The organism is Actinokineospora alba, assembly GCF_004362515.1.
Lineage (GTDB): Bacteria > Actinomycetota > Actinomycetes > Mycobacteriales > Pseudonocardiaceae > Actinokineospora > Actinokineospora alba.
On the sequence record NZ_SNXU01000001.1, the window covers coordinates 805,797 to 862,948 of the forward strand.

Here is a 57,152-nt window from a genome sequence, read left to right on the forward strand (position 1 = left end):
GTCCACTTGGAACTCCAGACCGCAGAGCGCCTCACAGAGCGTGCAACTGCCAAACCTGGTCTCCGCCACGCCCCCAGTCTCGCCCCCGAACCGACCCCCGTCCACCCACCTCTGGCACACCGCCAACAACCCCACACAGAAGCGCAAACCCACACGCCACCCACCTGCACAAACCCCACCCGCCCTGGGGGCCTGCCCTGAGCCAGTCTATCGGCGATGCCTGACATTCGGGTCGAAGTGGATCATGCCTGTGGACAACCCCTCCCGCATCCGGCTTCGCGGTGCGGCTCCCGCAGACCTCAGCCCATGCTCTTCTGACCGTCGAGGGCCTCCCGAATGATGTCCGCGTGCCCGGCGTGCTGCGACGTCTCCGCGATGATGTGCAACAACACCCGCCGCGCCGACCACTTGGCACCCGGCTCGAACCACGGGGCCTCCGGCAGCGGGTGGGCGGCATCAAGGTCGGGCAGTGAGGCGACGAGTTCGTCGGTCTTGCGGGCGACCTCCTGGTACCGGGCCACCTGACCATCGAGGGTCTCCCCCTCCACCAACCGGTGTCCGTTCGCCCAGTCCTCGCCCCCACCGGCCATCGCGATCGGCCCGTCGACGATGAACCGCGCCCAGCTCTCCTCGACGTCGGCGACGTGCTTGATCAGCCCACCGAGCGTCAGCTCACTGACCGTGGTGCGCTGCTTGGCCTGCTCCTCGGTGAGGTTCTGCACGGTGAAGAGCAGGAAACCCCGGTGCTTGGCCAGGGTCTGCAGCAGGTCCGCGCGCTCGCCGGTGAGGATGGGGGTGATCTGAGCGGTGGTCATCTCGTTGCCTCTCTTCGTTTGCCTGTTACTGGAAACGATAGGAGGTCTTCCGGACAGCTTCGGTCCTAAAGAGCAGGAGAATCCGGAAATAGTCACTACCTGGAAGGCGACCCCCTAGCCCCTGAGAGCCGCGCCGTCCTGGCTTGGATATGCGTCAGCCCCGGCCCGAAGATCCTGGGCCGGGGCTGACGAAGTTTGCTTCTCTTAGCCCTTGAGCAGCTGTCGAGCCATCACCATGCGCTGGATCTGGTTGGTGCCCTCATAGATCTGCGTGATCTTCGCGTCGCGCATCATGCGTTCGACCGGGAAGTCGCGGGTGTAGCCCGCGCCGCCGAACAGCTGGACCGCGTCCGTCGTGACCGACATGGCGGTGTCCGAGGCGAAAGTCTTCGCGGCGCTCGAGGCGAAAGACGCGTCCGGCTCGCCGCGTTCGACCTTGGCCGCGGCGGCGTAGACCAGGTGACGGGAGGCCTCGATCTTCATGGCCATGTCGGCGATCATGAACTGGACGCCCTGGAATTCGGCGATGGCCTTGCCGAACTGCTTGCGGTCACGCACGTAGGCGATCGACGCGTCCAGTGCGCCCTGGGCGATGCCGAGAGCCTGGGCGCCGATGGAGTGCCGCGTGTGGTCCAGGGTCTTGAACGCCAGCTTGAGGCCCTGACCCGGGTCGCCGATGATGCGGTTCTCCGGGATCGTGCAGTCCTCGAAGTAGATCTCGCGGGTGGGCGAGCCCTTGATGCCGAGCTTGCGCTCCTTCGGCCCCACGACGAAGCCCGGGTCGTCCTTGTGGACCATGAACGCGGAGATGCCGTTGGCCGGACGGTCGGCGTTCGGGTCGGTCACGGCCATGACCGTGTACCAGCTGGACTCGCCCGCGTTGGTGATCCAGCACTTCGTGCCGTTGAGGACCCAGTGGTCGCCGTCGAGCCTGCCGCGGGTGCGCATCGACGCGGTGTCCGAGCCCGCCTCGCGCTCCGAGAGGGCGTAGGAGGCCATCTCACCGGCGGCGATCGACGGGAGAACGATCTTCTTGAGCTCCTCGGACCCACCGAGGATCAGGTTCATCGTGCCCAGCTTGTTGACCGCGGGAATCAGCGACGAGGACGCGCACACGCGGGCGACTTCCTCGATGACGATGTTCGTCGCGACCGAGTCCGCGCCCTGGCCGTCGTAGGCCTCGGGGATGTGCGGGGCGGCGAAGCCCGCCTTGGTCAGCGCCTTCTGCGCCTCGATCGGGTACCGCTCGTTCTCGTCGACCTCGGCCGCGTGCGGCGCGATCTCCTTCTCCGCCAGGTCGCGCACAGCTTCGCGCAGCGCGTTGTGCTCGTCGCCGAGCTGGTAGAGACCGAAGCCCGCGTCCACGTCTTACCTCCAGGAAATGGTTGAGTCCACGAACGATGTTAGTACGCGTTTACTTGGATGTCCTTGTGTCTTGCCGCACCGCTTCCCAACAAAGTTACCACCGGGTAACTTGACCCCTATGACAAGTCTGCTGTTCAACCCCTCGGACTATGACCCGCGACACTTCGACGCGGAGACCCGCAGGCTGCTGCGCGCGACTATCGACTGGTTCGAGCAGCGCGGCAAGCGGACGCTCGTCGAGAAGTTCCACGCGAAGGAGTTCCACGCGGACTTCCTGGAGTTCGCCGCCAAGGAGAACCTCTTCGCGACCCTGCTGACCCCGGCGGCCGACGCCAAAGGCGACCCGGACAAGCGCTGGGACACCGCCCGGGTGGCGGCGCTGTCGGAGATCCTCGGCTTCTACGGGCTGTCCTACTGGTACCCGTGGCAGGTGACCATCCTCGGCCTCGGCCCGGTCTGGCAGAGCGCGAACCCGGCCGCCCGCGAGCGCGCCGCGAAGCTGCTCGCCGACGGCGGGGTGTGCGCGTTCGGTCTGTCCGAGAAGGACCACGGCGCCGACATCTACGCCACCGACATGGTCCTCACCCCGGACGGCCAGGGCGGCTACCGCGCCACCGGCGGCAAGTACTACATCGGCAACGGGAACGTCGCGGGCGTCGTCTCGGTGTTCGGCCGGATCGACGGTGTCGACGGGCCTGACGGGTACGTCTTCTTCGTCGCCGACAGCAGGCACGAGAACTACCACCTGGTGAAGAACGTCGTGCCGTCGCAGATCTTCGTCTCCGAGTTCCGTCTAGAGGACTACCCGGTGACCGCCGACGACATCCTGCACACCGGCCCGGCCGCGTTCGACGCCGCGCTGAACACGGTCAACGTCGGCAAGTTCAACCTGTGCTTCGGCGGCATCGGCATCGCCGAGCACGCCTTCTACGAGGCCATCACACACGCGCACAACCGGATCCTCTACGGCAACCCGGTGACCGACTTCCCGCACGTCAGGGCCCAGTTCGTCGACGCGTACGCGCGCCTGGTCGCCTCGAAGCTCTTCTGCGACCGCGCGGTCGACTACTTCCGCTCGGCGAACCCGGACGACCGCCGCTACCTGCTGTTCAACCCGGTCACGAAGATGAAGGCGACGACCGAGGCGGAGAAGATCATCGCGCTGCTGACCGAGGTGGTCGCGGCGAAGAGCTTCGAGGCCGACACGTATCTGACGGTCGCCGCGACCGACATCCGCGGTCTGCCGAAGCTCGAGGGCACCGTCGCGGTGAACCTGGCGCTGATCTTGAAGTTCATGCCGAACTACCTGTTCGCGCCCACCGAGTACCCGCCGGTCCCGACCCGCCACGACGCCGCGGACGACGAGTTCCTGTTCCGCCAGGGGCCGGCCCGCGGCCTGGGCAAGGTCCAGTTCCACGACTGGCGCGAGGCGTACCGCACGTTCGTGCACGTGCCCAACGTCGAGCGGTTCGCCCTGCAGGCCGAGGGCCTCGCCGAGCTGCTGATGACCGCGCCGCCGTCGGCCGAGCAGCAGCAGGACCTGGACTTCCTGCTGACCCTGGGCGAGCTGTTCACGCTGGTCGTCTACGGGCAGCTGATCCTGGAGCAGGCCGAGCTGACCGGGGTTGACCCGCTGGTGCTCGACCAGATCTTCGACACCTTCGTGCGCGACTTCTCCGGCTACGCGGTCGCCCTGCACGGCAAGCCGTCGACGACGCTGCCGCAGCAGCAGTGGGCGGTCGGCCAGATCCGCAAGCCGGTCGTCGACGCGGAGCGCTTCGCGCACGTGTGGTCGCAGGTGGAGAACCTGTCCGGCGCCTACGAGATGCGGCCGTAGCGGACGTGCCGACGCGGCCTTGCACACCCCCAGGCGCGCAAGGCCGCGGTGGCCCCGTCGATCAGCCTCGCTGACGTCGACGGTGGATTGAGGCGGTGACATGGCGTGCCCTCCGGGCACGCGACTCGGGCGCTTTTGTGGTCACCGCGCCCGAGTGTGGGCGAAGGTGCCTTCACCGATACGGCCAAGTACTGCGGGCTTGGCGCCGCGGACGGTGAACTTGATCGAAGTGCGGCCGGTCTCCCGCTTCGTCGCGCTGTCCACGCAGCGAAGGTCCACTGTGTACTGGCCGGGCGGCACGTCGCGAACCGTGCCCGCGTACTTGATGAAGATGTGTTCGTCGCTGTGGCCGACGATCTGGTCCTTGACGATGTCCATTGCGGACGAGGTCAGGTAGGTGCCGCCGTCACACCCCGTGCGGAGGGTGATCTTGGATCCGGGCTTGCCCGTGGCGGTGTCCACCGACAGCGTCGGCTCGGACTGCGCGACGGCGGTCAGCGGGGTGAGCGTGATGGCGGCGCAGGCGAGCAGGACCGAGATGGCGGTGCGGAACATGGCTGTCTTCCAATCGAGGTGTGTGTGCGGACCGCCGATTCGGCGTCTTGGTGATTCGCCAAGGTCACGCTCACACCGGTTTCCCGGTTGCCCTCGATTTCACAAGTTGCTCCGTGCGGGGGCTTTCGCCGCCGCACGGACAACCTCCGCGCCACCCGCGCGTCTTAGGACCTCTTAGAGCGACGCGCGCAGGGCGGCGTCCTTCTCGAGCACCAGCTTCTCCAGGTCCGACTGGAACGTCGCGATCCGCTGCTGCAGCGCCGGGTCGGCCGCCGCGAGGATGCGCACGGCCAGCAGGCCCGCGTTGCGCGCGCCCGCGACCGACATCGTCGCCACCGGGATGCCCGCGGGCATCTGCACGATGGAGAGCAGCGAGTCCATCCCGTCGAGGTACTTCAGCGGCACCGGCACGCCGATGACCGGCAGGACCGTCGCGGAGGCGACCATGCCCGGCAGGTGGGCCGCGCCGCCCGCGCCGGCGATGATGGTGCGCAGGCCGCGCTCGGCGGCGGAGTTGGCGTAGTCGAGCATGCGCTGCGGGGTGCGGTGCGCGGAGATCACGCTGACCTCATAGGGCACGTCGAACTCGGCGAGCGCCTCGGCGGCGAGCTTCATCACCGGCCAGTCCGAGTCGCTGCCCATGATGACGCCGACCAAGGGGGTGGAAGACACATTCACTCCTAGTGGATCTCGTACCCGTCAAGCCATTCGCCGTGCGAGAGCCAGTGGGCAGCCAGGTTCGCGCGCGTGCGCACGTCCGCCATGGACTCGCCGAGCATGGTCACGTGGCCGATCTTGCGACCCGGACGCTCCTGCTTGCCGTAGTAGTGCACGTGGGCGTCGCGGTATCGCGCGAAGAGGTGGTGCAGGCGTTCATCGGCGCCCATGGCCGGGGCCTCCGGCGCACCGAGGACGTTGACCATGACGACGGCGGGCGCGAGGGGGTCGGTGTCGCCAAGGGGGTAGTCGAGGACGGCGCGCAGGTGCTGCTCGAACTGCGAGGTCCGGGCGCCCTCGATGGTCCAGTGGCCCGAGTTGTGCGGGCGCATCGCGAGCTCGTTGACGACGATGCCCGCTTCGGTCTCGAACAGCTCGACCGCCAGCACGCCGACCACGTCGAGCTCGGTGGCGACCCGCAGCGCGAGGTCCTGCGCGGCGATCGCGTCGGCCTCGGCCAGTTCGGGGGCGGGGGCGAGCACCTCGACGCAGATGCCGTCGACCTGGACGGTCTCGACCAGCGGCCAGCAGGCGCCTTGGCCGAACGGCGAGCGGGCGACCAGCGCGGCCAACTCGCGGCGCAGCACGACCCGCTCCTCGACCAGCAGCGGCGTGCCCGCGGCGAGCAGGTCGGGGACCAGCGCGGCGGCGTCGGCGTCGGAGTCGAGCATCCACACGCCGCGGCCGTCGTAGCCGCCGCGGGCGGCCTTGAGGACGCAGGGGGTGCCGAACTTGACCACGTCCTCGACCGAGGTGACCTCGGCGAACGCGGGGATCGGCAGGCCCAGCTCGGCGAGCTTGTGCCGCATGACGAGCTTGTCCTGCGCGTGCACGAGCGCGTCCGGGCCGGGTCGCACGGTGACGCCGTCGGCGATCAGCGCGCGCAGGTGCTCGGTGGGCACGTGCTCGTGGTCGAAGGTGAGCACGTCACAGCCCTGGGCGAAGGACCGCAGGGCGTCGAGGTCGGTGTGGTGGCCCAGCGTGACGTTGGGGGACACCAGGGGCGCGGGCTCGTCCGCGGAGACCGCGAGGACGTGCAGCGACTGGCCGAGCGCTACGGCCGCCTGATGGGTCATGCGGGCCAGCTGTCCGCCGCCCACCATCCCGACAACGGGGAAACCGGTACGTGAGTCCACGACCGAGAACCCTAATGCCGAACTTGTCTGATCAGCACAATCGCCCCCGCCACGAGCGGGACCAGCAGGTAGGCGCTGCCGACGACGTACTCCAGCGGGGTCCAGTCGAACTCGACCGCCTTGCCGTTGCGCATGGCGAGCAGCACGCAGCTGGCGAAGACCAGCACGACCGAGCCGACCCCCGCCGCCTCCCGCCAGGTGGGGGCGCGGTCGGGCAGTCGCGACAGCAGGAACACGACGAGCGGCACGACCCACACCCAGTGGTGCGACCACGAGACCGGGCTCACGAGCAGCCCGAGGAACGCGGTCACCAGCAGCGCGGGCAGCGCCCGGTTCTGCGAGTGCAGCCTGCGGACCCACACCAGGCAGGGGATGGCCAGCAGCGCGCCGATCGGCAGCGCCACCCGCAGCGTCCAGTCGGCGTTGTCGGTCAGCCGCAGCAGCAGACCGTTGACCGACTGGTTGCCCGCCCAGTAGATCGGCCCGATCCGCTGCGGGTCGCGCACGGCGTGGCCCCAGAACTGGAAGACGTCGTGCGGGACGAGGACGAACATCAAGCCCTGCAACACGAAGAAGGTCACGACCGCGCGGACGGCGTCGGCTTTGCGGCCGATCGCGATCAGGTGCGGCACGAAGATCAGCGGGGTCAGCTTGATCGCCGCCGCGACCCCGATCAGGATTCCGCCGAACCGGGTGCTCTTGGCGCCCACGAGCAGGACGTCGACCACGACGAGCGCCATCAGGACGAGGTTGATCTGGCCGAGGAACACCGTGCGCCACACGGGTTCGATGCCCAGCAGCACGATCCCGAGCACGGCGGTGGTCCGGGCCGGGTCCATCCACTGTGGACGGTTGGGCAGCGCTTCGACGGAGAGTTTGATCACCCACGCCATCCCCATGATCGACACCGCGCCCAGCAGCCCCCAGGCGACCTGGGTGGGCACCAGCGCGAGCGGCACGAACATCAGCGTCGCGGTCGGCGGGTAGGTGAACGGCAACCGCGCCCAGGAGGGCTCGTCGCTGAGGAAGGGCAGGTCATAGAGCGCTTCGCCGTGCAACAGGGCGACGGCCCCGGACCGGTAGACCGCGTTGTCGACGCCGAGATGCCAGCCGAGCAGCCACCCGACGACGCCGGCGACCACACACACGATGGGGAAGATCGACACCGCTGCGGCTGATCGCGGCCGGACATCCAAGGCAGAGGCGGTCACGGGCGAGAGCAAATCATGGAGCCGATCAAGCCCCGCACACCGCATGGACCAGTGGTCGTCCCGGTCACACCACCCAACCCCATCCACCATCCCCCGCGAGCCGCCCCTCCCAGCAAGCGAACGGCCCCTCCCCGCAAGTGAGTGCCCCTCCGGCCAAGCGAGCCACCCTCCCCGGCAAGCGAGTGCCCCCTCCCGGCAAGTGAGTGCCCCCTCCGGGCAAGCGAGTCGCCCTCCCGGGCAAGTGAGTGCCCCCTCCGGGCAAGTGAGTGCCCCCTCCGGGCAAGTGAGTGCCCCCTCCGGGCAAGTGAGTGCCCCCTCCGGGCAAGTGAGTGCCCCCTCCGGGCAAGTGAGTGCCCCCTCCGGGCAAGTGAGTTCGACAGTCGCGGCGGGAGCCTCCATCCACGCGACACCAGGCCGCGTCCGCGCACCGCCGCGCCCCCGCACCGGAGTGCGGTGCGCGCGTCCAATGCCGGTGACGAAGGCCGCGCGATAGGGCAGCACCGCCCGCCCGAGCCCCGATGCATCGAGTCAGAACCGTGCGGCCCGCCGCGAATGTCGAACTCACTTGCCCGGAGGGGCCACTCGCTTGCCCGGAGGGGCCACTCGCTTGCCCGGAGGGGCGACTCGTTTGCTGGGAGGGGCGACTCGCGGGGTCAGGCGCGGCGGACGGTGTGGACGAGGGTTTGGGCGGCTTCCTCGGCGCACGGGAGGCGTTCGGCGCGGATTTCGGCGCGGCGGGCGCTGCGGAGGTCCGGGTCGACGGCCAGGCGGTCGGCGATCTGCGTGCGGGCCTCGAAGGTCCGCTTGGGCAGCGCGGCATCGCGTTCGGCGAGGACCACGGCGACCGACGGGCCGATCACGGCCAGGGTCTCGCCGCCGTCGAAGACCGAGCGGAGGACGTCGCCGACCAGGATCATCGCCATCAGCCGGGGCCAGCCCACGACCTCCGTCAGGTCCAGGGTGACCACGAGCAGCACGTACCGGTCGGCCGGGTGGAAGCCCTTGCGCCTGCCCAGCCGGTACAGCTCACCCAGCCGCACCCGCAGGTACTCCTCGGTGGCCAGCCCGGTCAGCGACTCGCCCGCCTCGACGCCGCGCAGGTCGCCGAGGGTGGCGTCGGCCCACGCGACCGCCACGGCCCGCAGCAGCCTGCTGGGGGTCGCGTCCGGGTCGGGGGCGATCAGGCCCCCGACGTCAGCCGGGTTGGCCACCACGGCGTGCAGGGCGGCCAGGTCGGTGAGGGTCTCCTCGAGACCCGCCCCGGAACGCGCCCGGGCCCGGCCCAGCTCGGCGAGGGCGCTCACGACCTCCGCTTCGGTCACGACACTCGCGCAGACCTCGTCCACCTCGGGCACTCCCCAGTCGTTCGGGAACCGCCAGCCCGCGGCGAGGCTGGCCGTGCGCCAGCGCGCCCGCAGGACCCTGAGCTGGCGGTCCGTACCGTCCGCGTCGCCACGGTGCCACCGTGAACCCGCTTCTCGTACAGCCACGCTGAGAGTCCCTTCTTCGGTGGTCCACGAAAGAAACGCCACCGACAGCGTTCCGTGACGCCATTCCGGCGAATCCAGTGGCCCTCCCCCGTGTGAGTGAGGAGGTGACGGTTCCCTACTCATCCGTCACACTTGGTCGCGATGCTGTTTGCGCGCAGTGCGATTTAGGGAGGACCGTGTCGACCGTCCCGGCTGAACTCGACGGCCCGAGCGATGCCGAACTGATCGATTCGGTCCGTACCGGGACCGTGTCGGCCTACGGATCGCTCTATGAGCGGCACGTCGGCGCCGCGCGCAACCTCGCCCGTCAGCTGACCCGGTCGCCCGCCGAGGCCGACGACCTCGTCTCCGAGGCGTTCGCCAAGGTCCTCGACACGCTGCGCCAGGGCCGCGGGCCGGACTCGGCCTTCCGCGCCTACCTGCTGACCGCGCTGCGCCACACCGCCTACGACAAGACCCGCCGCGACAAGAAGGTCGAGCTGTCCGACGACGTCAGCCAGGTCAGCGGGGTCAACCCGGACGCGGTGAGCGTCCCGTTCACCGACACCGCGGTCGCGGGCCTCGAACGCAGCCTCGCCGCGCGGGCGTTCGCGATGCTGCCCGAGCGCTGGCAGGCCGTGCTGTGGCACACCGAGATCGAAGGCCAGTCGCCCGCCCAGGTCGCCCCGCTGCTCGGGCTCAGCGCCAACGGCGTGTCCGCGCTCGCCTACCGCGCCCGCGAGGGCCTGCGCCAGGCCTACCTGCAGGTCCACCTGGCCGAGACCACCGCCGACCGCTGCCGCTCGACCGCCGACCGGCTCGGCTCCTGGGTGCGCGGCGGGCTGTCCAAGCGGGAGACCGCGCAGGTCGAGACCCACCTCGACGAGTGCGAGCGCTGCCGCACCCTGGCCGCCGAACTGTCCGACATCAACACCGGCCTGCGCGTCAGCGTCGCCCCGCTCGTGCTGGGTCTGGGCGCCACGGCCGGCTACCTGGCCGCCGCGAAAGCCGCCGCCGGGACCGCTGTCCTCGCCACCGCCGGTGTCGCCACCGCGAGCGCGGGCGCCGGGGCCGCGGGGGCCGCCGCGAGCGCGCCCCGGCAGTTCCTCGGCGTCGCCGCCTCCGGGGTGGCGCTGGCCGCCGCCGTCGCTGTCGGCCTTGCGTCCTCGCCTTCAGGGCAGCAGATCCCCGCGGCCGCGCCCGCGCCCACCACCCAGGCGCCGAAGCCCGCTCCCCCCGCGCCGCCCGCGACCCAGGCGCCCGCCCCGCCCGCTCAGGTCCCGCCTGCCGCACCGATCCCGGAGCGGGTGCCCGAGCAGGCGGTGCCGCCGCCCGAGCCGACACCGACGGCGACCCCGGCCCCGGCCGACCTGTCCGCCGAGGGGCCCGCGCAGGCGCTCTCCCTCGTCCCCGGCGGCGACCCGGCCGACCTGCCGATCACCGTGCGCAACACCGGCGGCAGCGTCTCGAAGCCGATCAGCGCGACGCTGAACCTGCCGCCTGGGGTCCGCGCGATCTCGGGCCCGAGCAAGCTGACCCACAACGCCCTGCTGCGCTTCGACGCGCCGCGGCAGTCCACCCAGCGCAGCGACTCCGTGCGCTGCCCGGGCGGCACCGGGTCGGTCACCTGTGGGACCGCCGAGGGCCTCAACCCGGGCGACTCGGTCACGCTGCTGTTCCGCCTGGTCGCCGATTCCGGCGCCAGCGGCGGGCAGATCACCGGCACGGTGAGCGCCGGGCAGCAGCTCACCGTCTCCGTCTCCGTGCCGGTAGTGGTGCAGGAACCCGCGACCACCGACGGCGTCGACGTGCGCGCCAACGCGACGGCCGACGGCTGGTTCTCCCTGCTGTGGCCGTGGGAGCGTGAAGTGCTGCTCAAGGTCCGGGTGGTCAACACCGGCACGAGCACGAAGGCGGTCTCGCTCGGCGTGGACGAGGGCGGACACCTGATCACCTCGACCCGGCCGGTCCAGTGCGCGGAGACGCCGTCGCAGCTGGACTGCGCGACCGAGCCGCTGGCGCCGAACCAGGGCGTCAACGTGGTGTTCCGGCTCGGCCGCGGCCACGACCACCCGCACGACGGCAAGGCGCGCCGGATCACCGTCACCGCCGTCCTGGGCACGGCGACCGACCAGGACACCGTCCGGGTCCCCTGGAGCCACGGCCCGGGTTGGCCCGGCCACAACTCGGCCACGGTGACCAACACCAAGCCGACGACCGACGCCGTCGAGCCGACGAAGCACCACGTGCCGACCAAGACCACGAGTCCCAAGCCCGCGCCGACGCCGCCCGTGGTGGTGGTCCCGACACCCACGCCGGAGCCCCCGCCGTCGACCGAGCCCGGCGGCATGCCGACCCCCATCTGCACCGGCGGCGACCACAAGCCGAAGCGCTGGGACGTGCCCTGCCCGAGCTGACCTGGCCTGGACCGCCGGGACCGCGCCGCGCGAGGCTCCGTAGACTGCTGGGGTGACCGTCGTCGAGTCCGTGCTGGCCCGCGTCCCGGGGCCACTGCGCAAGGTGCTGATCAAGCACCGCGAGATGCTCAAGTTCGCGATTGTCGGCGGCACGACGTTCGTCATCGACAACGCGATCTGGTACGTCCTGAAGTTCACGGTGCTCGAGGACAAGCCGATCACCGCCAAGGCGATCGCGGTGATCGTGGCGACGATCGTGTCCTACATCCTCAACCGCGAGTGGTCGTTCCGCACCCGAGGCGGCCGGGAGACCCACCACGAGGCCGCGCTGTTCTTCCTGATCAGCGGCGGTGGCGTGGCGATCAATCTGATCCCGCCGTACATCTCGCGCTATGTGCTCGACCTGGAGACCCCGCACGTCAGCCTGCTCGTGCAGGAGATCGCCGACTTCGCCAGCGGATCGATCCTCGGCATGCTGCTCGCGATGTTCTTCCGGTTCTGGGGCTTCCGGAAGTGGGTCTTCCCCGACGAGTTGGGCGCACGCGCGGGCACCCGCGTCTACGACGAGGACGAGCCCGACACCGAGCCCGAAGAAGCCCTAGGGCACTCGTGAGTTAGCGCGGGGCCCCGTCCGTCGACCAGCGGACACCCCGCACGTCGCCCGCCTTCGGGACGGGCAGGAACACCGTGAACGTCGCCGGGCGCGCGGTGGACAGCTCCAGCCTGCCGCCGTCGGAGTCGACCAGCGCCCGGGCGAGCGCCAGCCCCAACCCGGTGGAGCCCGCCCCGGACACGCCGCGGTCGAAGATGTGCGGTGCCAGTTCCTGCGGCACCCCCGCGCCCGCGTCCGTCACCTCCACCACGACCGTGTCCGCGCGGGTGTGGTCGCCGTTGCGGGCCGACAGGGTCACCGTGCCGCCGCCGTGGCGCAGCGCGTTGTCGAGCAGCACGCCGATCGCCTCGCGCAGCCGGGCGGGGGTGGCCTTGGCGAGCAGGCCCGCGGGCAGCCGCAGCCGCAGCGACCGACCCTCGGAGCGCAGCGGGCCGCGCCACTCGTCGGCGATGGCGGCGAGCTCGGTGGACAGGTCGATCGGCTCGGCGTCGACCGCGCGGGCCTCACGGGCGGCGGCGAGCAGTTCGTCGAGGACGTCGGCGAGGCGTTCGGCCTGCTCCAGGGCCGCCCCGGCCTCGGCGGAGGTCTCCGCGTCCGGGGCCGCGGCCAGGGCCTCGAGCCGCAGCTGCAGCGCGGTGAGCCTGCTGCGGAGCTGGTGGGAAACGTCGCTGACCAGGTCGCGTTCCCGCTGCACGAGCAGGGCGAGCGCGGTGGCCGAGGCGTCGAGGGCCTCCGCGACCAGGTCGAGTTCCTGCAGGTCGTAGCGGGTCGGGTCGAGCCGGAAGTCGCCCGCGCCGAGCCGGGTGGCGCGCTGCGCGACGTGCCGCAGCGGCCGGGCCAGCCTGCGGGCCGTCGCGGTCGCGACCACCGTGCCGATGGCCACGGTGAGCGCCACGACCAACGCCACGAGGACGGCCACCTGGGTCTGCCTGGTCCGCATCGGCCCGGCGTCGACCGAGAGCCGGACCTGGCCCTGCCCGACGATCGGGACGACCTCGGAGACGATGTCCGCGGGCAGCGTCGGCCCCAGCGTCCACTCCCCCTCACCGGGCAGCACCACCGTCAGCCTGCCGTTGGCGGGCACGGCGAGCTGGACCGCGGTCAGGTCGATCCCGCGGCCGTGGGCGATCTCGTCGTCCAGGGTGGCCGCGATCTGCTGGGCGCGACCGGCGAGGTCCTCCCTGGTCAGCGACTCGACGATCTGCAGTGCCGTGTAGCCGAGCGGGATGCCGAGGACGAACGCGGTGACCAGGACGGCGATGAGGATGGCGCGAAGGATCCGGCGGCGCATGGCTATTCGGCGTTGAACCGGAAGCCGACGCCGCGCACGGTCGCGATCCGCCGCTCCGTCGGGCCGGGGCCGCCCTCGCCGAGCTTTCGGCGCAGCCAGGACATGTGCATGTCGAGCGTCTTGCTGCTCTTGAGCTCGGGGTCGCTCCACACCTCGGTGAGGATCTCGTCGCGGGTGACGACCTTGCCCGCGCGCTGGATCAGCACCCGCAGCAGCTCGAACTCCTTGTTGGCCAGCGTGATCTCCACCCCGTCCACGGTGACCACGCGGGCGGCGAGGTCCATCCGCACCCCGTTGACGTCGATCGCGCCCGGCGCCTGGCGGCGCAGCAGCGCGCGGATCCGGGCGAGCAGCTCGGCCAGCCGGAACGGCTTGGCGACGTAGTCGTCGGCGCCCGCGTCGAGCCCGACGACGAAGTCGACCTCGTCGGCGCGGGCCGTCAGCATCAGCACGGGGATGCTCCGGCCTGCGGCGCGCAGCCTGCGGCACACCTCCAGGCCGTCGATTCCGGGCAGCCCCAAGTCGAGAACGAGCAGGTCGGGGTGCCTGGTGGAGGCCACCTCGAGCGCTCGGTGTCCGTCGCCCACCACCTCGACCTCGTAGCCCTCCCGGTGCAGTGCCCGGGAAAGCGGGTCGGCGATGGAGGCATCGTCCTCGGCCAGCAGCACCACGCTCACGGGGCTCAGCGTAGGCGTGACACGATCGCGCCTGTGTCAAGCGACCTCACCTTCGCCCTGCGGCTGGCCGACGCGGCCGACGCGATCACCCGTTCGCGCTTCCGGGCCACCGATCTGGTGGTCGAGCGCAAGCCCGACCGGACGCCCGTCACCGACGCCGACACCGCCGTCGAGGACGCGGTGCGCGGGTTGCTCGCGGAGGAGTTCCCGACCGACACCGTCGCGGGCGAGGAACGCGGCGGCACTGTCGGCGCGGGCCGGGCGTGGGTGCTCGACCCGATCGACGGCACCAAGAACTTCCTTCGCGGCGTGCCCGTGTGGGCGACCCTGATCGCGCTGGTGGAGGACGGTTCACCGACCGTCGGTGTGGTCAGCGCGCCCGCGCTGGGCAGGCGCTGGTGGGCGGCGCGCGGCGAGGGCGCCTGGATGTCGACCGACGGGGTCCAGCGGCGGATCGGTGTGTCCGGTGTGCGCGACCTGGAGGACGCCTACCTGTCGACCACGGACCTGGGTTCCTGGGTGCGCTACCACTCGCGGGAGCGCTACCTCGCGCTCGTCGACGCCTGCTGGGAGAGCCGCGCGTTCGGCGACTTCTACCAGCACTGCCTGGTCGCGGAGGGCGCGCTCGACGTCGCCGCCGAGGCCATCGTCAACCCGTGGGACGTCGCGCCGCTGCAGGTGCTGGTCGAGGAGGCGGGCGGCCGGTTCACCGACCTGGACGGCGTCCCGACGTTCGACGGCGGGTCAGCCCTGTCGACGAACGGCTTCGTCCACGACGCCGCGCTCGCCCTGCTCAAGCACGCCGACCACCCCGCGCACGACCTGTGACCAGGTGAGCCTGCCGAACAGGTAGTGGCAGGCGACGGTCTCGCTGGTGAAGCGGGCCCAGTCGTAGCGGTTGCCCTGCTCGCGCCAGAACACCTCCCACCCGTCGCCGTCGCTGTCGCGCAGCAGGCACCAGGTGTTGTCGGCTTCGACGCCGATCGAGACGATCCCGTTCGGGATGCCGACAGCGCGCAGCAGTTCGGTGATCGACTCGGCGTTCACTGTTTGTCTCCGTGGGTCGTGTCGGCCAGGTAGCCGAGGGCGAGCAGGTCCGCGGCCGACTGGGTCGCGCGATACCGCTCCCCGCCGCCCAACTGCCCGAACCAGGGCGCCGAGACCGAGCGCCAGACCGGGATCGGGCGCAGGACGCGGTAGCGGCGGTAGCCGGCTTCGAGGTGCGCGGGCGGGAGCGACCGGGCGCCGAACCTGGTGGCGGCGGCGGAGAAGACCCGGCCTTCGGGGGTGCCGAAGCGGTCGAGCTCGGTGCCCTCGGCGAGGACTTCGGGTTCGCCCTCGGCGCTGCCGCCTTCGGGGTAGAGCTCACCGGGCGGCCACGCGTACTCGACGGGGTGGGTGTCGCGGACGAGGAAGCGCCGGTCCCAGTCCCGCTCGTGCTCGCCGCCGAGCGGGTCGTACCCCTCGGTCAGCGCGGCGGGGGCGGGCGTGCCGTCGGATGGCGTCACCGGTGCGCGGGTGGTGATGTCGATCAGGGCGGACTCGGGGTGGTCGTCGGCCTCGAACCGCAGACCCGCCGCGTAGTCCAGTTCGGCGTCAGGCGCCGGGAGCTGGCGTACGGGGTGGCTCGTGGCCTTGGGGAGGTGGCCGATGGGGAACATGTGGACCAGGAACAGGGCAAGCGAGCCGGTCGAGACCGGCGGCTCGTGATCATGCTGGTCGGGCGCGGGCAGCTCGACGGCGGCGACGAACCCGGCGGGCCGCGATCCACCGGGCTGCTGGGTCGAGGGGCTCGCCCCCTGCCGTGCCTGGGCGTCCTGCGATCCCGCATGCGGGGGCGGGTGACCGGTGCTGGTCCCGGGAGCGCCCGCCGACGGCGGCTGGTTCGGGTATCCGGCACCCGTACCGGGAGCGCCCGCAGGCGGCTGCTGGGCCGGGTGACCGGCGCCGAGCCGAGACTGGATGTCCTGAGCGCCACCCGGCTGACCGGGCTGGCCCGACCCCAGCCGCGACTGGGCGTCGTGCCCGCCGGGTGCGCCGGTCTGTAGCTGCTGGGCCAGGTTCCGCGACTGGGCATCCTGGTGGTTGCCGGGTTGCTGCGCGGCGGCCTGACCGCCGGGCGGCTGCCGGTTCGCCTGCTGGGCTCCCGGCGCTCCGCCCATGGGCGGGCTGCCCGCGGGCTGGCCCGCGCCGTACTGGCCTAGGCCGAGCATTCCGCCGAAGCCTGCCGCTTCCTCCGCCTGCCTGCCCGATCCCTCCTGCCGGACAGGCATTCCCGGGCCCGCACCCGGCCTGCCACGCTGGTCGGGAACGGGCACCGCGGCGCTCTCCCGGCCCGGTCCGGACTGCGGCTGACGACCGCCACCCGCCGCTGAACCGACACCACCGACCGCACCACCACCGAGCACACCGCCGCCTACCGGCCCACCGCCAAGTCCACCCGCGGGCGCGCCGGGGCCCGCGGGCGCGGCGCCCGGAAGCCCCACTCCGGGCGCGTTCGGGGCCGCCGGTTGACCGGGCAGTGGCTGCGCGGCGGGTGACTGGGCCGGGGCGTCGAGGACGGCGGCGGAGGCGGCTTGCACCGAATCGTTGGCGACCGCGGGGAAACCTGTCGCCGGGGTAGGGGCGTCGGCGAGTGCGTCCATCGGGAGACGGATCGGGCCGGTGCCCGCGTTGGCGTCGCCGCCGTAGAAGTCGACCACGTTCGCCGGGTCCGCGGTCTCGGCAACGGCGTTGGTCGCGCCGTCCGCCGCCTGCATGAGGCCGGGGGCCACCCCCTTGGCTGTCTCCGCGACTCCATGGGTCGCGTCCGCGACGGTGTCGGTCACGCTGCCCACGGTCTGGCTCACGCCACCGACGGCAGTGTTCGCCACACCGGCGACCGCCTCAGTCACCCCGCCAACGGTCTGGCTCACACCACCGACCGCCGTGTCCGCCACGCCGGCGACCGTCCCAGTCACCCCGCTTGTCACCCCGACCGCCGTCTGCGCCAGCCCGTCCACCGCGCCACCAGCGGTCCCGACGACACCCGCCGTCAGACCCGTGGCGCTCTGGGCGACACCGCCCACCGTCTCCGTGAGACCCGCCGTCGCGTTCGTGGCCGTGTCGACCAAAGCGCCGGTGGTGCCGAGGACCGTCTGCCCGAGGCCGTCCACGACCCCGCCGAGCAGCGACCCGCCCTGTGCGCCCGGGTTCGCGTTCACCACGTCCCGCACGGCCGACACGTCCTGCCCAGAGGCCGGCTGCACCGCGCTGATCAGGGTGTCCGTGATGGCGGCGACGTTGACCGCCGTCCCCCGGATCGCCGTGTCCAAGCCGAGCAGCGCGGTCGGGTTCCCGGCCGCGGCGGCCTGGTTCGCGGCGTCGCTGTTCTTGGCCAGGGCCACCAGGTCGCGGACGATCTCGACCTTCGCCGCGCCCACCTGTTCGGCGGCGTGGTCGAGCCGGTCGGCCGCGCCCAGGCAGTCGCGGGCGGTGGCGGTCAGGTAGCCGGTGTCGGGTGCCACGAACCGGGTCCAGTGGTTCGCCGCGGCCGTTCCGGTCTCGCCTTCGACCGCCGACAGCGTCGTTCGGGCCACCGTGTCGGCGTCGCCGGTGAGGGTGGACATCTGGGTGCCCGCGTCGCGCCAGGCCTGGGCGGCCTCGCGCATGGCGTCCTCGTCGGCCTGCGGCCAGGTGACGCCCGCGGCCGTGGCGACGGCGGCGAGTTCGGGGGGCAGTTCGATTCCCACGCGTCCCCCTACAAGCCGAGTCTGCCGACGTTGTCCTGCTCGCCCTCGGCGTAGGCGGCCGCGTTGCCGGTGAAGCGCTCGCCGACATCACCCAGTTTCCCGGCGAGACCACCCAATGCGGTGAGCGTCGCGTCGGCGGGGGCGGCGTGGACGGCGCCGAAGCTCTGGCCGATCGCGTCGGCGCCCCAGCACTCGCCGAGGGCGCTGAGCCGGTCGGCGAGGTCGCGGTGGATGCCGTCGACCCGTTCGGCGAGACCGGCGAACTGGCCGGCGTTGGTGGCGAGTTCGTCGGCGGAGACGCGGAAACCCTCGGTCATGAGCGCCCCGATTCGAGCCAGTGGACGTCCTCGAAGCTCTCGTCGTCGATGACGGGATCCGGTGTGGTCTCGGCCGGGGTGAGGTCGGCGGTGCCCTTGATCAGCGCCTCCGGGTCGGTGCCCGCGGGCAGGACCGGGGCCACGACGTCGCTCATCGCGCGACTCGCCTTGAGGGCGGCGTCGGCCGCGGCGCGGACGATCACGGTGGACAACTCGTGCGGCCGGTAGGTGCGGTACGCGGTGTCGGCGATCTCCAGGCCGGTCAGCGCGCCCTGCGCCGACACGGTCACCGTGACCAGCCCACACGGGCTGGTCGCCGACTCGCTGATGCCGGCGAGCGCGCGGTGCACGCCAGCCAGTTGATCACGACTGCGGCGGTAGTCCGCTAGCAGGTCTTCGACCTGGGCTCGGTGGTCGGCCACCTAAGCCACCTCCGCGTGTAGTCGTCACATTCGCGCGTTGGACGGTCGGGCGGCGAGCCCGGTTCCCATCCGTTCGGGTGAAACCAGGATCACCGGTTCCGCCACCGCCTAACGAGCGGCGCGCCCGGAGGACGCGCATCCCCGTCAGTGGAACACTTTGCGCACCAACGCGCGCCGGGGCCCGCGACGCTCGACCAGCTCGAAACCCGCGCCGAGGAACAGGCTCAGGGTGCCGTGGTAGAGATCGCCCGACCCCTTCTTCTCCCCGGCCGTGTCCACGGGGTAGCCCTCGATGATCCACGCGCCCTGGTCGCGGGCGTGCTCGACCGCCGCCTCCAGCAGCATCGCGCCGAGTCCGCGCCTGCGCGCGGTGCGGTGGATGAAGAAGCAGGTCACCGCCCAGGTCCCGGCCAGGTCCTCATCCGGGGTGACGGGTTCTGCCACCTTGCTCATGGCCAGCCGGACGTAGTCGAGCCGGGGCGCGACGGCGACCCAGCCCACCGGATCGTCACCGTCGAACGCCAGCAGGCCGACCGGCTTGCCCGAGCACACCCGGGAGTGCAGGAACTCGCGGTTCTGCGCCGAACTCCGGCCGCGCAGGTCCGCGGCGGTCATCAGGAACCAAGTGCACCAGCAGCCGCTCTGCGCGCCGTTGGGCCCGAACAGCCGCTCCAGCGCGGGCCAGCTGTCCTGGGTCAGCTCGGCGATCCGCATGGCTACCCGCGCAGTGCTCGCACGACCCGCGACGGGCTCGGCCTGCCCAGCCGCTCGGCCATCCACGCGCTGGTGTCGGCGAGCTTGTCCAGGTCCACCCCGGTCTCGACGCCGAGGCCGTCGAGCATCCACACCAGGTCCTCGGTGGCGAGGTTGCCGGTCGCGGACTCGGCGTATGGGCAACCGCCAAGGCCGCCCGCGGACGAGTCGACGGTCGTGACCCCGAGGCGCAGCGCGGCCAGGGTGTTGGACAGCGCCTGGCCGTAGGTGTCGTGGAAGTGCACGGCGACCGCGTCGACCGGGACGCCGTCGAGCGCGACGGCCGCGATCACGGCCTCGACCTGGCCGGGCGTGGCGACGCCGATCGTGTCGCCGAGGGAGAGCTGCGAGCAGCCCATGTCCATCAGCCGCTTGCCGACCGCGGCGACCTGCTTGGGCTCGACCGAGCCCTCCCAGGGGTCGCCGAAGCACATCGAGACGTAGGCGCGCACGTCCAGGCCCTCGGCGCGGGCGCGGGTGACGACCGGCTCGAACATCGAGAACTGCTCGTCGAGCGAGCGGTTGAGGTTCTTGTTGGCGAAGGTCTCCGTGGCGCTGCCGAAGATCGCGATGTCGCGTACGCCCGCCGCGAGGGCACGGTCGAGGCCGCGGTCGTTGGGCACGAGCACCGGGTAGCGGACACCGTCGACCCGCGACAGCGCGGCCAGCAGGTCCTCGGCGTCGGCCAGCTGCGGCACCCACTTGGGGTGCACGAAGCTGGTCGCCTCCAGGATCGACAGCCCTGCGGCGGCGAGCCGGTCGAGGAACTCGATCTTGACGTCGACCGGGACGACCGACTGCTCGTTCTGCAGCCCGTCGCGCGCGCCGACCTCCCAGATGGTCACCCTGGCCGGGAGACCGTCAGCGGGAACGACCGTCGGCAGACCGACCTCGCACGCGCCCATTACCGGCGTCCGCGGGCGTCCCCCGCGTCGGGGAACTGCTGGGTGGCCGGGAAGCCAGGTGCCCCGGGGCGGTGGAAGTCGTCGTTCGGGTTGTCGTTGACCTCGCGGTAGAGCAGGGTCTGCACCTTCTCGACGTTCGGGATGTCGTCGAAGGTCAGCGGGTCCTGCGCGGAGGACTCCATGATCAGCGTGCCGCAGCCGACGATCCGGTCGATCAGGCCGTGCTCGAAGCGCACGCTGCTGATCCGCGAGAGCGGGATGTCGATGCCGGTGCGGTTGACCACGCCGACGCGGTACATCACGCGGTCGGTGGTGACCACGAAGTGGGTGGTGCGCCAGCGGATGAAGGGCGCGATGAACAGCCACGCGATCAGCAGGACCGCCACCGCGGCGATGATGATCTGCGCGATCATCGCCCACGACAGGTCCTGGACCAGGATGGCGCCCCAGATGGCGAGGCCGATCACGACCGCCAGGACCAGGTAGGGAAGCAGCAGCATCTTCCAGTGCGGGTGCTTGTGCAGCACGACGCGCTCGCCGTCGCTGAGCAGGTCGTCCGGATATGCCACGGTTTCCTCCCGATCACTGATGACGCGGCTACCGTACCGGCGCGCGGCTCTCACGCGCGCGGAACGCACCAAACTGTCATCATGCGCCGCGCAGGTGCACCACGTCGCCCGCCGAGACCGTCTTCGCCGTGCCCGCCGCGTCGACCACGAGCCTGCCGTCGGAGTCGATATCGATGGCGGTGCCCTGCAGGTCGTGGCCCTCGGGCATCTCCACGCGAACCCGCTGCCCGAGCGTCGAGCAGTGGCTGCGGTACTCGGCGAGCAGCCCGGAGGCGGCCAGGTCGCCCTGGGCGCCCCGCCAGGAGCGTTCGGCCTCGTCGAAGGCGCGCAGCAGGGCGATGGCGACCTCGGCGCGGTCGGCCGACCCGCCCTCCTCGGCGAGGGACGTCGCGGGCAGCCCGCCCGGGCCGGGCGGCACGTCGGCGCCCAGCGGGCCGACGTTGAGTCCGATGCCGAGGACCACGGCAGTGTGCTGCCCGCCGTCGACCTCGGCCAACACGCCCGCGCACTTGCGCATGGACATGCCCGCGAGCAGGTCGTTCGGCCATTTCAGCGACGCCGTCACCCCCGCGTGGCGGGCGGCGCGCACCAGGGCGATGCCTGCCACGAGTGCGAGCGAGCCGAAGCGGGCCGGGGGCACGCCGTCGGGGCGCAGGAGCACGCTCAGGTAGAGCCCGGAGTCCGGCGGCGACACCCACTCACGGCTGCGCCGACCGCGCCCGGCGGTCTGCGACTCGGCGATCAGGACCGTCCGGTCGGCCGCGTCGGCGGTGGCCAGCAGGTCGGCGTTGGTCGACCCGGTCGTGTCCACCACATCGAGTGCCGCGTACGCGCCCGCGGGCGCGACAAGAGCCGCGCGCAGAGCCTCCGCATCGAGAGCTGCCATGCCGATCAGCGTAGATCCGTTCCCCAGGTCCGGCCTCCGGGACGCGCGGTCATAGAGGGTCGTTCTGTGTCTGCGCCGTTACCCGGTGATGTCGTCCAGCCGACGCGAACGGCGTGATGTCGAATACGCCAAGCCCCTCCGACCTGCTCCGGATCGCTAGGCTGCCGCCTCATGAGCAGCGCGACCGAGCCGATCGGAAAAGCCCCGGTGGACGAGCCCGATATCCACACCACGGCGGGCAAGCTCGCGGACCTCTATCGCCGCAACGACGAAGCGGTGCACGCGGGGTCGGCGCGGGCGGTGGAGAAGCAGCACGCCAAGGGCAAGATGACCGCCCGCGAGCGCATCGACATGCTGCTCGACGCGGGTTCGTTCATCGAGCTCGACGAGCTGGCGCGGCACCGGTCGACGAACTTCGGCCTGGAGAAGAACCGCCCCTACGGGGACGGCGTGGTGACCGGCTACGGCACCGTCGACGGCCGCCCGGTGTGCGTGTTCTCCCAGGACGTGACCGTCTTCGGCGGCTCGCTCGGCCAGGTGTACGGCGAGAAGATCGTCAAGGTCATGGACCTGGCGATCAAGACCGGCCGCCCGATCATCGGCATCAACGAGGGCGGTGGCGCGCGCATCCAGGAGGGTGTGGTGTCGCTGGGCCTCTACGGCGAGATCTTCACCCGCAACGTCCGCGCGTCCGGTGTGGTCCCGCAGATCTCGCTGATCATGGGCGCGAACGCGGGCGGGCACGTGTACTCCCCGGCGCTGACCGACTTCATCGTGATGGTCGACCAGACCTCGCAGATGTTCATCACCGGCCCGGACGTGGTCAAGACCGTCACCGGTGAGGAAGTCACCCTCGAGGAACTCGGCGGCGCGCGCACGCACAACACCAAGTCCGGTGTCGCGCACTACATGGGCGCCGACGAGGAGGACGCGATCTCCTACGTCAAGGAGCTGCTGTCCTTCCTGCCGTCGAACAACCTGTCCGAGGCGCCGCTGTTCAGCGGGTTCGCCGAGGAGGGCTCGGTCAACGACAACCTGACCGACACCGACCGCGAACTCGAGACGCTGATCCCGGACTCCGCGAACCAGCCGTACGACATGCACGAGGTGATCACCCGGGTCGTCGACGACGGCGAGTTCCTGGAGGTCCACCCGCTGTTCGCGCCGAACATCCTGGTCGGCTTCGGCCGGGTCGAGGGGCAGAGCGTCGGCATCGTGGCCAACCAGCCCACCCAGTTCGCGGGCTGCCTGGACATCGACGCCTCGGAGAAGGCCGCCCGGTTCGTCCGCACCTGCGACGCTTTCAACATCCCGGTGTTGACCTTCGTCGACGTGCCCGGCTTCCTCCCCGGCACCGACCAGGAGTGGACCGGCATCATCCGCCGCGGCGCGAAGCTCATCTACGCCTACGCCGAGGCGACGGTCCCGCTGATCACGGTCATCACCCGCAAGGCTTACGGCGGCGCGTACGACGTGATGGGGTCGAAGCACCTCGGCGCGGACATGAACCTGGCCTGGCCCACCGCCCAGATCGCCGTCATGGGCGCCTCCGGCGCGTCCAACATCCTGCACCGCAAGACCCTCAAAACTGCTATGGACGCGGGCGAGGACGTCGACGCCCTGCGGGCAAAACTGGACCGCGAGTACGAGGACACCCTGCTCAACCCGTATGTGGCGGCCGAACGCGGCTATGTGGACTCGGTCATCCCGCCGTCCTACACCCGCGGCTACGTCGCCCGATCATTGCGCATGCTGCGTGACAAGCGGGAGACTTTGCCTCCCAAGAAGCACGGCAACATCCCGCTGTGAATCAGGAGCAGCCCATGAGCGACCAACCCCTGCTGCGCGTCGTGCGTGGCACCCCGGATGACGTCGAACTGGCCGCCCTGACGGCGGTGGTCGCGGTCGCGGCCACCGCTTCGGGGGAGGAAGAGACACCGGCGTCGTCGGCGTGGTCGGCCAGGACGACGTTGGTCCGCAGGCAGTTGGACCATGGCCCTGGTGCTTGGCGGGCTTCGGGTTTGCCCCGCTGATCTGGCGCTAATCCAAGGGGGCTGGCCTGTTCGGCGCTAAACCCGAACTGGCCAGCCCTGTTCGGCGCTAACCCAAGCGGGCCCGCCCCTGTTCGGCGCTTAACCCAAGCGAGCCGGCCCAATTTCGGCACCAAACCCAAGCGAGCCCGCCCAATTCGGCACCAAACCCAAGCTGGCACGCCCGTTCGGCGCTATCCCAAGCGAATCGACTGGCGACAGCCCCCACAGCCTCACCCCGGACAGCCCCACTCCAAGTGGGTTGCCTTAACGGTCTTTGGCTTTTAATCCCTGCTCTACCCCCTGCCCCCTCGTCCTGGCCATCTTTAACTCTCGATCATCGGTGTCAAGGGTCGCGCAGCGATCGCGCAGCGACGGCCGTTTACGGCCGCCCTTGACGCCGATGATCGAGAGTTAAACAATTGTGGCCGAGGGAGACTGATTTCCCTTGGGAGCCAACAAGAACTCGGGGATCAATGCGGTGGGCCCCTCTGGCTCGATTGTTTAATTCTCGATCATCGCTGTCAAGGGCGGCCGTAAACGGCCGTCGCTGCGCGATCGCTGCGCGACCCTTGACACCGATGATCGAGAATTAAAAGCGGCCAGGACGAGGGGCAAGGGGGAAATGCAGGGGCGAAGAGCCGTCCCCGAAGGCGACCACGTCCGGAGGTCAAGGACCAAGAGCGATCGCTAAAGGTGACCCGCGTCCGGAGGTCCGGGGTGGGAGCGCGTGTGGCGCTTTCGGACTGGTTCGAGGCTTAGCCGTGTGAGGTGCGGGCTCAAAGGATGCCTGGCAAGGCACCGGCGGGAAGCGATCCGGGGTCAGCCTCGGGATTGACGGCTCGTCGAACTGGGCCAAGCGTCCCCGTGGGCAGGCGGTTCGGGTCGGATGCTTCACTTCCGAGTGAAATCGGGCGGCGGTACCTGCGGGAGCGACCATGGTGAGCACTGAGCGGCGGTCGTGGGCCGCCCTCATGGCGCTGTGTGCCTGCTTCTTCATGGTGATGCTGGATTCCACGATCGTCACCGTGGCCATCCCGGCCATCCTGACCGGCCTCGACGCCAACCTCAACGAGGTCATCTGGGTCAACAGCGTCTACCTGCTGGCCAACACCGTCCCCCTGCTCCTCACCGGCCGCCTCGGCGACCGGTATGGGCCCAAGCGGGTTCTCATCGTAGGGCTGGTCATCTTCCTGGCCGCGTCCCTGTGGTGTGGGCTCGCCACCTCCGCCGGGTCGCTGATCGCGGCCCGGGCCGTCCAGGGGCTTGGGGCGGCGGCGATGACGCCGCAGACGTTGACGTTCATCACCCGCCTCTTTCCGCCGGAGAAGCGGGGGACGCCGATCGCGGTGTGGGGTGCTGTCGCCGGGGTCGCGACGATCACCGGGCCGGTGGTCGGGGGACTGCTTGTCGAGCAGTTCGGGTGGCAGTGGATTTTCCTGCTGAACCTGCCGATCGGTGCCGTGGGGCTCGTCGTCGGGCTGGTGGTGCTTCCCGACTGGCTGCCGAACGGGCGGATCCGGTTCGACACCCTGGGCGCGGTGCTGGCCTCCGTCGGGCTTGGGGCGCTCGTCTTCGGCCTGCAGAACGGCCAGCACTACCACTGGGGCACGGTCATCGGGCCGCTCGGCGTGCTGCACATCATCGGGATCGGTCTGCTCCTGCTCGGCGGCTTCATCATCTGGCAGCGGCGGATGACCGACGAGCCGCTGGTGCCGCTCGGGCTGTTCGCCAACCCCACCTTCGCCTTCGCCAACCTCACCCACGGCGCGCTCGGGTTCGCCGTCACCGGGATGTTCCTGCCGCTGGTGATCTACGTGCAGTCCGTCCTCGGCCTCGGGCCGGTCGAGTCGAGCCTGCTGTGCGCGCCGATGGCCGTGGCGGCGGGTGCGGCGGCGATCGTGGCGGGGCGGGTCGGCGGGAAGCACCTGATCATGAGCGGGTTGGGTGCGCTCGCAGGCGGAACAGTGCTGATCGCGGCGCTGGCCGAGCCGGACACCGTCCCGATGGTGCTGGTGCCGGGACTGGTCATCGCCGGCGTCGGGATCGGGCTGGTGTACTCGCCGCTGACCGCCGCGGCCACGTTCGGGCTGCCGGGTCACCTCGTCGGCGCGGCCTCCGGGGTGTTCAACACGTCGCGGCAGGTCGGCGGCGTCCTGGGCAGCGCGACGACCGGGCTGTTGCTGCAGGTCGGGCTCAGTGTGTCCGTGCCGGAGGCGGCCCGGCAGACCGCCAGGTCACTGCCGCCGCGCTACGTCGAGGAGTTCGTCCGGCGGGTCAGTGACGCGGCCAACACGGCCAGCCAGTTCCGCCAGAACGGCCCGGAGGTGCCCGCCGACTGGTCGCCGTCAATCGCCGCGCGCGTGCGTGACCTCGCGACGGACGCCTACGCCCTCGGGTTCACCAACGCCGCGAAGGCGACCCTCGTGCTGCCCGTCGTCGTGCTGGTCCTCGGCATCCTCTGCGCCGCCGGCATCCAACCCCCAAGTGGGAACGCGAAGAATCTGGACTATCGCCCGGAAGGCGCGACTCCGTAGCGTCGCCCCATGACGATCAGGCGATCCCTGCTCACTGTCGTGGCCGCGGTCGGCGCCGTTCTCGTCCCGCTCAGCCCCGCCGCGGCCGAGCCGCTGGAGAGCACGCCGATCTACTCCTACGCCGACGCCGTGCGCGAGACGGTCTGGGTCGACACCGGTCTGACCTCGCCGCAGGGCGCGCGGGTGCGGGTCGCCGCCGACATCATCCGGCCGCGCGAGGCGCAGACCGCGGGCGTCAAAGTCCCGGTGATCATGGACGCCAGCCCGTATTACACCTCGCTCGGCCGGGGTAACGAGGGCCAGCGCAAGACCTACGACTCAGCGGGTCGCCCGATCCAGTTCCCCCTCTTCTACGACAACTACTTCGTCCCACGCGGCTACGCGGTCGTGCTCGTCGACCTGTCCGGCACCGCCCGGTCCAACGGCTGCGTCGACGTCGGCGGCCGCTCCGAGGTCGCTTCCGGCAAGGCCGTCGTCGACTGGCTCAACGGCCGCGCCACCGGCTACACCTCCGCCACCGGCTCGACGCAGGCGAGCGCGACCTGGTCGAGCGGCGCGGTCGGCATGATCGGCAAGTCGTGGGACGGCACGATCGCCAACGGGGTCGCGGCCACCGGTGTCGACGGGCTCAAGACCGTCGTGCCGATCGGCGCCATCAGCTCCTGGTACGACTACTACCGGGCGCACGGCGCGACTCTGACCATGGGCACCCCGTCCGCGCTCGTCTCGCGCGTGGAGAACTCGGCCGCGGCGAACAACTGTGCCACCGTCAAGTCCACTTTGGACAGCGGTTCACCGTCGAGCGGTGACATGACGACAATGTGGCGCGAGCGCGACTACGTGCCCAATGCCGCCAACGTCAAGGCGAGCGTGTTCGTCGTGCACGGCGTCAACGACCTGAACGTGAAGTCGATCAACTTCGGCCAGTGGTGGAACGCGCTGCCCGCGACCGTCGAGCGCAAGCTCTGGCTGACCCAGGCGGGCCACGTCGACCCGTTCGACTTCCGCCGCTCGGTGTGGGTCGACACCCTGCACCGCTGGTTCGACCACTACCTGATGGGCATCGACAACGGCATCCAGAACGACCCTCGATCCACCGTCGAGCACCAGCCGGACGTGTGGAAGGACGACGTGAGCTGGCCGGTCGTCACCACCCCGAAGCACCTCTACGCGCACGCCTCAAGCACCGCAGGCGTCGGCACGCTCAACTCCGCCCCACCGCCGCCCACCGAGATCCCCGTGTGGGCGCGGTTCACCGACAACCGCAGCAGCGAGTACACCTGGATCACCAACCCGACGTCGACGTCCTCGGCCCGGCTGATCTACAGCTCGCCCGCGCTCACCGCCGACAACCGCATCTCGGGCACACCGCGCATCACGGTCACCGCGACGTCGTCGGCCGGCGCCGCCCGGCTGACCGCCGTCCTGGTCGACCTTGGCCCGTCGACGATCCGCAACTACCGGGCCTCCGGCGAGGGCATCACCACGCTGTCCACCCGGTCCTGCTGGGGCGAGAGCGGGACCGGTGACAGCGCCTGTTTCCTCGACACGGCCACCAACAAGACCAGCACCAGCGCCAACATCATCAGCCGCGGGTGGGCCGACCTCGGCCACTACGCGTCGCTCGACTCACGCAAGACGCTGTCCCCCAACACGCCCTACAAGATCACCTTCAACCTGGCGAGCACCGACCAGGTCATCCCCGCGGGCCACAAGCTCGCGCTGGTGATCGGCAGCACGGACAGCTCGTACATCGGCTCCGCGGGCAGCTATCCGAAGATCGCCGTCGACCTGACCAAGACGGTCCTGCAGATCCCGATGACAGGGTCCTTCTAGGCTTACCGGCATGCGCTTCGTCCTCGCCTCCCAGTCCCCCGCCCGCCTCGGCATGCTCCGCGACGCCGGGATCGAGCCGGTGGTCCGGGTGTCGGGTGTGGACGAGGAGGCGATCGAGGCGTCGCTGCCGGACGCGAAGCCCGACACGGTGGTCGTCGCGCTCGCCGAGGCCAAGGCGCGGGCGGTGCTGGCCGACGTCGTGGCCGAGCACCCGGACGCGCTGATCGTGGGCTGCGACTCGATGCTGCACTTCGACGGGCAGCTGATGGGCAAGCCCGCGACCGTCGACATCGCGCGCGAGCGGTGGGGCCGGATGGCGGGCAACACCGGCGACCTGATGACCGGGCACGCCGTCCTGCGGGTCGATGGCGGCGAGGTCACCGCGACCGCGACCGGCACCGAGAGCACCGTGGTGCGCTTCGGCAAGCCGACCGAGCGCGAACTGGAGGCCTACCTCGCCTCCGGTGAGCCGCTGCGGGTCGCGGGGGCGTTCACCCTCGACGGGCGCGGCGGCTGGTTCGTCGACGGCATCGACGGCGACTCGTCCGGGGTCATCGGGATCAGCCTGCCGCTGATGCGCCGGCTGCTCAACGAGGTGGGCCTCAGTGTCGTCGATTTCTGGAGTGCTCCCACCGAGTGAGAGTCCGCCGGATCACACTCCGGATCGGGAAGAAGCCCACGGGGCACCGCGGTTGAATCAACTGTGATGGGGACGAACCGTGGAGTCGCGCTGACCGTGCGCCTGCACATCGATCTGTGCCTGCTGGCCGGATCGCTGTGTACGCGCTGATCTGACCGCGCCCACACTTCCCTGTTCTTCCCTGGAGTTTCCGCATGTCCACGCCCAAGTCCCGGAGTTCCCGCAACTTCGGCATCGCCGTCCTCGCCGGGCTCGTCCTCGGCGCGTTACTCGGGTTCGTCGCCAAGCAGACCGACACGGCCTGGCTGACCACCACGCTCAAGACCATCGGCGACGTCTTCACCAGCCTGCTTCAGTTCACCGTGATCCCGTTGGTGTTCACCGCGATCGTCGTGGGCGTCACCAGCCTTCGCGGCCTCGGTGGCGCGCGCACCGCCGCCCGCCTCGGCGGCAAGACGCTCCTCTGGTTCGGCGTGACCTCGCTGATCGCCGTGCTCATCGGCATCGCGGTCGGCCTGATCGGCGGCGCGGGCAAGGGCGTCGACGTCGAGCCGAGCGCCACCGCCGTGGACAAGCTGGCCACCCGCGACCACGGCGACTGGCTGACCGTCCTCAATGGACTGGTGCCGAGCAACCTGTTCTCCGCCTTCACCGAGGGCGAGGTGCTGCAGGTCGTGTTCGTCGCGGTCCTGGTCGGCATCGCCGCCTACAGCCTGGGCGAGCGCGCGGCGCCGTTCGTGGCGTTCAACAAGGCGATCTTCGACATCATCCAGAAGGTGCTCGGCTGGATCATCCGGCTCGCGCCGCTGGGCGTGCTGGGCCTGATCGGCACGGCGTTCGCCACGTACGGCAACGGGTTCGTCAAGCCGCTGCTGTCGCTGATCGCCTCGGTGTACGTCGCCGCCGCGCTGGTGCTGTTCGTGGTCTACCCGGTGCTGCTTCGGTTCTACGGCAAGGTGAGCCCGAAGACGTTCTACGCCAAGTCATGGACGGCACTGCAGTTCGCGTTCGTGTCCCGCTCCTCCGGCGCGACACTGCCGCTGAGCAGGCAGAGCGCGGTGAACCTCGGCGTCGACCCCGGCTACGCGGGATTCGCGGTGCCGCTGGGCACGACGACGAAGATGGACGGCTGCGCCGCGCTGTACCCGGCGATCGCGACGATCTTCATCGCGAACCTGTTCGGGATCTCGCTCAGCGGCTGGCAGTACGTCGGCATCGTCGCGGTCGCCGTGTTCGGCGCGTTCGCCACGGCGGGCACGACCGGCTGGTTCACCATGCTGACGCTGACCCTGGGCACGATCGGCCTGCCACCGGAGGTCATCGCGACCGGTGTGGCCATCGTCTACGGCATCGACCCGATCCTCGACATGATCCGCACCGCGACCAACGTAGCCGGCCAAATCACCGTCCCAGTCTTGGTCGCCCGCGGCGAAGGCCTGCTGGACGACGAGGTCCTGGCCGCCCCACCCCTCCTCGACACCCCCGAGCCGACCCCGGTAAAGGAGCCCGCCCTCGTCTGACCGTCGAACTCACTTGCCCGAGTGTCGAACTCACTTGCCGGAAGGGGCGACTCGCGCGCATCGCGAGTCGCCCCTTCCGGCGAACGAGTCGCCCGCTCAGGCAAGTGAGTTCGACGTTCAGGCAAGTGAGTTGGACGTTCAGGGGCAGTCGCGGAGTTGGGCGGACGGCACGGTGACCTGGGGGTAGCCGGGGAGTTGCTCCAGGCGGGTGTAGGTGCGGGTGCAGCCGATCTCCTGGCCGCTGAGGCCGAAGACCTGGGCGTAGACCGGGCGCTTGTCGCAGACCTGGTTGCCCTTGCAGTCGTACTGGGCGGCGATGACCTCCGGCGAGGAGTCGCTGACCACGTTGTTGAGGACCAGCAGACCCGCCGACGACAGGTAGGCGCGCTCCTGGGCGTTCCACTTGTCCGAGCGCCCGACCACGACCTGCCCCGTCATGCCGTCCGGGCCCTCGCCGCGGATCAGGCAGGCGGACGCGGAACCGGGCACGCACTGCAGCGAGGTCGCGGTGAGCGTCACACCCAGGTCGGTGACTGTCGTCTCGATCACCTGACTGGCTGACGGTCCGCCGATGCGCAACCGCCCCGAAGTGGCCCCGGCGTCGGCGATCAGCTCGACGAAAGTGCCCGCCACGGTGGTCGAAGCGAGCACCTGGCAGGGCTCCCGCAGGCACCCGGAAAGGCCCACGCTGGGGGTCGTCGGAGGGACGGAAACACTGGTCGACGGGGGTGTCGCCACCCGCTGTGACCTGGCCTTGAGCACCGCGGCACCGGCCAGCGACGCGGCGGTCACCACACCGCAGAGCAGCGCCGTCACCACCACCGAGCGGGGCATCCGTCGGGCCATGGCGCTGTCACCTCCTGCGGTGCGCTGGGAACACGGCACAGTATCCCCACACATGTGGGGTTGCTCTCGGTTCACTAATGGCTTTGGGTCCGTAAACTCCCCCCAAGCCCGCGAACTAGGAGGAACGGCGTGCCCGAGTCGGCAAAGACGCTGAGCAAGGTTCTCATCGCCAATCGCGGCGAGATCGCTGTCCGCGTGATTCGTGCCTGCCAGGACGCCGGTCTGGGCAGTGTGGCCGTCTACGCCGAGCCCGACCGGGACGCCCCGTTCGTGCGGCTGGCCGACGAGGCATTCGCGCTGGGCGGCAACACTCCCGGTGAGAGCTACCTGTCCTTCGACAAGCTGCTCGACGTGGCGAAGCGCTCCGGCGCCGACTCCGTGCACCCCGGCTACGGCTTCCTCTCAGAGAACGCCGAGTTCGCCCAGGCGGTGCTCGACGCGGGTCTGATCTGGATCGGACCCACCCCACAGGCTATCCGCGACCTCGGCGACAAGGTGACCGCGCGGCACATCGCGATGCGCGCCGGCGCGCCGCTGGTTCCCGGCACCAAGGAGCCGGTCGGCGGCGCCGAGGAGATCGTCGCGTTCGCCGAGGAGCACGGTCTCCCGGTCGCGATCAAGGCCGCGTTCGGCGGCGGCGGGCGTGGCCTGAAGGTGGCCCGCACGATCGAGGAGATCCCCGAGCTGTTCGACTCGGCGGTCCGCGAGGCCGTCACCGCGTTCGGCCGCGGCGAGTGCTTCGTCGAGCGCTACCTGGACCGGCCCCGGCACGTCGAGGCGCAGGTGCTCGCCGACCAGCACGGCAACGTGGTCGTCGTCGGCACCCGCGACTGCTCGCTGCAGCGCCGCCACCAGAAGCTCGTCGAGGAGGCCCCGGCCCCCTTCCTGACCGACAGCCAGCGCGCCGAGATCCACTCGTCGGCGAAGGCCATCTGCAAGGAAGCGGGCTACTCCGGCGCGGGCACGGTCGAGTACCTGGTCGGCATGGACGGCACCATCTCGTTCCTCGAGGTCAACACCCGACTGCAGGTCGAGCACCCGGTCTCGGAGGAGACCGCGGGCGTCGACCTGGTCCGCGAGCAGTTCCGCATCGCCGCCGGTGAGAAGCTCCGCTTCACCGAGGACCCGGAACCCCGCGGCCACTCGATCGAGTTCCGCATCAACGGCGAGGACGCGGGCCGCGGCTTCCTGCCCGCCCCGGGAACCGTCACCAAGTTCATCGCCCCCGACGGCCCCGGCGTCCGCGTCGACGCGGGCGTGGAGTCCGGCACCGTCATCGGCGGCCAGTTCGACTCGCTGCTGGCGAAGATCATCGTCACCGGCGAGAACCGAGACGAGGCCATCGCCCGCTCCCGCCGCGCCCTGGACGAGCTGGTGGTCGAGGGCATGGCCACCGTGACCCCGTTCCACCGCGCGATCGTGCGCGACCCGGCGTTCATCGGCGACGGCGAGACGTTCTTCGTGCACACCCGCTGGATCGAAACCGAGTTCGACAACACCATCGAACCCTTCACCGGCGGTGCGGAAGCGGCCGAGGAGGAGCAGCCCCGGCAGAACGTCGTCGTCGAGGTCGGCGGCAGGCGGCTTGAGGTCTCCCTGCCCGGCACCTTCTCCCTCAACACCGGCGGCGGCGCCGGCGCGGCGGCGAAAGCCAAGCCCCGCAAGCGTTCCGGCGGCAAGGCCGGAGCAGCGGCCTCGGGCGACTCGGTCACCGCGCCGATGCAGGGCACCATCGTGAAGATCGCCGTGGAGGACGGCCAGACCGTCGAAGCGGGCGAGCTGGTGTTGGTGCTTGAGGCGATGAAGATGGAGAACCCGGTCACCGCGCACAAGTCGGGCACCATCACCGGCCTGGGCATCGCGGTCGGCGAGACCGTCACCACCGGCACGGTCATCTGCGAGATCAAGGACTGACACCCAGTTCGCACAACCGCTAGGAAGTTGGGGACCTGCCACACGGCAGGTCCCCACTTTCGTTTGATACCGCCCGCACCGAGGAGTGAACTCGCCAGGGCAAGAGCCGTGGGAGGGCGTGGCAGCGGGCCCGGTCAGACCAGCCAGCCAGCCAACACAGCCGCGCCATCAGCAAGGCGGTGTTGGGCGCGGAATGAACGGGTGCTGGGAATGCGGAATGGAACGGAGATCAGCAGTGTGGAATGGGACGAATGTCAGCAATGCGGAATGGACGGGTGTTAGGAATCAGGTGCGATGTGAGGGGAGCAAGGCCCACCCCACCGCCACCCGTCCCGCACACCCCACACCCCACCACCCACCCGTCCCGCGCACCAACCCCGGACAAGAGCACCCAACCGATGCTCTTAATCCCTGCAGTTCCCCCTGCTCCCTCGTCCTGGCCGCCTTTAACTCTCGATCGGCGGTGTCAAGGGTGGCGCAGCCATCGCGCAGCGACGGCCGTTCACGGCCGCCCTTGATACCGCCGATCGAGAGTTAAACAATCAAGCCAGAGGGAGATCCCCTGCCGGGCCGACGGAGCCGACGGAGCCGACGGAGCCAGCAGCGCCGAGGAAGCCCCCTGAGAACGACCTCAGCTCACCCCCCAAACGTTTCCGTAGGATCGACACATGGCCCACGAACCGCAGCCCGAGATGCGCATCGGCGACGCCGAGCGTGAGGACGGTCTGCGCGCACTGGGCGAGCACATGGCCGCCGGAAGACTGACCGTCGACGAATACGGCGACCGAAGCGCCAAGGTCGCCACAGCCCGCACTCGCGGCGAGCTGTTATCGCTCTTCACCGACCTCCCCGACCCGCGCCCAAGGTTCCACGCTCCCCCACCGGCTTTCGCCGCCCCACCACCGATGCCGATGCCCTACCTCCCCTCGCGCCCCCTTGGTCTCCGCCTCTCCTCCGCCCTGGTCCCCATCGCGATCGTCGCGGGCGTGTTCATGGCGTTCCGGTTCGGGTTCTTCCCCTTCATCGTGTTGCCCATCATCGTCGCCGTCCTCGTCAACCGGTCCAACAACGACTGGCGGCGCAGGCATCTCGGTCGGGGCAGGCGCTGAGCGGCCCGGAGTTGCTGCTGCTCGACCTCGACGGGGTCCTGCGCGGGTTCCACTCCTTCGACGACGCCGAGTTCGGGCTCGCCGCCGGGTCCGTCGCCGACGCCGCGTTCTCCCCGGAGCTGTTGACCCCAGCCATCACCGGCCTGGTCAGCCACGACCGCTGGCTGGCCACGGTCGCGCGTGAACTCTCCGGCGGTGCGGTGTCCATGTCGACGGCCGCGGCGGCGGTGGCGGCCTGGTCGCGGCCGGGGTACGTGATCACGGCCGCGTTGGCGCTGGTCCGGGCCGCGCGCGTGCGATGCCGGGTCGCGTTGCTGACGAACGCCACCACCCGGCTCCCGCACGATATGGCCCTCCTCGGGCTCGACAGCGAGGTGGACGGGGTGATCTCGTCGGCCGAGACCGGGGCGCGCAAACCCGAACCCGAGGCCTACCTGGCCGCCCTGGCCCTGCTCGACGCGACGGCGAGCGCGACGTTGTTCTGCGATGACAGCGAGGACAATGTGCTGGCGGCACAGGCGCTCGGCTTCGCCGCGGCCCACGTGCCGGACACCGATTCGCTGCGCACCGCGCTGTCCGTGCATGGGTTGCTCGGCTGAACAGCTAGCGTGGCGCGCGTGGAAATGGTGGAGATCAACGCGGGCAAGTACTACCTGAGGGCCCTGCGCGCGGACGACCGGATCGATGACCGGCAAACCATCATCGAGGCCTTCACCGACCCGGAAAGCAGGCGCTGGATGTCGCACGTCGACATCTCCGACCTGGACCGGGCCACGGCGTACATCACCCGGCGCGCGCAGGGGTGGGCCGAGGAGACGCGGTTCTCCTGGGCCGTGGCCGAGCCGACGACTGGCGACCTGCTCGGCGAGGTGCTGCTCAAGAACGTCGACTTCGACAACCACACCGCCGAAGCGGGCTGCTGGGCGCACCCGTCGGCCCGGGGCCGCGGCATGACCACCGAGGCGCTCGGCGCGGTCCTGCGCTTCGGCTTCGGGGCGCTGGGACTGCGTGAGGTCTTCTACAAACACCACCCGGACAACCTGGCGTCGCGGCGGGTCGCCGAGAAGCTCGGCTTCACCGTGCTCTCCGAGGACGCCGAAAGCTCGGTCCTGGTGCTGCGTAACGCCTGAGCGGCCCCCAGCGGTACCTAGATCGGAACCCAACGGGGTTCCCGCGCGTCCACAACAGGGGTATCGAACAGTCGAATCCGAGCATCGACTCTCGATAAGGTGGACGCAGCACAGGTAGGGGACGGGGAGGCGCGACGTGCCAGACAAGCACGGGCACAACCACAAGGACCTGCTCGACGTCGAACCGAACGCCGTCCCCGCCTTGCGCGGCGCGTTCATCTCGGCGTTGGACCAGGTCGACCGCCAACTCGAACTGGCGGCCACCGAGGTCAGGGTCGCCGCGTGGGCGAACGACCCGGTGAGCCAGGAAGCCACCGAGGGGATCAACGCGCTGTCGGTCGACACCGACACGGCCGCGCTGGAACAGCTGCGGTCGTTCCGCAGGCAGCTGGGGACGGCGGTCGACACGCTCGACAAGATCGCCGAGCACTATCGCCTGCTCGAGGACGACAACAAGGCGAACGTCAGTCACACCGGCCAGGGCTGAGGGGGACGACATGACCGAGCAGACCAAGCGCTGGCGCGGCTTCACCCACGAAGAGCTCTACCGCCTCTTACACGAGGGTCCGGGCGCGCAGGCGTCGGCCGACCCGGGCCGCCGGTGGGCCGAGTTGGCGAGCACCCTGTCCGACGTCGGCCAGGACCTCGCCACGGCGCTCGACAGCTCCGGGGCGACCTGGGTGGGCCGGGCGGCGGGCCGGGCCTACGAGCGGCTCGCCCCACTGGCCGCCTGGGCGACCGCCGCCGGGGAGTCCGCGGCCGAGATGCGGACCGCGGTGGAGAACCAGGGTGACTACGTCGCCAAGGCGCGAGCCGACATGCCCGTGCCCCAGGACCTCCCCCAGCAGCAGCCGGACCCCACGATCGCACCCGCGATCCAGGTCGTCGGCGCGCAGACCGACCCGGAGCCCATCGAGGCCGCCCAGTCGAGCGGCGAGTTGCGGGCGTTCGAGGTGATGGCCGCCTACGAGGAGGCCACCGCGGTGAACCTGACCGCGTTGTCGGCGTTCGAGCAGCCCGCGGAGCTGCTCGACAGCGGTCGGGACCGGCACAGCAACCGCGGGCAGGGCATCGGCCTGTCCGCTGTCGTGTCGACGATCGCGTCGGCCGTCGCGGGCGCGCTGCCCTCGGTCGTCGACAAGCCGCGCGGGCACCACTCCCCGCATGTCCGCGAGGTGGCGGGCAACCAGGGTGTCGTCCTCTCGGGCGCGACGCTGGAAGCCGAGCCCGCCCGGCGAGCGGTGTCCCCGGGTATCTCGTCGGGGGCGGCGCCGATGGAGGCGCACCCGGCGATCGGAGCGGCTCCGAGTCCCGGTCCTGGTTCAAAGCCCCGGGACGGCCGCAGCTCGGCCCGAGCCACACCGGCGGTTCCCGCTGCCCCCACGGCAATCGGCGACCTCGCCGGGACGCCTGCCGCCGCGCCGATGGCGGGCACGGGCGGAACCGGCGCCCCGGTCTCACCCACGGGGGCCGCGCCGACGACCGCCGACAAGCCGGCGCTGCGGCGCTTCGGGACTGAGGCACTCGGGTCCAGCCAGTGGTTCGCCGAGACGGAGTCGACGCCGAGCCGGGATGTCTCCGGACGGCGGCGTGACCTTGGGTCGGTCGAGCAGGTGACCGAGTCGGTTGTGGTGGACGGGGAGGATCACCACCTGCCGCCCAACGTGATCGGCGGCTAGCGCGCGGGTGTCGCCACCCGCAGATGCCTTGCCAGGAAAGCGATCTGGTCGCCGACGATCCGGTCGAACAGCGGCGGGAAGTACACCTCGAAGTGGTCGGCCGGGTAGTTGATCATCTCGCCGTGGGGCGCCTGGTCAGCTACCCGCTCCACCAGCGAGACGTCGATCAGCGTCTCGTTGTCGCTGACGCACACCAGCAGCGGGCAGCCGATGTCCGGCGCCCGGCGGGAAGCGTCGTAGACCAGCACGCCGAGCGCCGAGGCGGCGGCGATCCGGTTGTCGAAGGCCGAGTCCGCCGGGGCCACGGCGTGCCAGCCTTCGTAGGCGCCCGGCACCGTCACGAACCCGAGCTCGCCCGGCTTGGCCGCGAGCGACACGTAGCGCCGCGGCCTGCGGGTGATGATCCGCAGCAGGTCCGACACGATCGGCCACAAGAGCGCCGCGATGGTGCGCCACCCGGACGCGAAGGCCACGGCCCGGCCGCGCACGATCGGACACTGGACCACGGCCGCGGCCAGCTCCGGGTGGCGCGCGGCCGCGGTGAGCACATGGTTGGCGCCGAACGAGGTTCCCCACAGGGCCACCCGGTCGGAGTCCAGTTCCGGCCGTGACGCCACGAACGCCAGGGCCGCGTCGACATCCTGAAGCTGCCGCCGAACGCTCATGAGCTGGCGCGGCTCGCCCTCGGAGGCGCCGAAGTGCCGGTAGTCGAATGCCACGACGGCCAGCCCCGCCGCGCTGAACGCGGCCTCGTAGTCCGGCAGCTTCATGTCATGCACCGCCCCACCGCCGTGGACCAGCACGACGACCGGGTGCGGCCCCGGCGTGGCGGGCAGGGTCACCCAGGCCGCGCACCGTTCGCCCGCGGAGAGGAAATAGGTCTGCTCGGTCATCGAGGCCTCCGTTTAAGTACGTTGTACTTAAATATAGGATGGCGGCTCGAAGGAGGTCAAGTGCCATGGGGCGCCCACCCAAGTTCTCCCGCGAGCGGCTGCAGGCTGCCGCCCTCGAGATCGTCGACGAGGAAGGCCTCGCCGCGCTGACCATGCGCTCACTCGCCGCGCGGCTCGGCACCGGCCCGATGACCCTCTACAACCACGTCGAGCACCGGGCCGACCTCGACCTGCTCGTCGTGGACGCCGTCACCGCGAGCGTGCGGCTGCCGGAGCCGTCCGATGACTGGAGGGTCGACGTCGAGGGGATCGCTTGCGCGCTCTGGCAGGCCGCTCGGGCGCATCCGCAGGCCATTCCCTTGATCCTCACCCGGCGCAGCCGCTCGGCCGCGGTCCTCGACGTGTCGGAGGCACTCGCCTGCGCGCTGGCCCGCGGCGGGCGCACCGGCGCGGACCTGCTGGTCGCCTTCCGCGCCGTGATCGGGATGGTGGGCGGGTTCGCGCAGGCCGAACTGACGAGTCCGCTCGCCGTGGAACCCGCTGGGGACGTGATCGAACGGATTCAGGCAGAGGGCTCGCGGTACCCCTGTCTGGCCGGGATCGCGGAGTCGGCGCGCGGCAGTGAGCCGGAGGCGGAGTTTCTCGGCGCGCTCAGGGCCCTGCTCGCCGGCTTGAACGCCGCCTAGACCACCGGCTCCACCAAGTGCGGCCGAGCCTCCGGAGCCGCCGACCGGGTCGCGTCGGCGGCCTGGTCGTCGGGTTGGGTTTGGGAGTCGCGTTCGGCCTCCACACGGGACAGGTAGACGTCCACCTCGCGGGTCACGTCCTCCGGTGACCAGCCCAGGGTTTCGCCCATCAGCTCCGCGACCTGCCTGGCGCAGTCCACTCCCCGGTGGGGGTATTCGATCGAGATGCGGGTTCGGCGAGCCAGCGCGTCCTCCACGTGCAGGGCGCCCTCGTGGCTGGCCGCGTAGACGATCTCCACCTTCAGATAGTCCGGGGCCGAGTCCAGCGGCTTGAGCAGTTCCGGCCTGCCCGCGCCCAGGTTGAGCACCTCGTGCACCAGTGAGCCGTACCGGTCGAGCAGGTGCCGGACCCGGTAGGGGTGCAGCCCGTGCCGGGCAGCGAGCAGGTCCGCCTGGTTCACCAGCGCGTGGTAGCCGTCGGCGCCCAGTAGCGGGACCCGGTCGGTGATGGACGGCTGGAGCCTGCCCGGCAGGTCCACCGAGGCCGCGTCGATCGCGTCGGCCGCCATCACCCGGTACGTCGTGTACTTGCCGCCCGCGATGGCGACCAGGCCCGGCGCCACGCGGGCGACCGCGTGTTCGCGGGAAAGCTTGGAGCTTTCCTCGCTCTCGCCCGCCAGCAGCGGGCGCAGCCCTGCGTAGACGCCCTCGATGTCGGCGTGGGTGAGCGGGGTCGCGAGGACGGAGTTGACGTGGTCGAGGATGTAGTCGATGTCGCGCTTGGTCGCCGCCGGGTGCGCGAGGTCGAGGTTCCAGTCGGTGTCGGTGGTGCCGACGATCCAGTGGTTGCGCCACGGGATCACGAACAGCACCGACTTCTCCGTGCGCAGGATCAGCCCCGACTCCGAGACGATCCGGTCGCGCGGGACCACGATGTGCACGCCCTTGCTCGCGCGCACCCGGAAGCGGCCGCGGCTGCCCGAGACCCGCTGCAGCTCGTCGGTCCAGACGCCGGTGCAGTTGATCACCGCGTTGGCGCTGACATCCACTTCGCGGCCGTTCTCCACATCGCGGACGCGGACACCGCGGACCCGGTCGGCCTCGTGCAGGAAGTCGACGACCTGGGTGGACGTCCTGATCACCGCGCCGTAGTGGGCGGCGGTGCGCGCGACCGTCATGGTGTGGCGGGCGTCGTCGGCCTGGGCGTCGAAGTAGCGGATGCCGCCGATCAGGGCGTTGCGCTTGAGGGCGGGCACCATCCGCAGGGCCCCCGCGCGGGTCAGGTGCTTCTGCCCGGGCACCGACCGGGCGCCGCCCAGGCTGTCGTAGAGCAGCAGGCCCGCGGCGGTGTACGGGCGCTCCCAGATCCGCTTGGTGAGCGGGTAGAGGAAGCTGACCGGCTTCACCAGGTGCGGCGCGAGGAGGGTCAGCATCAGCTCGCGTTCGCGCAGGGCCTCGCGGACCAGGCCGAACTCCAGCTGTTCGAGGTAGCGCAGACCGCCGTGGAAGAGCTTGCTCGACCGGCTCGACGTCCCGGACGCCAGGTCGCGCGCCTCGACCAGCGCGACCGTGAGCCCCCGGGTGGCCGCGTCGAGCGCGGCCCCGGCGCCCACGACACCGCCGCCGATGATCACCACGTCGAACGGGTCCGAGCCCAGGCGCTCCCAGGCGTGCTCGCGGGCGGCGGCGTCGAGTCTGCCGCCGAACGGGTCCGAATCGGAACGATTTTCGGCCGTTCTTGGCTTGCGAGTCGCCACGGTCCGCCTCCCTGATCACGCGGGCAAACACGACCACGATCACGCTACCGCGTTCGGACCGCTGGGGCATTCGACTGATGGACAGCCCACATCGCCCACGGGTAGCGTCCGAACCCCTCAGGGTAGGCATCGCCGCCGCGCCCGTGCCAGGCAACTCGGCTGCCTGCCCCTTCGCTACTGGGAGCGAGAGGGAGATCAGCCATGGACCTCAACTTCGGCGAGATAGTCCTTTGGGAACTGATGGGCACCGCGGCGCTGATACTGCTCGGCTGCGGTGTCGTCGCGAACGTGGTGCTCAAGAAGTCGCTCGGATTCGCGGGCGGCTGGTTACTGATCACGATCGGGTGGGGTTTCGCGGTGTTCGTCGGCGCGAGCATCGCCAACCCGACCGGCGCGCACATCAACCCGGCGGTCACGCTCGGGCTGGCGGCGGCGGACAAGCTCGAGTGGGACAAGGTCCCGGCCTACCTGGTCGGCCAGTTCGTGGGCGCCTTCCTCGGCGCGGTGCTGGCCTGGGCGGCCTACAAGCTGCAGTTCGACACCCACGACGAGCCCGAGAACACCCGCGGGATCTTCTCCACCGGCCCGACGGTGCCGAACTACGCGTGGAACCTGGTCACGGAGATCATCGGCACGTTCGTGCTGGTCTTCTGGATCCTCACCAGCCCCACCATGACCAACGAGGGCGGCGTGCCGCAGTTCGGCAACTCCGCCCTGGGCTACGCGGCCGTGGCGTTCGTCGTCATCGGCATCGGCGCCTCCCTCGGTGGCCCCACCGGTTACGCCATCAACCCGGCCCGCGACCTCGGCCCCCGCATCGCGTACGCGATCCTGCCGATCAAGAACAAGGGCGGCGCGGACTGGAACTACTCGTGGGTTCCCGTCGTGGGCCCGATCGTCGGCGCCGTGCTCGCGGGCCTGCTCTCGCAGATCCTGCCTTCCTGATCGATCAGCTACGAAGGGCGAAACACAGATGACCAAGTACGTGGCCGCGATCGACCAGGGCACCACGTCCACCCGCTGCATGATCTTCAGCCACGCGGGCGAGGTGGTCGCGGTCGACCAGCGCGAACACAAGCAGATCTTCCCCAAGGCGGGCTGGGTCGAGCACGACCCGAAGGAGGTCTGGGAGAACACCCGGGCGGTCGCGGCGGGCGCGCTCGCCAAAGCCGACCTGCACGCCTCCGACATCGCGGCGGTGGGCATCACCAACCAGCGCGAAACCGCGGTCGTGTGGGACCGCAAGACCGGCGAGCCGGTGTACAACGCGATCGTCTGGCAGGACACCCGGACCGACCGGATCGCCACCGACCTCGGCAACCTCGGCGACGGCCAGGAGCGCTACCGGGCGAAGACCGGCCTGCCGCTGGCGACGTACTTCTCCGGCCCCAAGATCCGCTGGATCCTCGACAACGTCGACGGCGCGCGCGCCAAGGCGGAGGCGGGCGACCTGCTGTTCGGCAACATGGACACCTGGGTGCTGTGGAACATGACCGGCGGCGTCGACGGCGGCACGCACGTCACCGACCCGACCAACGCCTCCCGGACCCTGCTGATGGACCTGTCGACGCTGTCGTGGGACGCCGACATCGCTTCGGAGATGGGCGTTCCGCTGTCGATGCTGCCGGAGATCCGGTCGTCGTCGGAGGAGTACGGCAAGGTCCGCGAACGCGGCGCGCTCGCCGGTGTCCCCATCGCCGGAATCCTCGGCGACCAGCAGGCGGCCACCTTCGGCCAGGCGTGTCTGTCGCCGGGGGAGGCCAAGAACACTTACGGCACCGGCAATTTCGTCCTCCTCAACACCGGCACGGACCAGGTGATGAGCGAGAACGGTTTGCTCACAACGGTTTGCTACAAGATCGGCACCCAGGCGCCGGTGTACGCGCTCGAAGGTTCGATCGCGGTCACCGGGTCGCTGGTCCAGTGGATCCGGGACAACCTGGGGATGATCAGCGAGGCGGCGGAGATCGAGGAGCACGCGCGCACGGTCGAGGACAACGGCGGCTGCTACTTCGTGCCCGCGTTCTCCGGCCTGTTCGCCCCCTACTGGCGCTCCGACGCCCGCGGCGCGATCGTGGGCCTGACCCGGTTCGTCAACAAGGGCCACCTCGCGCGCGCGGTCCTGGAGGCCACGGCTTTCCAGACCCGCGAGGTCATCGACGCCATGAACGCCGACTCCGGCGTGCCGCTGACCGCGCTCAAGGTCGACGGCGGCATGGTCGGCAACGAACTGCTGATGCAGTTCCAAGCCGACATCCTCGGCGTCCCTGTGATCCGCCCGGTCGTCGCGGAGACGACCGCACTGGGCGCGGCGTACGCGGCCGGTCTCGCGGTCGGGTTCTGGGAAAGCGAGGACGACATCCGCAAGAACTGGGCCAAGGACAAGGAATGGACCCCGGCGATGGCGGACGAGGCGCGCGAGAAGACGTTCGGGCAGTGGAAGAAGGCGGTCACTCGCACCTTCGACTGGGTCGAGCAGGACGACTGAGTGCCAGGGCCCGGGTCGGGATGATCCGACCCGGGCCCCCTTACGCCTGCCCCACGAATATTGCTTTCGCCGCACCGAAATTCGGCTGCAGGACGACCTGCAACTCACCCGGCTGGGCACCGACCGCGAAAGCCTGAGACATCTCGAACGTCTTGCCGGGCAACACGGTCACCGAATCCATGCCGCCACCGCACTCGCCGCCCGAGTCATAGACCGCTTCGGCTTTCCTGCCCGCGAATTGGGCGTCGCCGCCGACTGAGAGCACGCCCGCGTTGAACGGCTCCTCGGTGCCGTTGGTGACGAGAAGAGTGATCTTCACGGCACGCTCGGTCTTCTGCGGCATCGAATACTCACTCGGCTTGCACGGTTTCGGCGCACTGACCTCGACGGCGAGACCATCGGGCCAGGTGTACCGCTCGCCCCAGGTCGCGGTCGTGCTCTTCGACTCGCCGCCCACGGGCGCGTCCGCCGTACCCGACCCGGGACTGACGGCGCCCTCGGACGAGCCCGATGATCATCGTTACCGGACACCAGGAGTCGTCACTTCAAAGCGCGCCAGTTCAGCAGGATCAGGGCCGTCCGGACGAGTGCGAGCAGCGGCGGGATCGGCAGCGCGAAACCCCACCAGAACAACGCCCCCACCGGGAGCAGGGCCAGCGCCAGGACCGCGCCCGCGGTGTGGCCACCCCACAGCAGCCAGCCCGCTACCCCTTCCACCCCGCACACCAGCATGAACACGAACAGCATCACGGCCATGCCGCGTGGACCCCAACGCTCGAACGGTCCGCCGCCGTAGGCGTGGAAGCCGAACAGGATCGGCAAGCCCCGCCCGGTGAGCAGGTTCCTGATCACCCAGACACAGGGCAGGCCGAAGCCGAGCGCGGTGAACCACAGCAGGACCGACGCCACCCGAAATGCCACTGGGACGCTCACAGGCCAAGTGTCCGGCGGGGAAAGACGGCAAAGTAGGGCCACTCGTCAGCGGCCTGCCGCTTTCTGGATTGTCTGCCCGTCGGTCGCGCACCGCTCCTTCCGCGGCGCGCGACCGGCGGGCTCGTGGTTCCGCAGAGCGCTATCTGCGGATCGCCGTATGGCTGAATCCGGCAAGGCGCGGGATCTGGCCGATCCCGCCGCAGCGCGGGCAGAAGTCGCGGCGGTTGGGGGCCAGACCCGAGCCCAGGCATTCGGGACATTCGATTCGGCGAGACATCGCGCCTCCAAGGGATTCCGGGCCTGTTTTGGCCCGGGCTATCAGACGTACCGCCTCAGTAGGTCGAACCCCAGCTAATCCGGCGATGTTCACCCGTTCTCGCAGGCCCCTCGACGCCGTCATGACGGACAGTGTCAATCTGCGGGCTCGGCTGGGTTCACACCAAACGCCATGTCGGTAAATCACATTCTGGTTTACTCGGATCATGAACGTCACACGAAGGTCCGCTCTGGGCCTCGGCGCCGTAGTCGGCGCCACCGCACTGGGGGTCGGCGCCACCACACAGGCGTCGGCGAGCACTCCTGCCACGGCAGCGCAGGCCTGCTCCAAGATCAAATCTGCTTATGACCGCGAGACGACCAAGGCCGCCGGCACCTGGGCGTCCTTCATCACCGTGACCGGGGAGGCCGCTCCCGCCGTCGCGGCGCGCGCCGACGAGGTCGTCGAGGCGTACAGCGTCAACAAGATCGCTGTCGCCACGGCCGTGCTCGACAAGGTCGACCGGGGTCTGCTGACCCTGGACCAGCGCGTCGACGTCACCGCGGACATCGTCAGCCACGACGGCGACGGCATCTTCGGCTACGACGGCGCCTACCCGAGCTCGGTCACCCTCGGGCACGTCCTGGCCAACCTGCTGACGGTCTCGGACAACACCGCCGTGCGCCTGTGCGGGCTGGTCGTCCCGGCCGCCGAGCTCAACGAGATCCTGCGCGCCAAGGGTTTCGTCCACACGCAGGTCAAGCCGGTCGCCAACCCCAACCGGTTCTACCTGGGCAAGACGACCGCGCGTGAGACGCACACGATGCTGCAGCGGCTCGTCGACGGGACGCTGCTCTCGGCCACGTCGAGCGCGCACATGCTGAAGGTGCTGCGCTCGCTGACCTCGTTCACCGACGGCATCCGGCTCAACATGAGCTCCGCGGAGCGGGTGCGGGTGGCGACCAAGGCGGGCTGGTTCGCCGACGGCCGCAACGAGGCGGGCATCGTCTTCGACACCGCGGGCAAGGCGGCCATCACGTTCGCCCTGTTCGCCTCCGGGCAGTTCGCCGGGGACGCCACGGCGAACAAGGACAACTACAGCGCCACCCACCCGGCGCTGCGGGCCCGTCAGGTGATCGGCCGGACCCTGCTCGACTCGGTGCCCCCGGTCAGCACCCCGAGCGCACGCACGTTCAGCGTTCCCCAGTACCACCCGTCCAACGGCGGCTGACCCGGCGACCTGGCGGCCCGGGCGACCGGGCCGCCAGGTTGAACGCGTCGTGGCATCCGGGGAGGCGGCTCAGCCCGTCAGTCCAGGTCGTCGTGACGCATCAGCTGGCGACCCGCTTCGGTGATGGAACCCGACAGCGACGGGTACACCGAGAAGGTCAGCGCCAAGTCGTCCACCGTCAGCTGGTTCTGAACCGCGAGCGCGATAGGCAGGATCAGCTCGCTCGCGCTCGGCGCCACGATCACGCCACCGATGACCACACCGGTCGCCGGACGACAGAACAGCTTCACGAAACCCCGCCGCAGGCCCTCCATCTTGGCTCGGGCGTTGGTGGCCAACGGCAGCATGACGGTGCGGGCGGGCACCTCGCCGGAGTCGATGGCCTGCTGGCTGATGCCGACGGTCGCGATCTCCGGGTGGGTGAAGACGTTGGCGGCCACGGTCTTGAGCTTGATCGGCGCGACGCCCTCGCCCAGCGCGTGCCACATCGCGATGCGGCCCTGCATGGCCGCGACCGAGGCCAGCATCAGCACCCCGGTGCAGTCGCCCGCCGCGTAGACGCCGGGAACGCTGGTGCGCGAGACCCGGTCGACGTTGATGAAGCCACCCGGCCCCAGCTCGATGCCGATCTTGTCCAGGCCGATGTCGCCGGTGTTGGGCACCGAGCCGACGGTCATCAGCGCGTGCGACGCCTCGACGATCTCGCCGCCCTTGAGGTGGACCTTGACGCCGGTGTCGTCGCGCTCGATCTTCTCGGCGCGCGCGTGCTTGACCAGCGTGGTGCCGCGCTCGGAGAACACGTCCTCCAACACGGCGGCGGCGTCGGCGTCCTCGTGCGGCAGGACGCGGTCGCGGCTGGAGATGACGGTGACCTTGACGCCCATCTCGATGAACGCGGAGGCGAACTCGGCGCCGGTCACGCCGGAGCCGACGACCACGAGGTGCTCGGGCAGTTCGGGGAGGTCGTAGATCTGGCGCCAGTCGAGCACCCGCTTGCCGTCCGGCTCGGCGCCCGCGATGACCCGCGGGTTCGCGCCGGTGGCGATGAGGACGACGTCGGCGTCGAGCACCTCTTCGGTGCCCTCGTTGGTGGTCACGGCGACGCGGTGGGCGGCCATGCCGGGGCGGTCGTTGCAGAAGCGGCCGTAGCCGGTCAGCAGGCGCACGCCCTCGCGCTGGATGCGGTTGCGGATGTCGGCGGACTGGGCCAGCGCGAGCCCGCGCACCCGGCCGCGCACGACCGGCAGGTTGACCGAGGAGTCGACGTCCTCGACGCCGATCCCCAGCTCATCGGCGTCGCGGAAGGCCGAGCGGGCGCCCGCGGAGGCGATGAAGGTCTTCGACGGCACGCAGTCGTAGAGAACGCAGGCCCCGCCGAGGCCGTCCCGCTCGACCACGGTGACATCGGCGCCGTGCTGGGCCGCGACCAGGGCCGCCTCGTAACCCGCGGGACCTCCACCCATGATCACGATCCGGCTCACGTGCGTCCTCCTCATATGCGCGCTGACGTCCGCGAATACGGTACGCGCGGGACGCAGGTCACATCTGGTCGGATGGAAAAGGCCCGGCTTCCCTGCCGATGATCCGTTGTGTCGCTACGCTGTCGGAGTGCCGCTATACGCCGCTTATGGGTCGAACATGGACCCGGCCCAGATGATGCAGCGAGCCCCGCACTCGCCGATGGCGGGGACCGGATGGCTGGTGGGATGGCGGCTGACCTTCGGAGGCGAAGACCTCGGTTGGGAAGGCGCCCTGGCCACCATCGTCGAGGACCCGGACTCGCAGGTGTTCGTCGTGCTCTACGACGTCACCGACGACGAGCCGCTGCTCGACCGGTGGGAGGGCTCTGAACTGGGCCTTCACTCCAAAATCAGGCTGCGGGTGCAGACCCTGGAGGGCTCCGTGCTCGCCTGGCTCTACGTCCTCGACGCCTACGAGGGCGGCCTGCCATCGGCCCGGTACCTCGGGGTGGTCGCCGACGCGGCCGAAGCCGCCGGGGCGCCCGCGGACTACGTCGCCGACCTGCGGGTTCGGCCATGCGACGGAATCGGCCCGACAAACGGCGGCTGACCGCAACCAGCGGGACCGCCACACGTCTTCTCGGATATGACCGAAATCACGGTCAGACGCTCGCCGAACGATTCGGCCGGTGCGAGGAGAGATGGCGATGAAGGCTCGAAGATGGACCAAGCGACTGACCACTCTGGCGGTCACCCTCGGCGCGGCGGCCGCGGTCGCGGTAGTAGGCCCGTCGTCGGCGGCGGCGACTGAGGGCTACTGCGGGATCAGCTGGGGCTCCCTGGCGAAGACCGCGTCATCGACCGAGGTCGCGCCCCTGGTCGGGGTACGCGGCGGCAGGCACTACTGCTGGGACCGGCTGGTCATCGACATGCGCGCAGGCGGCGCCGACGGCTACCGCGTCCAGTACGTCAGCCAGGTCACCCAGGACGGCTCCGGCCACGTCGTGCCCCTGCGCGGCGGCGCCAAGCTGCAGATCGTCGCGATCGCGCCCGCGTACGACGGGTCCGGCAACTCGACGTACAACCCGGCCAACCGCAACGAACTCGTCAACGTCGCGGGCTGGCAGACGTTCCGCCAGGTCGCGTACGCGGGCAGCTTCGAAGGCCAGACCACCATCGGTCTCGGCGTCCGAGCCCGCCTCCCGTTCCGCGCCTTCACCCTCAACAACCCCGACGGCGGCTCCCGCCTGGTAATCGACGTAGCCCACTTCTGGTAACCCGCGAGTCGCCCCTCCAGGCAAACGAGTCGCCCCTACCGGCAAGTGAGTTCAACATTCAGACACGGAGTCAGGCACAGGCGAATCTCCGGGCGGCAAACGCCACCCGGAGTTCGCTCATGAACCGCGAAGGGTCACGCAGATCGGCTGCGGTCGCCCTGATCACCAACCAGCCTCGCCGAGCGAGGTCAAGATCGCGGGCCGCGTCGCGCTGCAGCCGACCCTCGTGTGCGGCGTATCCGTCGTATTCCAGCGCGATCTTCGGGTCCGGCCAGCCGAAGTCCAGTCGATAACGCTCTCGGCCATCGATGTCGAGGATCGGATGCTGTGCGACCGGGACCGGGAGCCCTCCATCGACAACAGCCAAGAGGAGAGCGCTTTCCGCGGGCGATTCGGGCCTGCCGGTCGCGAGATCCAACAGGGCCCAAGCGCGCCAGCGCCCGCGTGAGTCCGCGCGAGTGTCGAGGCGGTACCCGATTGCGTCGTGGACACCCTTCCTGTCCTGATCCGACGCCTGCGCCAATGCCTGATCGGCACAGGCCAGGGCTGTCGCTCGCGGTGCGGCGCACAGGATTTCCGCGATAGCGAAGGCTAGGTCGACCACACGCAGTCCATGGATTCTGCCGATGCCGATGGTGTCGAGCGATCCATTGTGGAATGCGATCCCCGGTCGTTTCCGCGCCCGCCGGTCGTAGCTGGAAAGCACGTGGATCGTGCCTTGATCAGCCGCCGTGCACCCATGGAGCCAGGCTGACGTGTGGCTGGTCAGCACCGTCTCGTCGCCTGCCCACGACAGGGCGGCGGCAGCTCTGGTTGGAAAGTCCAGCGCCCGGCGCCGATCCACGAGGATCGTTCTAGAGAACGCCGTGAGTTGCCCAGTAGTCAGCAACGCCCGGACGGCCGTCAAGCCCATCTCGCGAACCAGGTCATCCCGCCGGAACACGCCATGCAGGCCATACGGATGATCAATCATGTATCCACTGTGGCCACCCGACCCGCCGCTGTCAGCACCCCTCGGCCCCGCTGTGGATAACTCCGTCGCGAATGTTGAACTCGCTTGCCGGACGGGGCGACTCGTTTGCCTGGAGGGGCGACTCGCGGGTTAGGAGAGGGCGGTTAGGGCGGTGTGGGTCATGGTGCGGATGCCGGTTAGGAGGGCGCGTTCGTCCAATTGGAACGTTGGCTGGTGTAGGTCGTGGATGGGGCCCTGGCCGGACCAGACGCCGAGGCGCATGAAGGAGCCGGGGACCTTTTCGAGGTACCAGCCGAAGTCTTCGCCGCCGGAGGACTGCTTGGTGCCCGCCAGGGCGTCCTGGCCGAGGGCGGACTCGATGCCGGCGCGGAGGATTTGGGTGCTCTCGCGGTCGTTGATGACCGGGGGCACGCCACGGGTGTGGATCAGTTCGAAGCCGACGCCCGTGGGGGCCAGGAGGGACTCGACCAGGCTCGCCACAATGGGCTCCAGATCGGCCCAGACGTCGTGGTCGCCGGTGCGCAGGGTGCCGCGCAGGACGCCGTCCTGGGGGACCGCGTTGGCCGCCTCGCCCGCGTGGACCGCGCCCCACACGAGGACGGTGCCGGAGCGCGGGTCGATGCGGCGGGACAGCAGGGCCGGGAGCCCGGTGATGACCGTGCCGAGAGCGTGGACCAGGTCGGCCGTCAGGTGCGGGCGCGAGGTGTGGCCGCCCGGCGAGGTGAGACGCAGCTCCAGCAGGTCCGTCGCCGACGTGATCGCGCCGACCCGGGTGCCGATGCGGCCGACCTCCAGGCGCGGGTCGCAGTGCAGGCCGAAGATGCGGTCGACGCCGTCGAGGCCGCCCGCGTCGATGACCTCCAGCGCGCCGCCGGGCATGACCTCCTCGGCGGGCTGGAAGATCAGCCGGACCCGGCCGGGCAGCTCGGGCGCGGACGCCAGGGCGATGCCGGTGGCCAGCAGGATCGTGGTGTGGGCATCGTGGCCGCAGGCGTGGCAGACGCCCTGGACCTTGGCCGCATAGGGCAGGCCGGTGGCCTCGGTCATCGGCAGCGCGTCCATGTCGGCGCGCAGCGCGACACAGCGGTCGCCCTCGCCGACGTCGCAGATCAGGCCGTTGCCCGCGGGGAGCAGCTCAGGCTGCAGGCCGAAGGACTTGAGCAGTCCGGCGACCAGCTCGGTGGTCGCGAACTCCTGCCGGGACAGCTCCGGGTGCTCGTGGAGATGCCGGAACCACGCCAAGACGTCGGACGCGTTGGCGTCGAGCCACTGGTCGAGCCAGGCAGGTCCACGCCCGGCCGCGAGATCCTCCACAGTGGGCATAGTGACCCCACTGGACGTGATCAGCACGGCTGAATCCTCTCCGGAGACGGCGAGGTGTCCGTTGCGACCACCCTCCGACGGGAGTTCGGGTCGCGAGTCCAGCAGAGTCACGCGACCCCTCCGGCTGTCGTTTCGGTTTCCATCTCCTGTCCCATAGTGCATCATCCCCCGCCACGATCCGTTACGGCGACCACATCGCAAGACCGCCGGTAGTGACCCTGCGACGAACGGCACCCGGTGTTCGGCCGGGCAGTTCGATGATCAAGACGAAGGACCGTCTACCGGCGCTGAGCTGCGGTCATCCCTTCTTGCGCCGCTTGGCCCGCACCCGGTTGCCGTAGATCACGATTCCCAAGAGGACAGCCGCGGTCAGCCCGATCACGAGCTTGTTCTTCGAACGTGCCGCATCTTCCTCGGTGGGCGCGGGCTCCAGGGTCGGCCCGGTCGGCGCGACGCTGTCGGTCGGCTGCGCCCAGGGTTCGGCGCCCGCCGTCGGGGCCGCGCCAAGCACGACTAGCGCGCTGAGCAGAAGTCCGAGCAACAGCCTGGTCACCGGCATCCGAGCCCTCCAAAGGTGGGAAGTCGTCACCAGATTAGTCGGACCGCTCACGCTCCGCGAAGGCCGCAAGGATGCGTTCGGCGGCCAGGGTGGCGGTCAGTTCGCCGTCGCGGACCTGTCGTTCCAGGTCCGGGGCCAGCGCGCGCACGGCCGGGTGGTCGTGAAGTCGGCCGAGAAGGGTGTCCTGGACCATCGACCACGTCCAGTCGACCTGCTGGCGGCGCCGCTTGTCGGCCAGTTCGCCGGACTCCGACAGCGTCTTGTGGTGCAGCTCGATCTGCTCCCAGAGCGTGTCGAGCCCCAGGTTCTCCTGGCCGCTGCAAGTCAGCACGGGCGGAGTCCACGCCCCCTCGGGCGCGCGCAGCAGCCGGAGCGCCCCAGCGAGCTCTCGGGCGGCTTTCTGGGCCTCTCGCGCGTGGTCGCCGTCGGCCTTGTTGACCGCGATGACGTCGGCCAGCTCCAGGACGCCCTTCTTGATCCCCTGCAGCTGGTCGCCCGTCCGCGCCAGGGTCAGGAACAGGAAGCAGTCGACCATGTTGGCCACGGTGACCTCGGACTGCCCGACACCGACCGTCTCGACGAGCACGGTGTCGTAGCCGGCCGCCTCCATCAGCACGATGGTCTCGCGGGTCGCCTTGGCCACGCCGCCGAGCGTGCCCGACGTGGGCGAGGGCCGGATGAACGCCGCCGGGTCGACCGCGAGCCGTGACATCCGGGTCTTGTCGCCCAGGATGCTGCCGCCCGTCCGGGTCGACGACGGGTCGACGGCGAGCACCGCGACCCGGTGGCCCGCGGCGGTCAGGTTCGACCCGAGCGCGTCGATGAACGTCGACTTGCCCACGCCGGGGACGCCGGTGATGCCGACCCGGTGCGCCCCGCCCGCGTGCGGCAGCAGCTCGACGAGCAGCTCCTGGGCCAGCGCGCGGTGGTCGGCCCGCTTGGACTCCACCAGCGTGATGGCCCGCGAGAGCAGCCCCCGGTCGCCGGCGAGCACACCCTTGGCGTACTCGCCGACATCAATTCTTCTACCCAAGCGAGTGCCCGTGCTGCTCAGCGAGCTTGCGTAGCAGTTCGGCAGCCGCGTCGGCGATGACCGTGCCGGGCGGGAAGATCGCCGCCGCGCCCGCGGCGCGCAGCTCGTCGAAGTCCTGCGGCGGGATGACGCCGCCGACCACGATCATGATGTCGTCGCGGCCCAGTGCCGCGAGCTCCTCGCGCAGCGCGGGCACCAGCGTGAGGTGACCGGCGGCGAGGGAGTTGACCCCGACGATGTGCACGTCGGCCTCGACGGCCTGGCGCGCGACCTCGTCCGGGGTGGAGAACAGCGGGCCCACGTCGACGTCGAAGCCGAGGTCGGCGAACGCGGTGGCGATCACCTTCTGGCCGCGGTCGTGCCCGTCCTGGCCCATCTTGGCGACCAGGATGCGCGGACGACGGCCCTCCGCCTCGGCGAACGCGTCGACGACAGCGCGCGCGTCGTCCACAGTGGACGACTGGCCGACCTCATCGCGGTACACACCGGAGATCGTACGGATCTGCGCGGAGTGGCGTCCCCAGACCTTGCCCAGCGCCTCGGAGATCTCACCGACCGTGGCCTTCTTGCGGGCCGCGTCGATGGCGAGTTCGAGCAGGTTGCCGCCGGCGTCGGCGGCGTTGGTCAGGGCGTTCAGGGCGCTCTCGACGGCGTCGGAGTCGCGTTCCTCGCGGAGCCTGCGCAGCTTCTCGATCTGCTGCCCGCGCACGCCCTTGTTGTCGACTTTGAGGACGTCGATGTGGTCCTCGGTCTCGACCCGGTACTTGTTGACCCCGATGACCGGCTGGCGGCCGGAGTCGATGCGAGCCTGGGTGCGCGCCGCGGCTTCCTCGATGCGCAGCTTGGGGATGCCGGCGTCGATGGCCTGCGCCATGCCGCCGGCGGCCTCGACCTCGCTGATGTGGCCCCACGCCTTGCGCGCGAGGTCGTAGGTGAGCCGCTCGACGAACGCGCTGCCGCCCCACGGGTCGATGACGCGGGTGGTGCCGGATTCCTGCTGCAGCAGCAGCTGCGTGTTGCGGGCGATGCGCGCCGAGAAGTCGGTGGGCAGCGCCAGTGCCTCGTCGAGGGCGTTGGTGTGCAGCGACTGCGTGTGGCCCTGGGTGGCGGCCATGGCCTCCACGCAGGTGCGGATCACGTTGTTGTAGACGTCCTGCGCGGTCAGCGACCAACCCGAGGTCTGGCAGTGCGTGCGCAGCGACAGCGACTTCGACGACTTCGGTTCGAAGCCCTTCACCAGTTTCGCCCAGAGCAGGCGGGCGGCCCGCATCTTGGCGACCTCCATGAAGAAGTTCATGCCGATGGCCCAGAAGAACGACAGCCGCGGCGCGAACCGGTCGACGTCCATGCCCGCGTCGCGACCGGCCCGGATGTACTCCACGCCGTCGGCGAGGGTGTAGGCCAGTTCCAGGTCGGCGGTCGCCCCGGCTTCCTGCATGTGGTAGCCGGAGATGGAGATCGAGTTGTACTTCGGCATGTGCTGCGAGGTGTAGCTGAAGATGTCGGAGATGATCCGCATCGACGGCCGCGGCGGGTAGATGTAGGTGTTGCGGACCATGAACTCTTTGAGGATGTCGTTCTGGATGGTCCCGGCGAGCGCTTCCGGCGCCACGCCTTGTTCCTCGGCCGCGACGACGTAGAGCGCGAGAACGGGCAACACCGCGCCGTTCATCGTCATCGACACGCTCATCTTGTCCAGCGGGATGCCGTCGAAGAGCTGGCGCATGTCGTAGATCGAGTCGATGGCGACGCCCGCCATGCCGACGTCACCGGCCACGCGCGGGTGGTCGGAGTCGTAACCGCGGTGGGTGGCCAGGTCGAACGCGACCGACAGTCCTTTTTGGCCTGCCGCGAGGTTGCGGCGGTAGAAGGCGTTGGACTCCTCGGCGGTGGAGAATCCCGCGTACTGGCGGATGGTCCACGGCTGGTTGACGTACATCGTCGGGTACGGGCCGCGCAGGTACGGCGCGATGCCCGGGTACGTGGTGAGGAAGTCGAGGCCTTCGAGGTCCTCGGCCCCGTACACCGGCTTGATGCCGATGCCTTCGGGTGTGTCCCAGGACAGCGCGTCGGCGCCCTTGCCGGTGGCCTCGTGCAGCGCCGCCTGCCAGTCGGCCGCCGACCCCGCGGCGGGACCGCCCAGGTCGATTCCGGAGAAATCGGGGATGCTCATGCCTTGACTCCCAACGTCTCCATGGTAGCTCGCAGAACGGCCAGCGCGTCGCAGCCCGCGAACACAAACTCGTCCACAGTGGACAATTCCGGGTTCGGCTTGCCTGCCAACAGGACGCGCTGGGCGCCCGCTGATTTCAGGGTCTCGATGACCGTGGCCGCATCGGCGGCGTAGGCCTTGTCCGTCCCGGCGACACACGCGATGGTCGCACCGCTCGCCGCGAAGTCCTCAGCCGGTCCGGCGACGGTCTCGATCCCGCCCGCCTGGAACAGGTTGGCGGCAAAGGAAGCCCGCGCTGTGTGCGCGGCGACGGGTCCGAGTGTGGCGAGGAAGATCTTGGGCCGGGCACCGGTCTGGGCGAGTGTCCGGTCGGAACGGTCGCGCAGTTCCTCGAAGGCCTCGGCGTAGTGGATGACCGGCAGGCCGCCGGTCGGCGCGGCGGGCTCCGGATCGCGCACGATCGGCTTCTCGGCGAGGTTCGGGAACTCGTTGACGCCGGTGATCGCGTCGGTCCGATTCGCGATGTTGGCCGAGCGGGCCGCCCAGGTGGCGGCGAGCCGGTCACCGACGACGCCGGTGTCGAGCGCGGCGACGATCCCGCCCGCGCGCTCGATCTCGGTGAAGAAGTCCCACGCGGCGCGGGCCAGGTCGTCGGTGAGCCGCTCCACGAACCAGGAGCCGCCCGCCGGGTCGATCACACCGGCCAGTTTGGACTCGTCGAGCAGCACCGACTGGGTGTTGCGGGCGATGCGCCGGGCGAAGCCGTCGGGCAGGCCGAGCGCGGCGTCGAACGGGAGCACGGTGACCGAGTCGGCGCCGCCGACGCCCGCGCCGAAGCAGGCGAGCGTGGTGCGCAGCAGGTTCACCCACGGGTCGCGCCTGGTCATCATCGCCGGCGAGCTGACCGCGTGCTGGCGCTGCGGCGCGGTGAACCCGGTGACCTCGGCGACGCGCGCCCAGAGTCGACGGGCCGCGCGGAACTTGGCGATGGTGAGGAACTGGTCGGCGGTGGCGGCGTAGCGGAACTCCAGCTGCGCGGCGGCGGCCTCGACGCCGAGCCCGGCGTCGGTGAGGGCGCGCAGGTAGGCGACACCGGCGGCGATGGACGCGCCCAGTTCCTCGGCGTCGGACCCGCCCGCGTGGTGAAAGGGCAGGCCGTCGACCACGATCGAGCGCAGGGCCGGGTACTCGGCGGCGACCTTGACCGCGAGCGCGGCGGCTCCGTCGAGGTCGGCGCCCGCCGCGGTGCGGGCGTGGTGGCCGATGGGGTCGGCACCCAGGTTGCCCTTGACCTCACCGGCGGGGATGCCCTTGTCGGCGTGCACGCGCAGCAGTTCGTCGGCTGCGGCGCGGAAGTCGGCGCCCGCGTCGAGGGTGACCGGCGCGAGGTCCAGGTAGACGTCCTGCAGCACGTCGGCCAGGGCGGAGACGGGAAGCCCGCTGCCGCCGACCGTCAGCCAGAGCGAGGTGACGCCGTTCTCCAGATCCGCCATCACCGCCTTGCGGGCGGACTCGGGGTCAGGATCGGTGTGCCGCTGGCGCACATCCCACCCGGTCGCGACGTTGCCCTGGGGCTTGCCGCCGCGCACATACGGCGGCAGACCGGGGAATCCGGCGGGCGGCGGCGCGTCCTCGGCGGTGTAGAGCGGCTCAAGGACGATGCCGTCGTACGTGGTCGTCGCGAGCAGCGACTCCACCGCGCCGTCGAACTCCTCGGGCAGGGCACCTGACTTGCGGAGCACGCCCGCGACAAGGTCCTGCCACTGCTCGCGGGCGGCGTCGGCGAACTCGCCCGCCAGAACCAAGTCGTCCGGCACCGTGCTCGCCCTCGCAGTGGGGGATGTCATGCCCAGAAATGCTACGGAAACCGAGCGTCAACACCAGGCGAGGACGTTGTGAGGCTAATCGCGATTCACAAAACGCCCGGGGTCTTGTCAGCTTTCGCCACCGCCGAGCCGGAAGTTTCGGCGACAATGGCGCAGTGTCCACCCAGGATCCACCGCAGCGCCTGGTCGCAGGCCGTTACCGGCTGCGCGCACTGCTCGGGCAGGGGTCCATGGGGACCGTCTGGGAGGCCTACGACGAGCATCTCCACCGCCCGGTCGCGGTGAAGGAGGTCCGGCTCGACCCGGGAATCCCCCAGGGTGAGGCCGATGAGCTGCGGGAACGCACCATGCGCGAGGCCAGGGCCATCGCCGGGGTGTCGCATCCGAACGTCATCACCCTGCACGACGTCGTCCGGGTCGACGGCGAACCGTTCGTGATCATGGAATACATGCCCGCGGCCAGCTTGGCGCAGATTTTGCGGGCCAACGGACCGCTCACGGAGACCCAGGCCGCCGTCGTCGGCGACGCGATCGCGGCGGGCCTGCAGGCCGCGCACGAGGCGGGAATCACACACCGCGACGTCAAGCCGGGCAACGTGCTGGTGGGTCTCGACGGCCGGGTCAAGCTCACCGATTTCGGAATCGCGCGCAATGTCTCGGAGAAAACACTCACCCGGACCGGGATCATGCTCGGCTCCCCGGCCTACATCGCCCCCGAGATCGCCTCCGGCGCGGCGGTCAGTCCCCGCGCCGACCTGTGGGGCCTGGGCGCCACGCTCTACGCGGCGGTCGAGGGTCGGGCGCCTTATGACCCCGAGGGCGAGGCGCTCGCCATCGTCTCGGAGGTCGTGCACGGCGACGTCCCCACGCCGACGGTCGACGGCCCGCTGCGGTCGGTGATCGAGGCGCTGATGGTGAAGGACCCGGACGAGCGGATCTCACTGAGCGAGGTCCGCGCGCGGCTGCACCCGCTGCAGCCAGTGCCGGGCACCCCCGTGTTCGCCGGTTTGAAGACGACACCGCCCGCACCGGTGGAAGCCGCCGCCGCGCCGAGCGACCCGACGGTCACGATCGCCGCGGACCCGGTGTCCTCCCCTAGCGCGCCGCTGGCGCCGGCGCCCGGCCCACTGCCCTTCACCGAGCCCGCGCCGACCCGGTCCCGGTGGGGCGCGGTCGCCGCGAGCGTCGCCGCTGTCGTGCTGTTCGCGGCTGCGGCGGGCGGCGGGTTCGCGCTGACCCGGTACGTCGGCGGCGAACCCATCGGCCCGCGGACCCAGACCGAGACGTCGCAGGCCTCGGCGCCCGTTCGGGATGTGGAGGTGCGCACGGCGGACGCGGCCACCCTCGCGGGCGAGCA

Annotated in this window: 54 protein-coding genes (2 of these 54 cut by a window edge); 23 read left to right on the forward strand and 31 right to left on the reverse strand. The window is 70.4% G+C overall.

All coding sequences use genetic code 11. From position 1 onward, the window contains the following. The 3 genes from C8E96_RS03670 to C8E96_RS03680 all read right to left on the reverse strand — a co-directional run. Positions 1-69, reverse strand: the 5' portion of a protein-coding gene (locus C8E96_RS03670; RefSeq protein ID WP_091381526.1) for a molybdopterin-dependent oxidoreductase. Its footprint begins 1,890 nt before the window's first position; only the first 69 of its 1,959 coding nucleotides appear in the window; its start codon is at positions 67-69; its stop codon lies off the left edge, out of view. Positions 70-299: 230 nt separating this feature from the next. Further along, positions 300-815, reverse strand: a complete 516-nt coding sequence (locus C8E96_RS03675; RefSeq protein ID WP_091381524.1) for a DinB family protein — start codon at positions 813-815, stop codon at positions 300-302. 204 nt (positions 816-1,019) lie between these two features. Next, positions 1,020-2,180 (reverse strand): acyl-CoA dehydrogenase family protein, encoded by a 1,161-nt coding sequence (locus C8E96_RS03680; RefSeq protein ID WP_091381522.1) that lies wholly within the window; start codon positions 2,178-2,180, stop codon positions 1,020-1,022. A 118-nt stretch (positions 2,181-2,298) separates the two neighbouring features. Here C8E96_RS03680 and C8E96_RS03685 point away from each other — a divergent pair, with 118 nt between their 5' ends. Continuing rightward, on the forward strand, positions 2,299-4,017 hold the full coding sequence (locus C8E96_RS03685; protein WP_091381521.1) for an acyl-CoA dehydrogenase family protein: 1,719 nt from the start codon (positions 2,299-2,301) through the stop codon (positions 4,015-4,017). A gap of 141 nt (positions 4,018-4,158) precedes the next feature. On the opposite strand, the gene C8E96_RS03690 is transcribed toward C8E96_RS03685, so the two are convergent. The 5 genes from C8E96_RS03690 to C8E96_RS03710 form a co-directional block, all read right to left on the reverse strand. Next, positions 4,159-4,572, reverse strand: a complete 414-nt coding sequence (locus tag C8E96_RS03690) for a hypothetical protein (protein WP_091381519.1) — start codon at positions 4,570-4,572, stop codon at positions 4,159-4,161. Between the two features lie 174 nt (positions 4,573-4,746). Further along, a complete protein-coding gene (gene purE, locus C8E96_RS03695; RefSeq protein WP_091381994.1) occupies positions 4,747-5,214 on the reverse strand; it encodes a 5-(carboxyamino)imidazole ribonucleotide mutase in 468 nt (155 codons plus the stop codon). A 38-nt stretch (positions 5,215-5,252) separates the two neighbouring features. Next, a complete protein-coding gene (locus C8E96_RS03700) occupies positions 5,253-6,425 on the reverse strand; it encodes a 5-(carboxyamino)imidazole ribonucleotide synthase (RefSeq protein WP_091381518.1) in 1,173 nt (390 codons plus the stop codon). An 11-nt stretch (positions 6,426-6,436) separates the two neighbouring features. Then, a complete protein-coding gene (locus tag C8E96_RS03705) occupies positions 6,437-7,636 on the reverse strand; it encodes a glycosyltransferase 87 family protein (RefSeq protein WP_091381516.1) in 1,200 nt (399 codons plus the stop codon). 653 nt (positions 7,637-8,289) lie between these two features. Beyond that, on the reverse strand, positions 8,290-9,126 hold the full coding sequence (locus C8E96_RS03710) for a GGDEF domain-containing protein (protein WP_091381514.1): 837 nt from the start codon (positions 9,124-9,126) through the stop codon (positions 8,290-8,292). Between the two features lie 176 nt (positions 9,127-9,302). On the opposite strand from C8E96_RS03710, the gene C8E96_RS03715 reads away from it, so the two are divergent. Together C8E96_RS03715 and C8E96_RS03720 are read left to right on the forward strand one after the other, a co-directional pair. After that, positions 9,303-11,522 carry a sigma-70 family RNA polymerase sigma factor gene (locus C8E96_RS03715; protein WP_091381511.1) on the forward strand — a complete coding sequence of 740 codons (2,220 nt, stop codon included), beginning with the start codon at positions 9,303-9,305 and terminating at the stop codon, positions 11,520-11,522. Between the two features lie 52 nt (positions 11,523-11,574). Then, positions 11,575-12,135, forward strand: coding sequence for a GtrA family protein (locus C8E96_RS03720; protein ID WP_091381509.1), 561 nt, complete (start codon positions 11,575-11,577; stop codon positions 12,133-12,135). Between the two features lies 1 nt (position 12,136). Here C8E96_RS03720 and C8E96_RS03725 read toward each other — a convergent pair whose 3' ends face one another. Further along, complete coding sequence (locus C8E96_RS03725) at positions 12,137-13,426, reverse strand: sensor histidine kinase (RefSeq protein ID WP_091381507.1); 1,290 nt, start codon at positions 13,424-13,426, stop codon at positions 12,137-12,139. 2 nt (positions 13,427-13,428) lie between these two features. Then, on the reverse strand, positions 13,429-14,103 hold the full coding sequence (locus tag C8E96_RS03730) for a response regulator transcription factor (RefSeq protein ID WP_091381992.1): 675 nt from the start codon (positions 14,101-14,103) through the stop codon (positions 13,429-13,431). A 33-nt stretch (positions 14,104-14,136) separates the two neighbouring features. Between C8E96_RS03730 and hisN the strand changes: the two genes are divergently transcribed. Further along, entirely contained in the window at positions 14,137-14,931 is a 795-nt protein-coding gene (hisN, locus tag C8E96_RS03735) for a histidinol-phosphatase (RefSeq protein WP_407642600.1), read from the forward strand. Here hisN and C8E96_RS03740 read toward each other — a convergent pair. The 8 genes from C8E96_RS03740 to C8E96_RS03775 all read right to left on the reverse strand — a co-directional run bounded on the left by C8E96_RS03740 (position 14,848) and on the right by C8E96_RS03775 (position 21,686). Further along, positions 14,848-15,150: a hypothetical protein gene (locus tag C8E96_RS03740; protein ID WP_091381504.1), complete on the reverse strand. Its 303-nt coding sequence runs from the start codon at positions 15,148-15,150 to the stop codon at positions 14,848-14,850. The two genes, hisN and C8E96_RS03740, sit on opposite strands and share 84 nt — an antisense overlap. Then, complete coding sequence (locus tag C8E96_RS33830; protein ID WP_228770164.1) at positions 15,147-17,834, reverse strand: glycohydrolase toxin TNT-related protein; 2,688 nt, start codon at positions 17,832-17,834, stop codon at positions 15,147-15,149. The genes C8E96_RS03740 and C8E96_RS33830 overlap by 4 nt, the downstream gene beginning before the upstream one ends. Positions 17,835-17,842: 8 nt before the next feature. Continuing rightward, positions 17,843-18,151 (reverse strand): WXG100 family type VII secretion target, encoded by a 309-nt coding sequence (locus C8E96_RS03750; RefSeq protein ID WP_091381502.1) that lies wholly within the window; start codon positions 18,149-18,151, stop codon positions 17,843-17,845. Continuing rightward, on the reverse strand, positions 18,148-18,573 hold the full coding sequence (locus tag C8E96_RS03755) for a YbaB/EbfC family nucleoid-associated protein (protein ID WP_091381499.1): 426 nt from the start codon (positions 18,571-18,573) through the stop codon (positions 18,148-18,150). Before C8E96_RS03755 ends, C8E96_RS03750 begins: the two co-directional genes overlap by 4 nt. 144 nt (positions 18,574-18,717) lie before the next feature. After that, on the reverse strand, positions 18,718-19,287 hold the full coding sequence (locus C8E96_RS03760; RefSeq protein WP_091381497.1) for a GNAT family N-acetyltransferase: 570 nt from the start codon (positions 19,285-19,287) through the stop codon (positions 18,718-18,720). 2 nt (positions 19,288-19,289) lie between these two features. After that, positions 19,290-20,231, reverse strand: a complete 942-nt coding sequence (locus C8E96_RS03765; RefSeq protein WP_091381496.1) for a hydroxymethylglutaryl-CoA lyase — start codon at positions 20,229-20,231, stop codon at positions 19,290-19,292. After that, positions 20,231-20,800 (reverse strand): PH domain-containing protein, encoded by a 570-nt coding sequence (locus tag C8E96_RS03770; protein WP_091381494.1) that lies wholly within the window; start codon positions 20,798-20,800, stop codon positions 20,231-20,233. The genes C8E96_RS03765 and C8E96_RS03770 overlap by 1 nt, the downstream gene beginning before the upstream one ends. Before the next feature lie 79 nt (positions 20,801-20,879). Next, the gene (locus C8E96_RS03775; RefSeq protein WP_091381492.1) at positions 20,880-21,686 is read right to left on the reverse strand and encodes a biotin--[acetyl-CoA-carboxylase] ligase; all 807 of its coding nucleotides are present in this window, start codon (positions 21,684-21,686) and stop codon (positions 20,880-20,882) included. A 171-nt stretch (positions 21,687-21,857) separates the two neighbouring features. Here C8E96_RS03775 and C8E96_RS03780 point away from each other — a divergent pair, with 171 nt between their 5' ends. The 6 genes from C8E96_RS03780 (at position 21,858) to C8E96_RS03805 (ending at position 30,249) form a co-directional block, all read left to right on the forward strand. Next, entirely contained in the window at positions 21,858-23,495 is a 1,638-nt protein-coding gene (locus tag C8E96_RS03780; protein WP_091381490.1) for an acyl-CoA carboxylase subunit beta, read from the forward strand. A 14-nt stretch (positions 23,496-23,509) separates the two neighbouring features. Next, on the forward strand, positions 23,510-23,719 hold the full coding sequence (locus C8E96_RS03785) for an acyl-CoA carboxylase epsilon subunit (RefSeq protein ID WP_091381987.1): 210 nt from the start codon (positions 23,510-23,512) through the stop codon (positions 23,717-23,719). A 935-nt stretch (positions 23,720-24,654) separates the two neighbouring features. Continuing rightward, a complete protein-coding gene (locus C8E96_RS03790) occupies positions 24,655-26,253 on the forward strand; it encodes a DHA2 family efflux MFS transporter permease subunit (RefSeq protein ID WP_091383918.1) in 1,599 nt (532 codons plus the stop codon). A gap of 9 nt (positions 26,254-26,262) precedes the next feature. Then, on the forward strand, positions 26,263-28,089 hold the full coding sequence (locus C8E96_RS03795) for a Xaa-Pro dipeptidyl-peptidase (RefSeq protein ID WP_091383920.1): 1,827 nt from the start codon (positions 26,263-26,265) through the stop codon (positions 28,087-28,089). Positions 28,090-28,099: 10 nt separating this feature from the next. Next, complete coding sequence (locus C8E96_RS03800) at positions 28,100-28,729, forward strand: Maf family protein (RefSeq protein WP_091383922.1); 630 nt, start codon at positions 28,100-28,102, stop codon at positions 28,727-28,729. 194 nt (positions 28,730-28,923) lie between these two features. Next, positions 28,924-30,249, forward strand: coding sequence for a dicarboxylate/amino acid:cation symporter (locus C8E96_RS03805; protein ID WP_091383924.1), 1,326 nt, complete (start codon positions 28,924-28,926; stop codon positions 30,247-30,249). A gap of 138 nt (positions 30,250-30,387) precedes the next feature. On the opposite strand, the gene C8E96_RS03810 is transcribed toward C8E96_RS03805, so the two are convergent. Then, positions 30,388-31,095, reverse strand: a complete 708-nt coding sequence (locus C8E96_RS03810) for a hypothetical protein (RefSeq protein ID WP_133794154.1) — start codon at positions 31,093-31,095, stop codon at positions 30,388-30,390. Positions 31,096-31,224: 129 nt separating this feature from the next. Between C8E96_RS03810 and C8E96_RS03815 the strand changes: the two genes are divergently transcribed. The 6 genes from C8E96_RS03815 to C8E96_RS03840 all read left to right on the forward strand — a co-directional run bounded on the left by C8E96_RS03815 (position 31,225) and on the right by C8E96_RS03840 (position 36,927). After that, positions 31,225-33,009, forward strand: coding sequence for an acetyl/propionyl/methylcrotonyl-CoA carboxylase subunit alpha (locus C8E96_RS03815; RefSeq protein WP_091383928.1), 1,785 nt, complete (start codon positions 31,225-31,227; stop codon positions 33,007-33,009). 668 nt (positions 33,010-33,677) lie between these two features. Beyond that, positions 33,678-34,118 (forward strand): DUF1707 SHOCT-like domain-containing protein, encoded by a 441-nt coding sequence (locus C8E96_RS03820; protein WP_091383930.1) that lies wholly within the window; start codon positions 33,678-33,680, stop codon positions 34,116-34,118. A gap of 11 nt (positions 34,119-34,129) precedes the next feature. Further along, on the forward strand, positions 34,130-34,717 hold the full coding sequence (locus C8E96_RS03825) for an HAD-IA family hydrolase (RefSeq protein ID WP_166657865.1): 588 nt from the start codon (positions 34,130-34,132) through the stop codon (positions 34,715-34,717). Between the two features lie 24 nt (positions 34,718-34,741). Further along, positions 34,742-35,248, forward strand: a complete 507-nt coding sequence (locus C8E96_RS03830) for a GNAT family N-acetyltransferase (RefSeq protein ID WP_324187059.1) — start codon at positions 34,742-34,744, stop codon at positions 35,246-35,248. Between the two features lie 136 nt (positions 35,249-35,384). After that, a complete protein-coding gene (locus C8E96_RS03835; protein WP_091383936.1) occupies positions 35,385-35,735 on the forward strand; it encodes a hypothetical protein in 351 nt (116 codons plus the stop codon). A gap of 10 nt (positions 35,736-35,745) precedes the next feature. Then, positions 35,746-36,927 carry a PPE domain-containing protein gene (locus tag C8E96_RS03840; RefSeq protein ID WP_091383938.1) on the forward strand — a complete coding sequence of 394 codons (1,182 nt, stop codon included), beginning with the start codon at positions 35,746-35,748 and terminating at the stop codon, positions 36,925-36,927. Here the strand turns inward: C8E96_RS03840 and C8E96_RS03845 are convergent. Continuing rightward, on the reverse strand, positions 36,924-37,820 hold the full coding sequence (locus C8E96_RS03845; protein WP_091383940.1) for an alpha/beta hydrolase: 897 nt from the start codon (positions 37,818-37,820) through the stop codon (positions 36,924-36,926). The two genes, C8E96_RS03840 and C8E96_RS03845, sit on opposite strands and share 4 nt — an antisense overlap. A 65-nt stretch (positions 37,821-37,885) precedes the next feature. Between C8E96_RS03845 and C8E96_RS03850 the strand changes: the two genes are divergently transcribed. Continuing rightward, on the forward strand, positions 37,886-38,506 hold the full coding sequence (locus C8E96_RS03850) for a TetR/AcrR family transcriptional regulator (RefSeq protein ID WP_091383941.1): 621 nt from the start codon (positions 37,886-37,888) through the stop codon (positions 38,504-38,506). On the opposite strand, the gene C8E96_RS03855 is transcribed toward C8E96_RS03850, so the two are convergent. After that, a complete protein-coding gene (locus C8E96_RS03855) occupies positions 38,503-40,164 on the reverse strand; it encodes a glycerol-3-phosphate dehydrogenase/oxidase (RefSeq protein WP_228770358.1) in 1,662 nt (553 codons plus the stop codon). The two genes, C8E96_RS03850 and C8E96_RS03855, sit on opposite strands and share 4 nt — an antisense overlap. Before the next feature lie 300 nt (positions 40,165-40,464). Here C8E96_RS03855 and C8E96_RS03860 point away from each other — a divergent pair, with 300 nt between their 5' ends. Both C8E96_RS03860 and glpK read left to right on the forward strand, forming a co-directional pair. After that, on the forward strand, positions 40,465-41,208 hold the full coding sequence (locus tag C8E96_RS03860; protein ID WP_091383945.1) for an MIP/aquaporin family protein: 744 nt from the start codon (positions 40,465-40,467) through the stop codon (positions 41,206-41,208). 28 nt (positions 41,209-41,236) lie between these two features. Then, on the forward strand, positions 41,237-42,751 hold the full coding sequence (gene glpK, locus C8E96_RS03865) for a glycerol kinase GlpK (RefSeq protein ID WP_091383946.1): 1,515 nt from the start codon (positions 41,237-41,239) through the stop codon (positions 42,749-42,751). Positions 42,752-42,791: 40 nt separating this feature from the next. Here glpK and C8E96_RS03870 read toward each other — a convergent pair whose 3' ends face one another. The 3 genes from C8E96_RS03870 to C8E96_RS33075 all read right to left on the reverse strand — a co-directional run bounded on the left by C8E96_RS03870 (position 42,792) and on the right by C8E96_RS33075 (position 43,961). Further along, a complete protein-coding gene (locus C8E96_RS03870; RefSeq protein ID WP_091383948.1) occupies positions 42,792-43,208 on the reverse strand; it encodes a hypothetical protein in 417 nt (138 codons plus the stop codon). Positions 43,209-43,291: 83 nt separating this feature from the next. After that, positions 43,292-43,684 (reverse strand): hypothetical protein, encoded by a 393-nt coding sequence (locus tag C8E96_RS03875; RefSeq protein ID WP_091383949.1) that lies wholly within the window; start codon positions 43,682-43,684, stop codon positions 43,292-43,294. 139 nt (positions 43,685-43,823) lie between these two features. Further along, entirely contained in the window at positions 43,824-43,961 is a 138-nt protein-coding gene (locus C8E96_RS33075) for a hypothetical protein (protein WP_166657866.1), read from the reverse strand. Between the two features lie 205 nt (positions 43,962-44,166). Between C8E96_RS33075 and C8E96_RS03880 the strand changes: the two genes are divergently transcribed. After that, entirely contained in the window at positions 44,167-45,171 is a 1,005-nt protein-coding gene (locus C8E96_RS03880; RefSeq protein ID WP_091383950.1) for a serine hydrolase, read from the forward strand. 77 nt (positions 45,172-45,248) lie between these two features. Here C8E96_RS03880 and C8E96_RS03885 read toward each other — a convergent pair whose 3' ends face one another. After that, positions 45,249-46,652 (reverse strand): NAD(P)H-quinone dehydrogenase, encoded by a 1,404-nt coding sequence (locus C8E96_RS03885; RefSeq protein ID WP_091383951.1) that lies wholly within the window; start codon positions 46,650-46,652, stop codon positions 45,249-45,251. A gap of 127 nt (positions 46,653-46,779) precedes the next feature. Here C8E96_RS03885 and C8E96_RS03890 point away from each other — a divergent pair, with 127 nt between their 5' ends. Both C8E96_RS03890 and C8E96_RS03895 read left to right on the forward strand, forming a co-directional pair. Further along, positions 46,780-47,241, forward strand: coding sequence for a gamma-glutamylcyclotransferase family protein (locus C8E96_RS03890; RefSeq protein ID WP_091383952.1), 462 nt, complete (start codon positions 46,780-46,782; stop codon positions 47,239-47,241). Between the two features lie 97 nt (positions 47,242-47,338). Further along, positions 47,339-47,908, forward strand: a complete 570-nt coding sequence (locus C8E96_RS03895) for an AMIN-like domain-containing (lipo)protein (RefSeq protein WP_228770348.1) — start codon at positions 47,339-47,341, stop codon at positions 47,906-47,908. A gap of 70 nt (positions 47,909-47,978) precedes the next feature. On the opposite strand, the gene C8E96_RS03900 is transcribed toward C8E96_RS03895, so the two are convergent. The 6 genes from C8E96_RS03900 to C8E96_RS03925 all read right to left on the reverse strand — a co-directional run bounded on the left by C8E96_RS03900 (position 47,979) and on the right by C8E96_RS03925 (position 55,816). Next, entirely contained in the window at positions 47,979-48,881 is a 903-nt protein-coding gene (locus tag C8E96_RS03900; RefSeq protein WP_091383953.1) for an endonuclease domain-containing protein, read from the reverse strand. A 129-nt stretch (positions 48,882-49,010) separates the two neighbouring features. Continuing rightward, the gene (locus tag C8E96_RS03905) at positions 49,011-50,315 is read right to left on the reverse strand and encodes a M20 family metallopeptidase (protein ID WP_091383954.1); all 1,305 of its coding nucleotides are present in this window, start codon (positions 50,313-50,315) and stop codon (positions 49,011-49,013) included. A gap of 187 nt (positions 50,316-50,502) precedes the next feature. Beyond that, positions 50,503-50,763 carry a hypothetical protein gene (locus C8E96_RS03910; RefSeq protein ID WP_091383955.1) on the reverse strand — a complete coding sequence of 87 codons (261 nt, stop codon included), beginning with the start codon at positions 50,761-50,763 and terminating at the stop codon, positions 50,503-50,505. A gap of 34 nt (positions 50,764-50,797) precedes the next feature. Further along, a complete protein-coding gene (meaB, locus tag C8E96_RS03915; RefSeq protein WP_091383956.1) occupies positions 50,798-51,796 on the reverse strand; it encodes a methylmalonyl Co-A mutase-associated GTPase MeaB in 999 nt (332 codons plus the stop codon). Further along, positions 51,789-53,969 carry a methylmalonyl-CoA mutase gene (scpA, locus tag C8E96_RS03920; RefSeq protein ID WP_091383957.1) on the reverse strand — a complete coding sequence of 727 codons (2,181 nt, stop codon included), beginning with the start codon at positions 53,967-53,969 and terminating at the stop codon, positions 51,789-51,791. The genes meaB and scpA overlap by 8 nt, the downstream gene beginning before the upstream one ends. Further along, positions 53,966-55,816: a methylmalonyl-CoA mutase subunit beta gene (locus C8E96_RS03925; protein ID WP_091383958.1), complete on the reverse strand. Its 1,851-nt coding sequence runs from the start codon at positions 55,814-55,816 to the stop codon at positions 53,966-53,968. Before C8E96_RS03925 ends, scpA begins: the two co-directional genes overlap by 4 nt. Positions 55,817-55,977: 161 nt before the next feature. Here C8E96_RS03925 and C8E96_RS03930 point away from each other — a divergent pair, with 161 nt between their 5' ends. After that, positions 55,978-57,152 carry the 5' portion of a serine/threonine-protein kinase gene (locus C8E96_RS03930; RefSeq protein WP_166658214.1) on the forward strand. Its footprint extends 463 nt past the window's final position, so the window shows 1,175 of its 1,638 coding nt (coding positions 1-1,175); it begins with the start codon at positions 55,978-55,980; its stop codon lies beyond the right edge, outside the window.

Excerpts from the sequence above, each read along its gene's own strand:
- C8E96_RS03675 (WP_091381524.1), bottom strand. The coding sequence starts at position 815 with ATGACCACCGCTCAGATCACCCCCATCCTCACCGGCGAGCGCGCGGAC.
- C8E96_RS03685 (WP_091381521.1), top strand. The coding sequence starts at position 2,299 with ATGACAAGTCTGCTGTTCAACCCCTCGGACTATGACCCGCGACACTTC.
- C8E96_RS03690 (WP_091381519.1), bottom strand. The coding sequence starts at position 4,572 with ATGTTCCGCACCGCCATCTCGGTCCTGCTCGCCTGCGCCGCCATCACG.
- purE (WP_091381994.1), bottom strand. The coding sequence starts at position 5,214 with ATGGGCAGCGACTCGGACTGGCCGGTGATGAAGCTCGCCGCCGAGGCG.
- C8E96_RS03725 (WP_091381507.1), bottom strand. The coding sequence starts at position 13,426 with ATGCGCCGCCGGATCCTTCGCGCCATCCTCATCGCCGTCCTGGTCACC.
- C8E96_RS03750 (WP_091381502.1), bottom strand. The coding sequence starts at position 18,151 with ATGACCGAGGGTTTCCGCGTCTCCGCCGACGAACTCGCCACCAACGCC.
- C8E96_RS03760 (WP_091381497.1), bottom strand. The coding sequence starts at position 19,287 with ATGCGGATCGCCGAGCTGACCCAGGACAGCTGGCCCGCGCTGGAGCGG.
- C8E96_RS03765 (WP_091381496.1), bottom strand. The coding sequence starts at position 20,231 with ATGGGCGCGTGCGAGGTCGGTCTGCCGACGGTCGTTCCCGCTGACGGT.
- C8E96_RS03775 (WP_091381492.1), bottom strand. The coding sequence starts at position 21,686 with ATGGCAGCTCTCGATGCGGAGGCTCTGCGCGCGGCTCTTGTCGCGCCC.
- C8E96_RS03780 (WP_091381490.1), top strand. The coding sequence starts at position 21,858 with ATGAGCAGCGCGACCGAGCCGATCGGAAAAGCCCCGGTGGACGAGCCC.
- C8E96_RS03785 (WP_091381987.1), top strand. The coding sequence starts at position 23,510 with ATGAGCGACCAACCCCTGCTGCGCGTCGTGCGTGGCACCCCGGATGAC.
- C8E96_RS03790 (WP_091383918.1), top strand. The coding sequence starts at position 24,655 with ATGGTGAGCACTGAGCGGCGGTCGTGGGCCGCCCTCATGGCGCTGTGT.
- C8E96_RS03795 (WP_091383920.1), top strand. The coding sequence starts at position 26,263 with ATGACGATCAGGCGATCCCTGCTCACTGTCGTGGCCGCGGTCGGCGCC.
- C8E96_RS03800 (WP_091383922.1), top strand. The coding sequence starts at position 28,100 with ATGCGCTTCGTCCTCGCCTCCCAGTCCCCCGCCCGCCTCGGCATGCTC.
- C8E96_RS03805 (WP_091383924.1), top strand. The coding sequence starts at position 28,924 with ATGTCCACGCCCAAGTCCCGGAGTTCCCGCAACTTCGGCATCGCCGTC.
- C8E96_RS03810 (WP_133794154.1), bottom strand. The coding sequence starts at position 31,095 with ATGGCCCGACGGATGCCCCGCTCGGTGGTGGTGACGGCGCTGCTCTGC.
- C8E96_RS03820 (WP_091383930.1), top strand. The coding sequence starts at position 33,678 with ATGGCCCACGAACCGCAGCCCGAGATGCGCATCGGCGACGCCGAGCGT.
- C8E96_RS03830 (WP_324187059.1), top strand. The coding sequence starts at position 34,742 with ATGGTGGAGATCAACGCGGGCAAGTACTACCTGAGGGCCCTGCGCGCG.
- C8E96_RS03840 (WP_091383938.1), top strand. The coding sequence starts at position 35,746 with ATGACCGAGCAGACCAAGCGCTGGCGCGGCTTCACCCACGAAGAGCTC.
- C8E96_RS03845 (WP_091383940.1), bottom strand. The coding sequence starts at position 37,820 with ATGACCGAGCAGACCTATTTCCTCTCCGCGGGCGAACGGTGCGCGGCC.
- C8E96_RS03850 (WP_091383941.1), top strand. The coding sequence starts at position 37,886 with ATGGGGCGCCCACCCAAGTTCTCCCGCGAGCGGCTGCAGGCTGCCGCC.
- C8E96_RS03860 (WP_091383945.1), top strand. The coding sequence starts at position 40,465 with ATGGACCTCAACTTCGGCGAGATAGTCCTTTGGGAACTGATGGGCACC.
- glpK (WP_091383946.1), top strand. The coding sequence starts at position 41,237 with ATGACCAAGTACGTGGCCGCGATCGACCAGGGCACCACGTCCACCCGC.
- C8E96_RS33075 (WP_166657866.1), bottom strand. The coding sequence starts at position 43,961 with ATGTCTCGCCGAATCGAATGTCCCGAATGCCTGGGCTCGGGTCTGGCC.
- C8E96_RS03880 (WP_091383950.1), top strand. The coding sequence starts at position 44,167 with ATGAACGTCACACGAAGGTCCGCTCTGGGCCTCGGCGCCGTAGTCGGC.
- C8E96_RS03895 (WP_228770348.1), top strand. The coding sequence starts at position 47,339 with ATGAAGGCTCGAAGATGGACCAAGCGACTGACCACTCTGGCGGTCACC.
- C8E96_RS03900 (WP_091383953.1), bottom strand. The coding sequence starts at position 48,881 with ATGATTGATCATCCGTATGGCCTGCATGGCGTGTTCCGGCGGGATGAC.
- C8E96_RS03910 (WP_091383955.1), bottom strand. The coding sequence starts at position 50,763 with ATGCCGGTGACCAGGCTGTTGCTCGGACTTCTGCTCAGCGCGCTAGTC.
- scpA (WP_091383957.1), bottom strand. The coding sequence starts at position 53,969 with ATGAGCATCCCCGATTTCTCCGGAATCGACCTGGGCGGTCCCGCCGCG.
- C8E96_RS03925 (WP_091383958.1), bottom strand. The coding sequence starts at position 55,816 with ATGACATCCCCCACTGCGAGGGCGAGCACGGTGCCGGACGACTTGGTT.